The sequence below is a fragment of the Streptomyces sp. 35G-GA-8 genome, from assembly GCF_023534745.1.
Taxonomy (GTDB): domain Bacteria; phylum Actinomycetota; class Actinomycetes; order Streptomycetales; family Streptomycetaceae; genus Streptomyces.
Window position 1 is genome coordinate 1 of the sequence record NZ_JAMHJQ010000013.1, and the last position, 57671, is coordinate 57671.

Below are 57671 nucleotides of genomic sequence, written 5' to 3' on the forward strand. Positions count from 1 at the left end.
GGGCTTTCCTCCGGGCTTTTCCCTTCGGTCTTGCGTTTCCGACTCTATCAGACTCTTTCGTGTCCGATTCCCCGTCGGAGCGGGGCCGCCTTCCAGTTCTTCGCTTTCGCGTTTCCCTTTCCGGCGATTCCGACTCTATCAGATTCATTCGGCGTGTTCTGCTTCATGAATTCCGATGGCCTGCGGACTGGCCTTTTGCCTTTCGGCTGACCCGACTTTAGCAGAAGCATTCGGGCCGATCTGATCGGCCTTGGTGATCTGGATGTCGAATCGAAAGGGCTGCGCAGGGATTCGATTCCCATCGCGAGCCGCATAGAAATGATCAACTGCTCTCGAAGTATGTCCTACTTCGAGGCAACCGTTCAAATCTACCTCCCCACGTCAACCGTGTCAACGGTCGTTGTGGGGCGAAGAGGAGACTAACAGGTGTCGGCCGCGATACGCACATCAGGCCGCGACCGGAAGCTCGGCGCTGCGGTCCGCGGCTTCCACGTCACCCGTCTGCCCCGCCCGTACGGCCCGGCCGCCAAGGATGTAGACGTAGGCGAGGAAGGCCGCCTCGGCCGCCACGCCGATGGCGATCCGGGCCCATGTGGGCAGGCCGGACGGGGTCACGAAGCCCTCTATCAGGCCTGACACGAAGAGGACGAGTGCCAGGCCGATGGCCATGCCGAGTGCGGCGCGGCCCTGCTGGGCCATGGCGGTGCGACGGCTGAACGGGCCCGGGTCGATCAGTGTCCAGCCGAGCCGGAGACCCGTACCCGCGGCGACGAAGACCGCTGTGAGTTCGAGCAGGCCGTGCGGGAGGACCAGCCCGAGGAAGATGTCGAGGCGGCCTGCCGAGGACATCAGGCCGATGCCCACACCCAGGTTGAGCACGTTGACGAAGAGGACCCAGATGACCGGGAGACAGAGGAAAGCGCCCAGGACGAGGCACATGGCGGCGGCCTGCGCGTTGTTCGTCCAGACCTGGGCCGCGAAGGACGCCGCCGGATGGCTTGAGTAGTACGTCTCGTACTCGCCGCCGGGCCGGGTCATCCGGCGCAGTTCGTCCGGCGCGCCGATCGCGGACTGGACCTCGGGGTGGGCTCCGATCCACCAGCCGATGAGGGCGGCCAGGAGAGTGGAGAGGATCGCCGTCGGGATCCACCAGCGGCGGGAACGGTAGACGGCCGCGGGAAAGCCGGCTGTGAGGAAGCGCGCGGCGTCGCGCCAGGTGGCCCGGCGGGCTCCGGTGACCGTGGCCCGGGCTCGGGCCACGAGCTGGGTGAGACGGGTGGTGAGCGCCGGGTCCGGGGCGGTGGACTGGATCAGCGAGAGATGGGTGGCGGTGCGCTGGTAGAGGGCGACGAGTTCATCGGCCTCTGCTCCGGTGAGGCGGCGCCCGCGGTGCAGGAGATGATCCAGGCGGTCCCACTCGGCGCGGTGGGCTGTCACGAAGACATCGAGGTCCATGGTCGGCTGCTGCTCCAGGCACTGGGTGCGTACGGTCCGTACTACTGCGCGGCCAGCGCACCGCAGCCACGGCCAATTGCCACTGCCACTGCCGCGACGCGCTGCGGGCCAGCTTGGCAGACTGAGGACTTCAGGGGCAGAGACGGTCCGGCGATGGGTGGGGCACCGGTGAATGAGCTTGTGACGGGCGACGCGGTCGTACTCGGGGTGCGCCCGGCGAGGCTGCCGAGCCGGGCGCTGGCGCTGGCGATCGACATGGTGGTCGCCTGGACGGCCTACCTGCTGGTGTCGGTCGGAATCGCTCTCGCGGCCGGCTCCCTGGACGAGGCGGCGCTCATGGCCCTGTCCATCGCGACGTTTCTGCTGGTCCTGGTGGGCGGTCCGATCGCCGTGGAGACCCTCAGCCATGGACGTTCTCTGGGGAAGCTGGCCTGCGGGCTGCGCGTGGTGCGGGACGACGGCGGGCCGGTCCGGTTCCGGCACGCGCTCGTGCGCGGGGCGATCGGGGTCGTGGAGATCCTGCTGTCGTTCGGAGTCATCGCCTGTATCGCGTCGCTGGTCTCGGCGCGGGGCCGGCGGGTCGGGGATGTCTTCGCGGGGACCCTTGTCGTACGGGAGCGGGTGCCGGTGACGCACCCGGCCATGGTCCCGCCGCCTCCGCCGTGGCTCGCGGGACGGTTCGCGGAGCTGGACCTGTCCGCCGTGCCGGACGATCTGTGGCTCGCCATACGCCAGTACCTGACGCGGATGGGGCAGCTCGACGCCCGGGTGGGCTGGTCAATGGCCGAGCGGCTCGCGGGTGAGCTGGCGGCGCGTACCGGAGCCCCGGCGCCGCAGGGGATACCCGCCGGCGCCTATCTGGCCGCCGTCGTGCATGAGCGGCAGACGCGGGACGCCCGACGGGCCTTCGGCGTCTCTCCCGGCCCGGTCCCGGTTCCCGCCCAGGGCCCGGCCTCCGCCGCCGCTCCGATGGCGTTTCCGGTCCCGGACAAGGCCACGGCCCCCGCCCCCTTCCAGGCCCCGTCTTTCCAGGCCTCGTCGCCCGCACCGGTTCCGTCCCCCGCATCCGCGCCGTCCGAAGCCGGGGCGCGGCCGGCCACCGGGTTCGCCCCGCCGGCGTAGGCATCGGGCAGGGCCCGCGTCAGGGCAGGACGGACGGCGGGGATTCCAGGTCTTCGAGCTCGATGCCGGGGGCCGAGAGCACCACGTCGCCGGCGAGGTGAACCGTGTGCTGCTCACCCGTGTCCAGGGCGCTGACCTGGTACTCGTCCACCGTCAGGGGTCCATTGTCAGTGCCGTGCGCTTCACTGTTCACCAGGGCCCAGGACTGATCGAGAGTACGGGGAGCGAGAACGGGATCCGTGAAGGCGACAAGACGTACGCGGGTCGCGGGGGAACCGGGGGTGAGACGCAGAAGTCGCGCGGTCGCGACGAGGAACGCGGGGGAAGTGCCGGTGAAGGCGTGCGCACGGACGTTGCCTTCGGTGGCATGGGTGCCGGTGGGGTCGGTACGGACCCAGGTGACGCCGTCGAGCGCGGCGCCACGGATCTGCCAGCTCGCGGCGTGGAGTTGAAGACGAATGGGGCGGCCGAGCTCGTCGAGGGCCAGATCGACAGAGCCGGAATGGTCGCCGGAGGGAGTGGTGATCTGGGAGACATAGCGCCAGCCGGAGGGGCCTGGCGCGCAGTGGAAGTGTTCGTCACCGAGAGGAGTGTGATCGTGCGGATCATGGAGCGAATAACGGCCGCGGGGCATGGGGTCTTTCCGGTCCTTCGGAGCCTCGGCGTCTGACACGCTTCCTCGCCGCGCACGGAACAGGCCCCCGACACGGGGGTGCGGGGGCCTGTCCGTTGCAGCGGGGTACTACCGCGGAGATACCTACAGGTACCTACAGGCGGCTACAGGTACCTACTGGGGTGTGTCAGTAGCGGTAGTGGTCGGGCTTGTACGGGCCCTCGACCTTGACGCCGATGTAGGCGGCCTGCTCCGGGCGGAGCGTCGTCAGCTTCACACCGAGCGCGTCGAGGTGGAGCCGGGCGACCTTCTCGTCCAGGTGCTTGGGAAGCACGTAGACATCGGTCGGGTACTCCTCCGGCTTGGTGAACAGCTCGATCTGGGCCAGTGTCTGGTCCGCGAACGAGTTGGACATCACGAAGGACGGGTGGCCGGTCGCGTTGCCCAGGTTCAGCAGGCGGCCCTCGGACAGGACGATGAGCGTCTTGCCGTCCGGGAAGGTCCAGGTGTGGACCTGCGGCTTGACCTCGTCCTTGACGATGCCGTCGATCTTGGCGAGGCCGGCCATGTCGATCTCGTTGTCGAAGTGACCGATGTTGCCGACGATCGCCTGGTGCTTCATCTTGGCCATGTCCGAGGCCATGATGATGTCCTTGTTGCCCGTGGTGGTCACGAAGATGTCGGCGATACCGACGACATCGTCGAGCGTGGAGACCTGGTAGCCGTCCATCGCCGCCTGGAGGGCGCAGATCGGGTCGATCTCCGTGATGATCACGCGGGCGCCCTGGCCGCGCAGCGACTCGGCGCAGCCCTTGCCGACGTCGCCGTAGCCGAAGACGACCGCGACCTTGCCGCCGATGAGGACGTCGGTGGCGCGGTTGATGCCGTCGATCAGGGAGTGGCGGCAGCCGTACTTGTTGTCGAACTTGGACTTGGTGACCGCGTCGTTGACGTTGATCGCCGGGAAGAGGAGGCTGCCGTCGCGGTGCATCTCGTACAGCCGGTGCACGCCGGTGGTGGTCTCTTCCGTGACACCGCGGATCTCGGACGCCAGACGGGTCCACTTCTGCGGGTTCTCGGAGAGGGTGCGGTTCAGCAGACGGAGGATGTAGCTGTACTCCTCGCTGTCCGCGGTGGCCGGGTCGGGGGCCGCGCCGGCCTTCTCGAACTCGACGCCCTTGTGCACCAGGAGGGTGGCGTCACCGCCGTCGTCGAGGATCATGTTCGGGCCGCCGGTGGGCGTGTTCGGCCACGTCAGAGCCTGCTCCGTGCACCACCAGTACTCCTCCAGCGTCTCGCCCTTCCAGGCGAAGACGGGGACGCCCTGGGGGTTGTCGACGGTGCCCTCGGGACCGACCGCGATGGCGGCAGCGGCGTGGTCCTGGGTGGAGAAGATGTTGCAGGAGGCCCAGCGGACCTCGGCACCGAGGGCCGTCAGGGTCTCGATGAGGACCGCGGTCTGGACGGTCATGTGCAGGGAGCCGGTGATACGGGCGCCGGCCAGCGGCTGGGCGTCCGCGTACTCCTTGCGGATCGACATCAGACCGGGCATCTCGTGCTCGGCGAGGGTGATCTCCTTGCGGCCGAACTCGGCGAGCGAGAGATCGGCGACCTTGAAGTCCTGTCGGTTGGCGACAGTCGTCATAACGAGCTGCTCCTCGTAAATCGGGTCGAGGGTGAGTACATACGGCTGGCTCTGCGGCGGCGGGCATACGAATGCCCGGGACCCCGCAGCTCAGTCCGTCGGAGGCCCTCTCTCCCTCGGCCGGTCCGCCTTCGCGGGCCGCCCGACCGCCATCAGCAGCGACGTCTGGCTCTGCAGACGAATCTACACCGACCGGCCCACGGGCCCACAGCCGAACGGAAAATGGATCATGAAGGGATCAGCAGGAGGGAGGGGGAGGAGACGGAGAGAGGACAAGGAGTGAGGGAGGGAAGTGGGCCGGGACTCAGTGGGCGGTACTGGCGGTCGGATCGCCCTGGTCCTTGGCGGGGTTGGTGCCCGCGGCGGCGGCCGACTCGCTGTAGATGTCCGGCTCCAGATAGATCACCCGGGCGATCGGGACCGCCTCGCGGATCCGGGCCTCGGCGGCGTTGATCGCCTGGGCGACCTCGCCGGCCGTGTCGTTGTGCTCGACCGCGATCTTGGCCGCGACCAGCAGCTCCTCGGGGCCGAGGTGCAGCGTGCGCATGTGGATGATGCCGGTCACCACATCACCGTCGACGATCGCGTTCTTGATCTTCTCCACATCCTCGATGCCCGCCGCCTCGCCGAGGAGGAGGGACTTCGTCTCGACCGCCAGTACCAGCGCGATCAGAATGAGGAGGACACCGATGCAGAGGGTGCCGATGCCGTCCCACACGCCGTTGCCCGTCCCCAGGGCGAGCCCCACACCGGCCAGGGCGAGGACCAGACCGACGAGCGCGCCGAGGTCTTCCAGGAGTACGACGGGGAGTTCGGGGGCCTTGGAGCGGCGGACGAACTGCGTCCAGGAGAGCGAGCCGCGCGTGACGTTCGACTCCTTGATGGCCGTACGGAACGAGAACGCCTCCGCGATGATGGCGAAGACGAGCACGCCCACCGGCCAGTACCAGGCCTCGATCTCGTGCGGGTGCTTGATCTTCTCGTAGCCCTCGTAGATGGCGAACATGCCACCGACCGAGAACAGCACGATGGAGACGAGGAAGGCATAGATATAGCGCTCACGGCCATAGCCGAAGGGGTGCTGCGGGGTCGCCTCGCGCTTCGCCTTCTTGCCGCCGAGAAGCAGCAGCCCCTGGTTGCCCGCGTCCGCGACGGAGTGCACGCTCTCCGCGAGCATCGAGGACGAACCACTGAAGAGGAACGCCACGAACTTGGCTACTGCGATCGCGAAGTTGGCGCTGAGCGCCGCCACGATCGCCTTGGTTCCGCCTGACGCGCTCATTGGGTGCGAGGTGTCCCTTCATCGGTGGCGCGGCCCTGGCGCCGCGGTACGGCGGGACATTGTTGCAGCCGCCGGGACGGCCGGTACATCAGACCACCACTGTGGCCCGGAACACCGTGCCCGTACCGGACAGTTCGGCCTTCTCGCCCGCCGCGACGAAGACCGAACCGCCGGGGGCGAGCTCGATGTCGTTCGCCTGCGGCGTGCCCGCCGTGCAGAGCAGGATCTGGGGCGTCGCGGCGGTGAGGTCGCGCGGCTCGGCACCGGGCGCGAGGGTGTAGCGGGAGAGTCTGAACTCGTCGATGGGCGTCTCGTACAGTTCCTCGCCCGAGGGCGACGCCTCCGGGCGCAGGACGCCGGGGTCGGTCGCCTCGAAGCGGACGATACGGAGCAGCTCGGGCACGTCCACATGCTTGGGGGTGAGTCCGCAGCGCAGGACGTTGTCGGAGTTGGCCATGATCTCGACGCCGAGTCCGTTGAGATAGGCGTGCGGGACGCCCGCCCCGAGGAAAAGCGCCTCGCCCGGCTGGAGTTGTACGTAGTTGAGCAGCATGGCGGCGATGACGCCGGGGTCGCCCGGGTAGTGGTGGGCGATCGACGCGTACGGGGCGTAGTCCCCGCCGAGCCGGTCCGCCGCCGCGGCGACCTCGGTGACAGTGGCGGCCATCTCGTCCGGATCGGCGGTGAGGACGGCGGTCAGCACCTCGCGCAGCGCGGCCTCTTCGGGGTGGGCACGCAGAAGGTCGACGTACGGCTTGAGTGAGTCGACGTCCAGCCGCGCGAGCAGTTCGGCGCTCGCCTCCGGGGTGCGGAAGCCGCACATGCCGTCGAAGGGGGTGAGCGCGCAGATCAGTTCGGGCTTGTGGTTGGCGTCCTTGTAGTTGCGGTGGGGCGCGTCGATCGGGACGCCGCGCCGCTCCTCCGCCTCGTACCCCTCCTTCGCCTGGGCGAGGTTGGGGTGGACCTGGAGGGAGAGCGGGGAGCCGGCGGCCAGGAGCTTGAGCAGGAACGGCAGTCGGGGGCCGAACTTCCGGACCGTGGCCGCGCCGAGTTCCGCCTCGGGGTCGGCGTCGATGACGGCGGAGAGCGCCTGTTCGCCGGAGTCATGACCTCGGTCGAGACAGGAGGGGGCTCCCGGGTGGGCGCCCATCCACATCTCGGCCTGGGGCTCGCCCGTGGGAGCGGTGCCGAGCAGCTCCGGGATGGCGGTCGTCGAGCCCCAAGCGTAGGGGCGCACGGTGTTGGAGAGGCGGTCCATGGGGTGAGCTTTCTCGTACGGGGTGAAGGAGCGACGACACGCGGTGGCGCGCAGATGTGGCGAGGGTGAAGGTGTGGTGAAGGCGAGGGCGGATCCGGGTTCGGGTTGCGCGGAGCCGGGTTCGGTTTCGGCTTCGGCTTCGGCTTCGGCTTCGGCTTCGGCTTACGTTTGCGCGGAGCCGGGTTCGGCTTACTCGGGGGCGGCCCCGGCGAGGGCGAGATAGACCGTGGCGAAGTCGGTGACGGCGACCAGCTCGGCCAGGCTCTCCAGCTCGCTGCCCTCCTCGGGCTCCAGCTCGCTGATGGCCGTGTCATGGCCGAGTGCGAGTTCGCGGGCGGCGGGTGCCGCGGTCAGTCCGCCGGCCGGCCGGTCCCGGAGCAGGATGACACGGGCGCGCCACGCCTGCGGTTCCTCGACCCGGTCGCGGAAAAAGTCGTCGGGGTCGGCGGCGCCGCCCGCGAAGTGACCGGCGAGCAGCGCGCTGTGTGCCGTAAGGGCTTCGGGCAGCTCCGCGGCGAGGGCGGGGCGGCCGGTCAGTTCGGCCAGTACGGCGGCGAAGCGGCGCCCCGCGGGGGCGGCGGCCGGGCCCTCCGTCCAGATCAGCGGAAGGCTGTCGGCCAGCTCGGCGGCGAGGGTCTTGGCCGGGTTGCTGTACGTCGCGATGGCCGGGCCGCAGCGTTCGGCGGTACGGTCCAGCCGGTCGGCGACGAGTTGAAGGGTCTCGGCCGGCGCGGTGAGCAGCCCGACGCGGTCCAGGAGCGCGAGCAGCGGGACGAGCAGGGCCCAGAGCGCGCCGGGGCCGGCCGCCGGCGTCCCTTCGGGCTCGTACCACTCATCGGAGCCGTCGCGTCCGTACTGACCGGGCTCAACGGACTGTCCGTACGCGCCGTTCTGTCCGTACGAGCCGTTCTGCCCGTACTGGCCGTTCGGTGCTGTCGCCATCGGGACCATCAGTCCGTGCGTCCCGCCGACGATCTCGCTCAGCGGCGACTGACGCGGGGCGACGGCGACGACCGTACAGCCGCGGCGGTACGCCTGCTCGGCGAGGAGGGACAGGCCGGGCTCGCTGCCTTCCGTGGTGACGATCAGCAGCAGGTCCACGGGGCCCGCCCAGCCCGGGAGCGCCCAGCGCAGCGCGCCCGCCGCGGCGGCGACGCCGGTGGGGCGGAGCCGGGTGACCGGCGCGGCGTTCGCGGTGAGCGCGGTGATCAGATCGGCGACGCCGGTCGCGGCGGCGCCGGAACCGGCGATCAGCACGGCACGCGGGCGGCCTTCCGGAGCGAGTCCGGCGATACCGGCCTCCGCGGTGTGCCGGAGGGCGGTGCGCACGCGCGCTCCGGCCTCCGCGGCGCCGCGCAGCAGACCGTCGCGGTCGGCTCGCGCCAGGGCGTCGGGAGCGTCGAGCAACGACTCGTCGAGCATGGGGATGGGCCTCCGATCGCCGGGCGCGGGCCACGCGGGCACGGGGCGCGGGGCGTTGTGGGCAGCGCTTGCTGGTCAGGCGGGGCGGCGTGCCTCGTCGACGAGGAGGACCGGGATGTCGTCCCGTACCGGATAGGCCAGGCCGCAGCTCTCGCCGGTGCAGATCAGCTCGGGGGTCTCGGCCTCGGTGCGGTCGCTGAGCGGCGCGTGGCAGGCCGGACAGGCGAGGATCTGCAGAAGGCCGGCTTCGAGCGGCATGGGGATGGGGTCCCTTCGTGCGGGCGGATCGGGCCATGTCAGCGTACCGCCGGGCGCTGTCCGGCGGGGACCGCCCGGCGTGCGCCCGGCGCGGTCCGGGACGGGGGAAGCGGACGCGCCCCCACCCCCCACCCCCAAGACGGAGCCCGACGACAGACGACAGACGACAGAAGTCCAACGCCTGAGGACGCGCCGACGGGGACTGACCGCTGAGAACACACGGTCGGGCGGGCGGCGGCCTACGCGCGGATCAGCGCCAGCGCCTCGTCCCTCACGCGCTCCATCGTCGCCTCGTCGCGCGCCTCGACGTTCAGACGCAGCAGCGGCTCCGTGTTGGAGGCGCGGAGGTTGAACCACCAGTCCGCCGCCGTCACCGTCAGCCCGTCGAGTTCGTCGAACGTGACGCCCTCGCGGGAGGCGAAGGCCGCGCGTACCGCCGCCGTACGGGCCGTCTGGTCGTCGACCGTGGAGTTGATCTCGCCGGAGCCCGCGTAACGGTCGTACGAGGCGACCAGTTCGGACAGCGGTCCCTGCTGGCCGCCGAGCGCCGCCAGGACATGGAGCGCGGCGAGCATGCCCGTGTCGGCGTTCCAGAAGTCGCGGAAGTAGTAGTGCGCGGAGTGCTCGCCCCCGAAGACCGCTCCCCTGGCGGCCATCTCCTGCTTGATGAAGGAGTGTCCGACGCGGGTGCGCACGGGCGTGCCGCCGTGTTCCCTGACGACCTCGGGGACCGACGAGGAGGTGATCAGGTTGTGGATGATCGTGCCGCCGGGGTACTTGGCCAGCTCGCGCGCCGCGACCAGGGCGGTGATCGCCGAAGGGGAGACGCCGTGGCCCCGCTCGTCGACGACGAAGCAGCGGTCGGCGTCGCCGTCGAAGGCGAGCCCCAGGTCGGCGCCCTCGGCCAGGACACGGGCCTGGAGGTCCACGATGTTCTTCGGGTCCAGCGGGTTGGCCTCGTGGTTCGGGAACGTGCCGTCCAGCTCGAAGTACATCGGCACCACATCGAGCGGCAGATCCGCGAAGACCGTCGGGACGGTGTGCCCGCCCATGCCGTTGCCCGCGTCCACGACGACCTTCAGCGGGCGGATCGCCGAGACATCGACCAGGGACAGCAGATACGCGGCGTAGTCGGTGAGGGTGTCCCGCTGCCCGAGGTGTCCTGGCTTGGTGACCGAGGCCGGGGCGCCGTCCGTCAGCCAGCGCTCGACCAGCGCGCGGATCTCCGCGAGCCCCGTGTCCTGGCCTACGGGCGCCGCGCCGGCCCGGCACATCTTGATGCCGTTGTACTGGGCGGGGTTGTGCGAGGCCGTGAACATCGCGCCCGGCAGGTCCATGTCCCCCGACGCGTAGTACAGCTGGTCGGTGGAGCACAGCCCGATGATCGTGGCGTCGGCTCCGCGCGAGACGGCGCCCCGGGCGAAGCTCGACGCCAGACCGGGCGAGGAGGGCCGCATGTCATGGCCGATCACGATCGCCTCGGCGCCGGTGACCTCGACGAAGGCGGCGCCGAAGAGTTCCGCGAGACGGTCGTCCAGTTGATCCGGGTACACCCCTCGCACGTCGTACGCCTTCACGAGCTGCGACAAATCGGCCACGGCCAACGCCTCCAGAAGTTCCTGTCACCGCGGTCAGCGGGGCCCGCCGCGATCCGCTGCGGTTCGGTTCAAACTACCCGTCGGCGACCCGTCGGCGGTCCGGCGGACAGCCGTAAGTCCCTAAACCTCGGCGACAAACCTCGGCGACGCGCCCAAGGACCTCAGGTCCCCAAAGACCCCAAGGCCCTCAGCGCATCAGCACCTCAGCACCTCAGCACCTCAGCACCTCAAGGAAGCATCCACCCCAGCACCGCCGTGCTCTGCCCCAACACGATGAGACACATCACCAGCAACAGCACCAGGCTCCAGGGCAGTACCTTGCGCAGCAGATCCCCTTCCTTGCCCGCCAGTCCGACCGCCGCGCACGCGATCGTCAGGTTCTGTGGCGAGATCATCTTGCCGAGCACTCCCCCGGAGCTGTTCGCCGCGGCCAGCAGTTCGGGCGACAGGCCGGACTGCGCCGCCGCCGTCACCTGGAGCGCGCCGAAGAGGGCGTTGGCCGACGTGTCCGAGCCCGAGACCGCGACGCCGAACCACCCCAGGATCGGCGAGAGGAACGCGAGTCCCGCGCCCGCCGCGGCGACGAAGTGGCCGATGGTGCCCGCCTGTCCGGAGAGATTCATGACATACGCGAGGGCCAGTACGGAGGTGACGGTGAGGATCGCGTACCGCAGTTCGTACACGGTCGCGGCCCACTCCCGCGCCGCGTCCCCCGCGCGTACGCCGAGAACGACGGCCGTGAAGAGTCCGGCGAGCAGTACGAGCGTGCCCCCGGTCGCGACGAGGGGCAGGGAGAAGAGATTGGCGCCCACGCGGTTCCCGTCCGGGTCCGCGGCATCGAGGAACGGCCAGTCGAACACCCTCGTCGCCTTGGCCAGCGCCTCCTTGACCGGCGGGATCTGGGCGACGGAGAAGACCACCACGATCAGTGCGTACGGAGCGTAGGCGCGCAGCACTTCGGGACGCGGGTCCTCGCGGTCCAGGTCCTCGCTCCGTACGCCCGTGAGCACCGCGGCGCGCACCGGCTCCGCCGCGGGCCTGCGGGCCGAGGGCACGGCCACCAGCGCCGCCGCTCCGGCCAGCGCGGCGCCGATGTCGGCGAGTTGGGCGGAGACGTAGTTGGCGGCGGCGAACTGCGCGACGGCGAAGGCGACTCCGCACGCCAGCGCGGGCAACCAGGTCTCGCGCAGCCCCCGTCGGCCGTCGACGAGCCAGACCAGTACGAGCGGTACGACGAGCGCGAGCAGCGGGGTCTGCCGGCCGACGACCGAGGCGACGGTGTCCAGCGGCAGATCGGTGACCTGCGCGAGCGTCACCACGGGGGTGCCCATCGCGCCGAACGCCACGGGCGCGGTGTTGGCGACGAGCGAGACGACGGCGGCCTTGACCGGCGAGAAGCCGAGCGCCACCAGCATCACCGAACAGATGGCCACCGGCGCCCCGAAGCCCGCGAGCGCTTCGAGCAGCGCGCCGAAGCAGAAGGCGATGACCAGTGCCTGGATACGGGGGTCGTCGGAGAGACGCCCGAAGGACCGCCGCAGGATGTCGAAGTGCTGCGTACGGACCGTCATCCGGTACACCCAGAGGGCGTTGACGACGATCCACATGATCGGGAAGAGCCCGAAGAGCGCTCCCTGGGCACCGGCCGAGAGGGTCTGGCCGAGGGGCATGCCGAAGACGAGCCAGCCCACCAGCACGGCGACGGCGAGACCGATGACCCCCGCGCGGTGGGCTTTCATGCGGAGGGCACCGAGCAGGATCAGTACGGTGGCCAGCGGCAGGGCGGCGACGAGGGCGGAGAGGGCGAGCGAGTCGGCGACGGGTTCCAGTTGCTGTACGTACACGACAGTCCTCCGGATTCCGCGATACGGAAACTGATCTCTCACCAGTGGACGAATGTTCGTGTCCATGCCAAGGGGAGGTCAATGGTCCGTACAGGATCTGTACCGGAAAAGATGTCGATGAGGCGACGAGCCCGGGATTCAGGACTCAGGGCCCGGAATCCAGCGTGCTCAGGGTTCAGGAGAGCGCAGCACCCGCAGATGCCCCCGGCGCCCGCCCTCGCCCGGATCCGCCCCGCGCGCGCCGTTGCCACCGCCCCCCGCCGCGCGCTCCTGCGGGCGTGCCGCTTCGCGTACGGCGTTCGCGAGCGCTTCCAGATCGTCACCGCTGGGGCGCGCCGGGGCCGAGCCGTCCGTCAGGCGGACGACCTCCCAGCCACGCGGAGCGGTCAGCCGCTCACTGTGTTCCGCACACAGGTCGTAGCAATGGGGCTCGGCGTAGGTGGCGAGCGGGCCGAGGACCGCGGTCGAATCGGCATAGACGTACGTCAGTGTCGCGACAGCAGGGCGGCCGCACGCGGTGCGCGAACAGCGACGTACAGGGCTCACGATGTTGGACGGTACCGCACTCTTGAGCGGGCCGCGACGACTCTCCACCAGGTCACTCCCCCGTGTCGCGGCGTGATATCCCACTCAACTTGGCCGGAAGTAACTGCCCTGACCTGCATGGAAAGAGGAGTGACCACATAGCGACACTCCGTTACACGGTCACGACTTGGGGCAAAAGCCGTCAATGACGGCGAGGGCGCTGATCGCGGGGACGCCTGGAATCGAGCGCAAGCTTGGCCGGAATGCTCAATATGCGACATGCCGTACGAGGCGGGCGGCAGCCGCGATATCGGCGGCGCGGGGAGGGCTACCCTGCGTCAGTGATGGACAGTCCTGTACCGCCCCGCCCGACCGAACCACGGCCGCGCCGCCGCGACCGTCACGGCCGCGGTATGCGTGGGCCCGTCGCCCCGCCCCAGGTGCCGCTCTCGACCAGCCGCTCCGAGTCCTTCCGCGATCTCGTGCGGGACTCGGTGGACCGGCTGGAGCGGCGCTGGCCCCAGCTGGCCGAGGTGGATTTCCTGGTCATGGAGGTGCCGACCCCGCAGGACGACACCGTGCCGCTCGGCAGTTCGGTCCCGGCGGGGAAGGACCACCCGGCGCGGATCCTGATCTACCGGCGGCCCGTGGAGATCCGTACCAAGAACCGCGACGACCGCGCGCTGCTGGTGCACGAGGTCGTGGTCGAGCAGGTCGCGGAACTGCTGGGGCTGGCGCCCGAGTCCGTCGATCCCCGGTACGGACAGGAGTGAGGGCGGGCCCGGACGCCACCGGGCCCGCCCTCGGACCACACCATCGGGTCCGCCCCCGGACCACACGGCCGGGCACCGCCCTCGGGCGGACCACCTGCTCGGAAAAGACTTTCTAGCTGCCGTCGTCCAGGATCGACAGGTCTTCCCTGGCCTTCGGTACGGACACGGTCCCCCGGTCGTCCGGCAGCGTCTGGACCGTGAACATCGGGACATCGTCCTCGGGCAGCGCCAGCGTGCGCGCCGCGTGGACCGGACCGCCGCCCGGCTCCGGCTCGACCGTCAGCGCGTACGAGCCCTTCAGCCCGCCGGGCACCGGCGGCGTGACCGCCAGGGTCGTACCGCCCTTGACCGTGTACATCTTCTCCGCCGGCTCGCCGCCCCCGGTGCCCGCCGAGGCCGTGACCTTAACCTTCGCCGTCGCGCCCGGCGCGGTCAACGAGAGCGTCGAGCCCTTGGCCCGGTTGTCGGCGACGGTCGACCGCGACGCGATCGCCGCGGTCGCCGGGATGAACGCGATCTCCCGCTTCTCGCCCTTGCCGCGCACCACACGCAGCGCCGCGACGACCGGGGCCGGGCGCCCGCCCTCCGCCGGGGAGAGGATCAGCGAACCCGCCTGGCCCTTGGTGATGTCCGCCAGTTCGAGGCTCGCCGTCATCTGCGACTTGACGTGCAGGCTCTCATTGCCCGCCGGGGTGATCGTGCTCTCGGCGCCCGCCAGTTGCACCTTCAGATCGGCGTCGTCGGAGCCCGTCGAGAACGCCACTAGCCGTACGTCCGTGGCGTCCGCCGGGATTCCGGGCAGCACCAGCCGGGCCGCCGGATCCGCGGCGGCGGCCAGCCAGTCGCTGCCCCCGGCGGAGTCCGCGACGCGCACCGCCGCGCCCACCCGGCCGGAGCGGGTGGTGACATGGACGGTCACATCGGTCTCGGCCGCGGTGGTGAGGGTGGAGAGCAGCACCGGCACGCTGGACCTGGCGGGCACCGGAATGCCCTCGCCCACCTCCGACTTGACCGCGCCGTCCTTCCCGTACAGCTCGATGTCGGCGACGGCCGCGGTGTCGTCGGGGTTGGTGAGATGGACGTAGTCCTGCCGCGACCTCTCGGTGCTCGCGCCGGGGAACCAGAAGTCCGTGTCCGGGGCCGTGCAGCTCAGGCCGAGCACTCCGCGCGCGTCGCCGACGCCGACCGTGGTGGTCTGCTGGGTGGTCCAGCCGGGCGCGAACCGGCCGGTGGCCATGCCGACGAGAGCGGGTGCCTCGGCGCCGCTCGCCTCCACGGAAACGGGTTTGCCGGGCTCCTTCAGGCTGAGGAACGGCTTGCCCTTCGCCGGGTCCTTCGTCCCGCCCGCCGCGTCCGTCCCGTCCTTCGCCTTGTCGTCGGAGGCACCCGTGTCGGCGCCGTCGACCAAGGTGACGACGGACTCCGCCAGTTCGGCCGAGCCGGCCGAACCACTGTCCGCCGTGCCCGCCGGTGTGATGGAGGTGTACGTCGTCTCCGCGACGTCCGAGACGCTCGGCGCGGGACAGAGCTGGCTGGTGCGCTCCACGGGCAGCCGGGCCGGGGTCCCGTCGGCGGCCGTGCCGCCCGCTTCGGGCGCGGTCAGGGCGGCGAAGCCGGTGACGGCGGCGAGGGCGGTGGCGGCCGCGATCAGGGAGAGGGTCGTACGGTTCACTGGTTACTGCTCCCGTCGGGGCGCTGGCGCTGTTCGTTCTCCGTGCCGTCGGCGTAGGGCCGCTGGGGCCCGGGGGGCTGCTGGGACTGCTGGGGCTGCTGCCCGTAGCCGTACGGGTCGTACTGGCCTTCCCCCTGGAACTGGCCGTCCCCCTGGAACTGACCTGCGGGGTACTGCCCGCCCTGGTACTGCCCCTCCTGATACTGGCCCGCTGGGTACTGGCCCTCCTGGTACGGGTCCGCCGGGTACTGCTGATACGGCTGCTGGTACTGGCCCTCGCCATACTGCTCGCCGTACTGCCGTTCGTTCGGGTACTGGGCCTGCGTGTACCCTGCGCCCGCATAGGTGCCGGCGTCCCACTCGCCGTACGCGGCCTGCTCAGGCACCGTCCCGTAGGCCGACTCCCGCTCCCCCTGGTCGGCTTGGCCCGGCCCGCTGCCGTACGGCTCCTCAAAGGGCGCCCCGGGTGCGGCGGGCGCCGGCGGGACGGCCGGCTGCCGCGCGGTCGCGTACTCCCCCGTCTCACCTCTCTCGCTCGCCCCCGCACCCGCACCCGCCGGATCGGGCTCCGGGCCCGGTCCGTCCGCCTGGGCCTCCGCCTCCGCCGCCGCGCGCAGCCTGCGCGCGCGCCGGCCGTCGCCCGCCAACGCCTGCGTCGGGATCTCGATGTCCTCGTCGGGCAGATCGTCATCGATCTCCCGGCGACGCCCCGGCAGGGCGAGCACCAGCAGGACGACGGCGAGCGCGCCCTGCGCCCAGATCCACGCGGTGTGCGTGATCGGGTCCTCGTAGGTGAGGTCGAGACGGCCGCCCTCGGCGGGCAGTTCGAAGCCCTGGGCCCAGTCGTCGACGGTCTTCTTCGTCAGCACCTTGCCGTCGAGCGTGGCCTGCCAGCCCTCGGCGGCCCGGTCGGCGATCCGCAGCACCCGTCCGGAAGCGCCGGCCGGGATCTTCGTGTGTGCCTCGACCGGCTCGGACGCCACGGCCAGCGGCTCGCCCTCGCCCTTGCCGTCGACGATCGTGGCCCGCGAGATCTGCCGGTCGACGCGCCACAGCGCGCTGCCGTCCAGCTGGCTCAGCCGGGTCAGCCCCGGGGTGGCGTCCAGCACCCGGCTGGTCTGCCGCGGCACACCGTCCCGTACGAGTACGTAGCGGATCGCGAAGCCGCTGAGCTGGTCGGTCTGGTCGGCGCCGGAGCCCGCGACCAGATTGGCGACGACCTTGTCGAGCCGGGGATCGCCGCCGCCCGACGCGGTCAGCTCGGCGTCGCCGAGCCGCCCGCCCGAGCCGCGCACCAGCGAGTACGAGACCTCGGCCGCCGACGTACCGCCGAGGACGAGCGTGCGCGGCTGGTCGCGGGTGATGCTCTCCTCCGCGACGAACGCGGGGACCTGCACCGGGTCGCGGCGCTCCAGCGGTCCGGACGCGCCGCTGATCATCCAGCCGAAGGCGGCCAGCAGCGGTGCGAGGCCCGCCGCGACGGCGATGAGTACGGCGACCGGCTGACGCCAGCCGAAGCTCTCCGCGGCGACCCGCTCCCGTGCGCCGTCCGCGCCGAGCACGGCCGCCGCGATCAGCGCGAGTCCGTAGAGCAGCGTGGCGGGTCCGGCCCAGCCGGAGTTGTTGGTGAGTACGGCGAAGACCAGCGCGAGGATCGCGACGACCCAGGCCGAGCGGATCGCGAACTGCCGCTCACCGCGCAGCAGCGCCGCCAGCGCGGCGAGCACGATCCCGATCAGCAGGATGCCGCCCGCGGCCTTGGGACCGCCGGGGCTGATGCCGAGCAGATCGAGCGCGGAGGCCGTTCCCGTACCGAACTCCAGTCCCGCCTCCTGGAAGAAGGCGGACGGCGAGGTGAGCAGCGAGAGCGACCAGGGCGCGAGCAGCAGCAGTGGTGTGCCGAGCCCGGCGAGCACCCGCGGCCCGTACGCGGCGAGGTCGTCGCGGCGCAGCGCCAGGACACCGAGGCCGAGCAGCAGCGCCACCGGCCATACGACCGGGGTGAAGGCCATCGCGAACGTCAGCAGGAAGGCGTACGCCCAGGTGGCTCGCCAGCTGCCGCGGCTCTCCCCGCTCGCGACGCCGCCCGCCCCGCCGCGCATCCCGTAGGCGGCGACGGCGGACCGGGCGATCAGCGGCAGCAGGATGGCGAGTACGGCCGTACCGAGCCGTCCGGTGGCCAGCGCGCCGGTCGCGGCGGGCAGGAAGGCGTACGCGATGCTCGCCCAGGCGCGCAGCAGCCGCGATTCGACCAGCGGCCGTGAGGCGAAGTAGGCGGTGACTCCGGCCAGCGGGACGGAGCAGACGAGCAGGAGGGTCAGCGCGAAGCCGGTGGAGCCGAGGAACAGCGCGGAGAGTGCGGCGAGTACGGCGAGATAGGGGGGCGCGGTCTCGGTGACGCCCGTACCGACGGGATGCCAGCCGTCGGCGTAGCGCGACCAGAGCTCGCCGACATCGGCGGGCGCGGGCAGCAGCGCCCCGCCCGCGAGCGCGCCGCCGCCGAAGAGTCCGCGGCAGGCGATGAGCGAGACGAGCAGCAGGATCCCGAAGAGGACGGGGCCGGGCTTGTGCGCGAGCTTCTTGAGCCGGGCGAACTGCTCGATCTCCATGAAGTCGGCTTCGTCACCGCCGGGCCCCGACTCGACGGCGCCGTGCCGCGAGCCGCCCGCGTCGGCGTCCGAGTCGCCGCCGAGGCTGCCGGCGATCTGTTCGACGGTGGCCCTGATCGTGGCGCCGGGCGGCGGGAAGAGCGGGCGCAGCTCGGCCGCTTCGACGACGCCCTTGCCGCGCCGGCGCCGCGCGCTGATGATCCGGCCGGGCCGCAGCAGGGTGCCGAAGAGCCCCATCACCTCGTCGACGGCCTGGCCGGGCACCTTGCCCACGAGATAGGCGAGGGTGCGCAGCAGGGTGCCGAGGACAAGACGGAGCAGTACGTAGGGCAGGACGGTGGCCCGCGCGTTGGCGAGCATGGTGTAGACGGCGCCGGCCTTGTCGACGCGGTGCGGGTTGACGACGGAGCGGCCCGCGCAGTCGACCGTACGGCGCTCCCGGGCGGCGGCCTCGGCGTGCCGCAGGACGGCGTCGGGGGCGACGAGCACCCGGTGGCCGGCGGCGTGCGCGCGCCAGCACAGGTCGACGTCGTCGCGCATCAGCGGGAGCCGGCGGTCGAAGCCGCCGAGTTCGTCCCAGACGTCGCGCCGGATGAGCATGCCGGCGCTGGAGACGGACAGGACGGTACGGACCTGGTCGTGCTGGCCCTGGTCCTGTTCGCGCCGGTCGAGTCCGGTCCAGCGGCGTCCGCTGTTGGCGATGGAGACGCCGACTTCGAGGAGTTGCTTGCGGTCGTACCAGCCGCGGAGTTTGGGTCCGACGATCGCCGCGTACTGGTCGGAGTCGGCGACGCGCAGCAGCTCGGCGAGCGCGTCGGGGTCGGGCGCGCAGTCGTCGTGGAGGAGCCAGAGCCACTGCACCGGTTCGCCGTGCGGCAGTTCGGGCATGTCGTATGTGTCGTCGCGCCAGCTCCGGGTCACCGGATCCCAGCCGCTCGGCCGCTTGAGATAGGGCAGATCGTCGGGCGTGAGCACCCCGGCGGTGCGTACCGCCTCCTCCACGGCCGTACCGAATCCGGACCGGCGCGCGAGATGCAGGACGCGTTCCGGGCCGAGCGCTTCGGTGAGCAGCCGGGCGGAGTCGTCGGCGCTGCCGGTGTCGGCTGCCATGACGTTCTGTACGGGGCGTTCCTGGCCCAGCAGCCCGGCGAGGGCGTCGGGCAGCCAGCGCGCACCGTCGTGGGCGACGAGCACCGCGGTCACGACGTGCCGCGGGAACTCGGGGGCGCTGGCGGTGGCGGAAACGAACGCGGCGGTGGTGGGGGACATTGAGGTAGCGGGCCCTCCGGCCGGGGGGTCGCCCCGAAGGGGCGTGGGAGCGTCTCGGACGGGGCCCCACACTAACGGTAGGGGGGAGCGGCGGCGGACGGGCGGGAAACACAACGGTCCGCCGTCTGCGGGGAGGTGCAGACTGCGGACCGTGCCATACATAGGGAGTGGTGCCGGTCGTTCCGGGCGACCGGGCGGTCTTCGGCCGCGGCCACCGCGACCGGACCGGCGAGGCCCCGGTCAGATCGCGGCCTTCTTCAGCCGGCGCCGTTCACGTTCCGACAAGCCGCCCCAGATACCGAATCGCTCGTCATTGGCGAGGGCATACTCAAGGCATTCGGATCGGACCTCACAGGCGAGACAGACCTTCTTGGCCTCACGCGTGGAACCGCCCTTCTCGGGGAAGAAGGACTCGGGATCTGTCTGGGCGCACAAGGCGCGCTCCTGCCAGCCGAGTTCCTCGTCCGCGTCCTCGACCAGCAGTTGCTGGAACAGCTCGGTCATGTGCGCCCCTCGTCTGTCTTTTGCGTCCCCGTGATGTGGCCGCTATCGATTTCGGCCGAACGACACGAGTGAAATTACAAGTGCGTGGCTCCGGCCAGGTCAAGCCGAGATCTGCTATTGGGCCCGGTATTCACTCTGCGGAACCAAGGCTATGCGGAAAGTGTTCAAATCACCAAAAACCTGACACATGCCACTGGCCTGTTCGCATCCACCCCCTTCTCGACAAGAGAGACGCCGAAAACCGCAACCTTGTTGCGGATCACCCCCCGGAAGCGATCCGGATCACAGTCTGATCACGAGGGGCGTGAAGGTGTTTACGAGCACAGTCGCTGCCCGATGTGTCCGCGTCCACCGCCATGCAAACCACTCCGCGACCGGATCAACCGGATGAGGTGAAACATTGCGGCCAAATCGTCCATTGAGTTGACATCCGTCACCGGATTCGCAACCTTTGGTTCCATGTCAGCGAACCCCGCGCCCACCGCGACCCACCTCCGTGGACACCGCAGCGCTCTCCGGGTCCGCTGTTGCTGTTCCAGCTCCGCCTGCTGTTGACGCCTCCGGGCTCCGGCCGTCCGTTCCGCTCCCGCTGAGCACTCTCGTGTGATCTCACGCGTCTCCCCCCGCGTCGCCCGTGCTCGTGGATTCCACGCACCCGTCGCGTCCGCGCAGCGGCCCCCTTTGTCTTTCTGCTCTTTCTGCCGAGGAACCACCGCCCCATGAACAGCGACAGCGACCTCCAGATCGCCGGCGACCTCCTTGAGGTCCCGCACCTTCTCCAGCCCGCCCGGGAGCACCCGGCGACGGTGGCCGAGTTCGCGGGCCTCGCGCGCGCCCTCGCCGCCGACCGCGCGCAGTGGGCCCCGCTCGTCCAGTACGACGCCACCAGCCGCTGGTATCACCGGCTGCGCACGGGGCCCGGTTATGAGGTGTGGCTGCTCTCCTGGGTGCCCGGCCAGAGCAGCGGATCACACGACCACGGCCGGTCCTCGGGGGTACTGACCGTGCTCGCGGGCGAGCTGACGGAGCGTTCGGAGAGCGGGAGCCGGGCGCTCGCGCCGGGCGCGCAGCGGGTTTTCGCGCCGGGCTATGTCCATGAGGTGGTCAATGACGCGATCGAACCGGCCGTGAGTCTGCACATCTACTACCCGGGTCTGACCGAGATGCCCATGCACTCCGCGCGCTGCGCCCCGGCGGCACAGGACGTCGTCCCTGCCTGAGCCACCCGGAGCCCGACCACCACCCCTCAACGATCACCATTCGGCTGACAGACTGTCTCTATGCGCATTGTGGTTCTGGCCGGCGGTATCGGCGGCGCCCGCTTTCTCCGCGGCCTCAAGCAGGCCGCGCCGGACGCGGACGTCACGGTGATCGGCAACACCGGTGACGACATCCATCTGTTCGGGCTGAAGGTCTGCCCCGACCTCGACACGGTGATGTACACCCTCGGCGGTGGCATCAATGAAGAACAGGGCTGGGGGCGTACGGACGAGACGTTCCAGGTCAAGAGCGAGCTGGCGGCGTACGGCGTGGGGCCCGAGTGGTTCGGCCTGGGCGACCGCGACTTCGCCACCCATATCGTCCGTACGCAGATGCTCGGCGCGGGCTATCCGCTGAGCGCCGTCACCGAGGCGCTCTGTGCCCGCTGGAAGCCCGGCGTACGGCTGCTGCCCATGTCCGACGACCGCGTCGAGACGCATGTCGCCGTCGATGTGGACGGCGAGCGCAAGGCCGTGCACTTCCAGGAGTACTGGGTGAAGATGCGGGCGTCCGTGGACGCCCAGGCGGTCGTCCCGGTCGGCGCCGACCAGGCCAAGCCGGCGCCGGGGGTGCTGGAGGCGATCGCCGCGGCGGACGTCATCCTCTTCCCGCCGTCCAACCCCGTGGTCAGCATCGGCACGATCCTGGCCGTGCCCGGTATCCGGGAGGCCATCGCCGAGGCGGGTGTCCCGGTCGTCGGCCTCTCCCCCATCGTCGGGAACGCGCCGGTGCGCGGCATGGCCGACAAGGTGCTCGCCGCGATCGGCGTCGAGTCGACGGCCCAGGCTGTCGCCCTGCACTACGGCTCGGGGCTGCTTGACGGCTGGCTGGTCGACACCGTGGACGCCGCGGCCGTGGCCGGGATCGAGAGCGCGGGGATCCGCAGCCGCGCCGTCCCCCTGATGATGACGGACCTGGACGCGACCGCCGCGATGGCCCGTGAGGCGCTGGCGCTGGCCGAGGAGGTACGGGCATGACGTCGTACCGCGTCCGCGCCCTGCCCGGACTTCCGGAGGTCCGGCCGGGCGACGACCTCGCCAAGCTGATCGTGGCCGCCGCTCCCGGGCTCACCGACGGCGATGTCCTGCTGGTCACCTCCAAGATCGTCTCCAAGGCGGAGGGCCGGATACTCGCGGCCAGTGACCGTGAGGCGGCCATCGACGCGGAGACCGTACGGGTCGTCGCGCGGCGAGGACCCCTCCGTATCGTCGAGAACAAGCAGGGTCTGGTCATGGCGGCGGCCGGCGTCGATGCCTCCAACACCGCCGCCGGAACGGTGCTGTTGCTGCCCGAGGACTCCGACGCCTCGGCCCGGGCGATACGGGAGGGGCTACGGGACGCGCTCGGCGTGGACGTCGGGGTGATCGTCACCGACACCTTCGGGCGGCCCTGGCGCAACGGCCTCACCGATGTGGCGATCGGGGCCGCCGGCGTGCGCGTCCTGGAGGATTTGCGCGGCGGGACCGACGCCCAGGGCAATCCGCTGAACGCGACCGTCATCGCCCTCGCCGACGAGCTGGCCGCCGCCGGTGACCTGGTGAAGGGCAAGGCCGAGGGGCTGCCGGTCGCCGTCGTGAGCGGCCTGGGCCACCTCGTCGGCGACACGGACACCGACGCGCGGGCGTTGGTGCGGGTCGCCGCGGACGACATGTTCCGGCTCGGCACGTCCGAAGCGGTACGGGAAGCGGTCACCCAGCGCCGTACGGTCCGGGAGTTCACGGACGAGCCGGTCGACCCGGCAGCGGTACGGCGCGCGGTCACGGCCGCCGTCACCGCCCCGGCGCCGCATCACACGACACCGTGGCGGTTCGTCCTCCTGGAGTCACCCGGGTCGCGGCTGCGCCTCCTCGACGCCATGCGCGACGCCTGGGTCGCGGACCTGCGCCGTGACGGCAAGTCGGAGGAGTCCATCGCCAAACGGGTCCGCCGAGGCGACCTCCTGCGCAAGGCGCCGTATCTGGTGGTCCCATGCCTGGTGACCGACGGCTCGCACACCTACGGCGACGCCCGGCGCGACGGCGCGGAGCGCGAGATGTTCGTGGTCGCCATGGGCGCGGGCGTGCAGAACTTCCTGGTGGCGCTGGCCGGTGAGCGGCTCGGCTCCGCGTGGGTCTCCTCGACGATGTTCTGCCGGGATGTCGTACGGGACGTGCTGGACCTGCCCGCGGACTGGGACCCGATGGGCGCGGTGGCGGTGGGCCACGCGGCCGCTCCGCCGAAGGACCGCCCGGCGCGGTCGCCGGAGTCCTTCCTCACGGTGCGGTAGCCGGTCCTCCCGCAGGCCGGTTCTCACAGCCGGGCGATGTTACGGACCTCCATCCGGGGCGCCCGGCGGGCCGGGGTCCGGCCGCTGAGCAGGATCAGCCGGGTCGCGCGGTGCCGCTGGCCGGCGTACGGGGCGAGGAGTTCGAGCATCGCCGCGTCGTCGGCGTCCCGGTCGTCCGCGAGCGCGTGGCCGATGATGCCGGGGAGATGCAGATCGCCGACGGTGACCGCGTCGGGGGCGCCGTTAGAACGCTGCACGACCTCGGCGGCGGTCCACGGGCCGATCCCGGGGATCAGCTCCAGCCGGGCGGCGGCGCGCTCCGGGTCCATCGCCGCGGCCTCCTCCATCCGGCGCGCGACCCGGACGGCGCGCAGGATCGTCGAGGAGCGCTTGGCGTCGACACCGGCCTTGTGCCACTCCCAGGACGGGATCATCGCCCAGGTCCTGGCGTCGGGCATGACGTACAGCCGCTCGTGCGCGAGTCCCGGGGTCGGGCCCGGGGCGGGCTCGCCGTGCCCGCGCACCAGGAGCCGCCAGGCGCGGTACGCCTCGACGGTGGTGACCTTCTGCTCCAGCACGGACGGGATCAGCGACTCCAGCACCAGTCCGGTGCGGCAGAGCCTCAGTCCCGGCCGGCGCCGCTGGGCCTCGACGACGAGGCGGTGCCGGGGGACGAACGCGTCCGGGTCGTCGCTCGCGCCGAGCAGTTCCGGGAGCTGCTCCAGCAGCCACGCGGCGCCGTCGCCCCACGCATCGGCCTCCACGACGCCACCGCGCCGCACGACCCGCAGCGTGCCGGGCCCGGCGGGCGTCCGGGAGGCCCGCCATACGGAACCGTCCGGGTACGCGCGAAAGGTCGGATCGGCGGGCCCGCGCCTGAGGGGGCCGAGCACGAGCCCGAGGTCGTAGGGGTCGGGGGGCGTCCACTGGCGCCGCAGCCCGGGGCCGTGCTCGGTGCGGGGCGCGGGCGCGCGGCGGGGCGGGGGTACGGGTCGTTGTGCGAAGCGTCCAGCCACGGTTGCGGTCCTCGGGGGTCGGGGTCACCCCCGAGGCTAAGCGCCACGCTTGCCTCCGGCGGTGGCGGGTCTCCGGGGTGCGTTTCGGCTGGGGCCGGTTTTCGTGTGCGGGTTGTTGCCGGGTGGCGCTCCGGGCTCGCATCCGGGACTGCATGATTTACGGCGCGCAGCTGGCCTGTCGTTGGTTCGGGCGTCCGCGCGCCACAAATCACGCTCTACGTCCCGGACACGACCCCTGCGCGCCCCCCTTCACCGCCCGTCACCGACTGGCCCGGCCGACCGCGAGGCCGAGGGCGCCCACCGAGGGGAGGGGGTCGGGGTCGTAGGAGGTGCGTGTCCGGACACTAAAGCGTGATTTGTGGCGCGCGAACGCCCGAACCATCGTCTGGGCAGAGTCGCGCCGTAAATCGTGCCGTCCGGACATGTACCTCCGGAGGCCCCGGCCCCCGGCCGACGAACACGCAACCGCAACCGCACCGCACCGCACGGCTACACGTCGGACGAGAACCTCACCGCCCCCGCCGGCAGCACCGCGTCGCACCACACCCGCACCCCCTGCCTCAGCTCATTGTCCGCGCCCACCACCGCCCCGTCCCCCACCACCACATCCGACAGCACCGCCCGCGCCCCCACCCGCGCCCCCGTGCCTATCAGCGAGTTCGTGATGACCGCGCCCGGTTCCACGACCGCGCCGTCCAGGATCGCGCTGCCCGCGACGCGCGCGCCGTCGCCGATCAGGGCCGCCGGGCCGATCACCGTGCCGCCGGTGAGCTTCGCGTCGGGGGCGACCGTGGCCGTCGGCAGGATCAGGCGTTCGCCGCACCGGCCCGGGACCGCCGGGGACGGGGCGCGGCCGAGGACGAGGTCCGCCGAGCCGCGTACGAAGGCCTGGGGGGTGCCCAGGTCGAGCCAGTACGTGGAGTCGACCATGCCCTGGAGATGCGCGCCGGCGGCCAGCAGGTCGGGGAAGGTCTCCCGTTCCACCGAGACCGGCCGGCCCTCCGGGATGGAGTCGATCACCGAGCGCCGGAACACATAGGCGCCCGCGTTGATCTGGTCGGTGACGATCTCCTCGGGGGTCTGCGGCTTCTCCAGGAAGGCCGTCACCCGCCCGTCGGCGTCGGTGGGGACCAGACCGTAGGCGCGCGGGTCGTCGACGCGGGTCAGATGGAGGGAGACCGCCGCGCCCGACGACGCGTGGGTCCGCACGAGCGCTCTGATGTCGAGGCCGGTCAGGATGTCGCCGTTGAAGATCAGCACCGGGTCGTCGGGCCCGGAGTCCAGCCGGGAGGCGACGTTCCGGATGGCGCCTCCCGTACCGAGCGGTTCGCGCTCGGTCACGTACTCCAGGCTCAGCCCGAGGGACGAGCCGTCGCCGAAGTAGGGCTCGAAGACCTCGGCGAGATAGGACGTGGCGAGGACGATGTGTTCGACGCCCGCCGCGCGCGCCCGTGCCAGCTGGTGGGTGAGGAAGGGGACGCCGGCCGCCGGCACCATCGGCTTGGGGGTGCGGGCGGTGAGCGGCCGTAGCCGGGTGCCCTTGCCGCCGACCAGGAGGATCGCTTCTGTCACCGTGTCGTCTCCGCTTCCTGCTGGGGTCGGCGCTTCCGTCCGTACATGCATACACGTACGCGCACACAGAACCGACCAGTGTTCGCGACCGCTCGCGTCAGCGGCGCTGGTATCCGCCCGCCGACGTGCGTACGGCGCTGAGCTTCCCGTAGAGGCGGTTTCCCGGGCAGTCCGTGGAGAATCCGTCCCGGTGCCCGGAGATGGCGTTGAGCCTGACCTTTCTGCCCTTGCCGTACTTTCCGCTGCCCCCGGATGTCAGCGTGACCTTCCCGCGTGCGTTGATGCCGTGCAGCCCGAGCTTCCACGCGGAGAGTTTGGCGACGGCGGTCGTCGCCGCGGCACGCGGGTTCGTGCCGCCGTACGTTCCGAGGACGGCGATGCCCACGCTGTTGGCGTTGAAACCGAGTGTGTGGGCGCCCCGCACGGGCCTCGCCACTCCCCCGGCGCGGCCTTCGTAGATGTTTCCGCACTTGTCGATGGCGAAGTTGTAGCCGATGTCGCGCCAGCCACTGCTCTTGACGTGGTAGCGGTAGATACCGCGCAGGACGGAGGGGGCCTGCTTGCAGCTGTAGTTGTTGCCCGTGGCGCTGTGGTGGACGAAGGCGACCTTGACGGTCCTTGAGTAGCCGAGCTGTTTCTCGCGGAGCCTCTCGTCCGCGCCCCAGCCCTTGCGCGAGACGATGCGCGGGCGCGGTGCGGCGTTCGACCTCGCGGAGTCGGGGAGAACGGGCGGTGTCCCGGCCCTGGGCAGGGTCGGGGGCGCATCCTCGGGCGCGGGCCAATCGCCGCCGCCCTCGGGGGAGATGGCGGTGCCGGGCACGGGCTCGCCGTCGTCCTGGGGATCCTCTCCCGGGTCGATGAGTTCGAGCCGTAGCCCGTGCGGCAGCGGCGTGTGTGCCAGTCCGCTCCCGTCCTCCTCGGCGGCCCGTACGCGCAGTTCCACGCCGTCCGAGCCACCGACCCAGAGCGGGGCGGTGGAGCCGCGCGTGTGTCCCGAGTCCCGTTCCCTCGTGCCGAGGTCCGCGCCGTGTTCCTGGTTGTGCGTCTCCAGGTCCTGCCAGTCGGACCAGAGGTGCGAACCGGTCGCGCGGGTACGGACCTGGACCGTGCCGCGGAGTTCGGCGTCCGCGTCGTCCCAGACGACTCCGAGCAGCGAGAAAGGACTGACGTCGCGCCGCGTCACGCCCTGTTCCGCGGCGGTGCCCAGGGACCGGTTCGAGCCGACCGCGCTCAGGGGAAGCGAGTGGGTGGAGCCCGGTACGGCGGGCGTCCCCGTGTTCTGTGTGGCCTGTGGGACTTGTGGGGCGGCGTTCGCGCCCGACGGGGTCAGCGGGAGGACCAGGGCGGCGGTGCACGCGACGCCGATCGAGGTTGCAAGTGAGGCACGCATGTGCCGATCCTGGGCGCGCCCCGACCACCACGCCCGTCGGGAAAACTGACGGCCCGTCGGTCCAACCGGTGTACCCCGTCACCGGTACGGCGGTGGCGCTCCGGCGCTCCGGCGTACCCTTTCCCGGGTGAACTCCAGCGACCGTACCCCTGCCGACCTGCTGCGATCCGCTCTCGCCACAGACCCGGCCCGCCCCTTGGTCACGTTCTACGACGATGCCACCGGTGAGCGCGTCGAATTGTCCGTGGCCACCTTCGCCAATTGGGTGTCCAAGACCGCGAATCTGCTTCAGGGTGATCTCGCCGCCGCGCCCGGCGACCGGCTCGCGCTGCTGCTTCCGGCGCACTGGCAGAGCGCGGTGTGGCTGCTCGCCTGTTCCTCGGTCGGTGTGACGGTCGAGATCGGCGGTGATCCGGCCGGCGCGGATCTGGTGGTCAGCGGCCCCGACACGCTGGACGCGGCGCGCGCGTGCCACGGCGAGCGGGTGGCGCTCGCGCTGCGTCCGCTGGGCGGCCGTTTCCCCCAGCCGCCCGAGGGCTTCGTGGATTACGCGGTCGAGGTGCCGGGCCAGGGCGACCGGTTCGCGCCGTTCGCGCCGGTGGATCCGGACGAATCCGCGCTGATCGTCGGTGGTACGGAGCTGTCCGCGGCCCAACTCGTGGCGCGCGCGGGCGCGGACGCCGTGGAGCGCGGTCTCACGCCCGGCTCACGGCTGCTGTCGGGGCTGGCGTACGACAGTTGGGACGGGCTTTCGGCCGGGCTGTACGCCCCGCTGGCGGCGGGCGGATCCGTCGTGCTCTGCCGCAATCCCGGGAAACTGTCGGCACAGGAGCTCGAACAGCGCGTCACGAGCGAACGCGTGACCGACAGGGCGATGTGACGCGCGGCGGGCGGGCAAGACCGCTACCGGCCAAACCCGCCCGCCCCGAAGGACGTACGGAAGCGGGGAGCCTGCATCTGAGAATCCACTGAGAAAACACCTACGTAAAACGTATTATCTGTTACATAACGGACCCTGCTATCAGGGTCGTCGCCCAACCTCGGTTACGTGATCGGCGATACCTGCGACCCGTGGCACAACCAAGCGCGGCGCTCGCCCGTCTACCCCTGCAACCGGCGGCCCAGTGCGCCGCCGACGCCCTGAAGGATGGACGCAGACGTGACCGACAGTGCTGGCACGGCGACCGAACCGGACACCGAGTCCGGCAGACAGCCGTCGACCGGAGCGCCCGGGCTCGCGGGTGAGGACACCGAAGCCGCCGCCCCGCCCGCCGGCCCCAACCCCAAGCGCCACTGGCTGCGTTGGGTCGCGCTGGGCACCTCCGTCGCCATCCTGGCCACCGCCGGGGCCGGCTGGTGGTTCTACCGGAAGCTCGACGGGAACATCACCACCGACACCTCCGCCGCCGCCGAGTTGCACACGTACGAGAAGGAACGCCCCACCCCGGTCGCCCTCGACGCGCAGAACATCCTGCTCATCGGCTCCGACAGCCGCTCCGGCGACGGAAACGGCAAGTACGGGCGGGACGACGGCGGTTCACAACGCTCCGACACCACGATCCTGCTGCATCTCGCGGCGGACCGGAAGAGCGCGACGGCCATGTCCCTGCCCCGCGACCTGATGGTGGAGATACCCAGCTGCGCCAGGCCCGACGGCACCCGGAGCCGGGCCCAGTTCGCGCAGTTCAACTGGGCGTTCGAGGCAGGCGGCGCCGCCTGCACGATCCGTACGGTCGAGAAGCTCACCGACATCCGCGTCGATCACCACATGGTGGTCGACTTCAGCGGCTTCACGGACATGGTGAACGCGGTGGACGGAGTCGAGGTCTGCCTCGACGAGCCCGTCAAGGACGTCCAGGCGCTGCTCGAACTGCCCGCGGGCCGGCAGACCCTCGACGGCGAGCAGGCCCTCGGCTTCGTACGCGCCCGCCATGGCATCGGCGACGGCAGCGACACCCAGCGCATGGACCGCCAGCAGCGATTCCTGGGGGCGCTCTTCAAGAAGGTGCAGAGCAATGGGGTGCTGCTCAATCCGGCCCGGCTCTATCCGGTGCTGGACGCCGCGACCAAGTCCCTCACCACCGACCCGGGGCTGAACTCTCTCAGCGACCTTTACGAACTGGCACGCTCCATGCAGAGCGTACCGATGGAAAAGGTGCAATTCCTGACCGTGCCGCGACAGCCGTATGCCCAGGACCCGAATCGCGACGAACTCGTTCAGCCCGCCGCGAAGAGCCTCTTCGAGCAGCTGCGCGAGGACAACCCCGTTTCGGTCTCTCCGGACGAGACGGACACACAGAGCCAGAGGAACGAGGAGAAGAGTGACGACTCCGTGAAGAATTCGGGGAACGGCAGCGACGGCGGCAGCGGCACCCCGGCACCGGAGAGCCCTTCTCCGGCCCCCACTTTCCAGGGGACAAACGCCGCGGTGGGCATGTGCGGGTAAAGCCGGACCCAAGGGCAGCTCTTCAGTCCATGAAGATTGGGCAGATTGCCCGCTTGTAAGGGATGAGGAATTTGTCACTGGCGTCGCTCGACGTCGAACGGGACGGATAGTGTGACGCGATCCGGTGCATCCGGCCGCCAGGTCGCGCACTACAGGATCGAAAGACCGAGCGTCTTCGGGGGAAGACGCCTCGCGTGGCACCGACGGAGGATTCAAGCAACCGTGGATGCGCATAGCCGTGGGCAGGCGGACGAATTCGACCCCGCCGACCAGTGGGTCCTCAACCCGCAGACCGGTAACTACGAACTGCGACTGGACCACTCCACAGGGCAGCCGCCCGCCGCCCCCCAGCCTCGTGGCTCCAGAAGAGCGGGCGCCCCGCGAAAGGAGCCCGGGCCCGCGCGTCCCGCCACCGACGAGGGACCGCGGACGCGAGAAGAACCGCGCGTGGAATCCCGCGCGGATTCGCGTACGGAGTCACGTACGGAATCCCGCTCCGGGGCGCGCGGTCGCGGTGGGACGCGCGCCAACGTTCCGGGCCAGCGCAGCCGTCGCGCGGGAAAGGGCCAGGCCGAAGCGGCGAACGCCGCCGTCGGCCGCCGCAAGCGCAAGCCCCAGAAGTCGCGCAAGAAGAAGGCGCTGGTGTGGACCGGCGGTGTGATGGCGTTCCTCCTCGTGGGCCTCACCGTCGGCGGATACTTCGTCTACCAGCACTTCAACGGCAACATCGACACGATCGACGTGCAGGGCGCGGGCAGTGGCGGCTTCAAGAAGGACCAGCCCGTCAACATCCTGCTGATCGGCACGGACAAGCGGACCGGCGCGGGCAACGAGGGGTACGGCGACGTGGGGAGCGTCGGCCACGCGGAGACGACCCTGCTGTTCCATGTCTCCAAGGACCGTACGAACGCGACGGTGCTCTCCATCCCGCGTGACCTGATCACCGACATCCCCGACTGCGAGACCAAGACCGCCGACGGCACCGAGGTCATCCCGGGCGCCCAGCAGGCTCGCTTCAACATCAGCCTCGGCCAGAACGGCCGGGACCCCGGCTGCACGATGCGCACCGTCAAGGAACTCACCGGGCTCACGATCGACCACTTCATGATGGCCGACTTCGACGCGGTCAAGACCATGTCGACCGCGGTGGGCGGTGTGGAGGTGTGTGTGGGCAAGGACGTCGACGACCCGAAGTCCAAGCTCAAGCTGAGCAAGGGCACGCACAATCTCCAGGGCGAGCAGGCACTCGCCTTCGTCCGTACCCGGCACGCCTTCGGCAACGAGAGCGATCTGAGCCGGATCGAGACCCAGCAGCAGTTCCTCAGCTCGATGATCCGGAAGATGAAGTCGGGCGACACGCTCACCAGCCCCAGCAAGCTGTTCAAGCTGGCGGAGGCCGCGACCGACGCGCTCACGGTCGACAGCGGCATCGGCAGCATCCAGAAGCTGAGCGATCTGGCCATGGAGCTGGCGAAGGTCGACCCGAAGAACATCACCTTCACGACGCTGCCGGTGCTCGACAACCCGGCGGAGGTCGTCAAGGCGACGGTGGTGGTCAATGAGGCCAAGGCCGACCCGCTGTTCTCGATGATGCAGAACGATGTCTCCCTCACCGAGGTGCAGCAGAAGGAGGAGGAGGCCGAGAAGGCCGCCAAGAGCAAGCAGGAAGCGCTCCTCAAGGGGACCAAGGCCGACGCGTCCGACGTGCGGGTCGATGTGTTCAACGGTGGTGGTCCGCAGGGCTCCGCGCAGGAGACCCTGAACTGGCTGCAGAACACCGAGGGCGTACTGAAGTCCACCAACAAGGGCAACGCCCCCGCGGATGTGGCCAAGACGACCCTGGAGTACGCGCCCAACCAGGCCGACCAGGCACGGGCGCTCGCGGAGATGATGGGGCTGCCCGCCGCGGGGATGAAGCCGGGCACCGAGGACGCCGTGGGGCTTGAGGCGATGACGCTGACCCTCGGAAAGGACTTCAAGGGCGCGGGAGTGCCCATCACCGGAGCGGCGAAGGCGCCGGAAGGTGTGCAGAAAGTAGAAGCGGACAAGCAGGTCTGCGCCAAGTGACGCCGGAGCGCCGGCCCATTCGGACGGCCTGAAGAGGGAGTCTGGATGGGTCAGAGCAGCGTACGACGGGAGGGGGCGCGCCAAGACGTCTCGCATGCCGGGGAGTTGGGCTGGGACGACAGCCTGTACGACGGTGAGCGAGGACGGCCGGACGGCGCGCCCGCGGAGGGCGGACCCCGCGACGGCGGACACGCCGACGGCAGCAGCGCCGACGGCAGCAGCGGCGACAGCGGCGGCGGCGACAGCACCGGCACGGGCCGGCGCGGCGAGAACGGACGCGGCAAGGGCGGGCGCGGTGGCAGGGCGCGCGGACGCGCCAAACGCGGCCCCTGGCGAATACTTCGCTGGGTCGCCGCCGGGCTGGCACTGCTGCTGCTCGGGACGGCCGGCGCCGGCTATCTCTACTACCGCCATCTCAACAGCAATATCCGCAGCGGCGAGCGCAGCAACGGCAACAGCGGGCTGGACAAGCCCGCGGCCAACTCGGCGGGCCAGACCCCGCTGAACATCCTGCTGATCGGCTCCGACAGCCGGGCCGACCCCGAGAACGTCAAACTGGGCGGCAGCAAGGACACGGCGGGCAACCCGCCGCTCGGCGACGTACAGATGCTCGTCCATGTCTCCGCCGACCGGAAGAACGCCTCGGTCGTGAGCATCCCGCGCGACACCCGGGTCGACATCCCGGAGTGCAAGGACGCCGACACCGGCAAGGTCTATCCGCAGACCAACGCCATCATCAACGAGACGCTGGCCCGCGGCGGCCCCGGCTGCACCCTGTCCACCTGGGAGAAGCTGACCGGCGTCTATATCGACCACTGGATGACGATCGACTTCGCGGGCGTCGTGAAGATGGCCGACGCGATAGGCGGTGTCGATGTCTGTGTCAAGAACAACGTCTGGGACCGGCCGCTGCCCGGGGTACCGGGAGGCTCGGGGCTGAAGCTCACGGCGGGTACGCATCAGATCCAGGGCGAGCAGGCGCTCCAGTGGCTGCGTACGCGGCACGCCTTCGCGAGCGACCTCGGCCGCGCCAAGGCCCAGCACATGTACATGAACTCGATGATCCGCGAGCTCAAGTCGCAGAGTGTCTTCACCGACACCGCCCGGCTGACCGGTCTCGCGGAGGCGGCCACGAAGTCGCTTGAGGTCTCCGAGGAGATCGATGATGTCACGCAGCTCTTCGATCTGGCCATGCAGCTCAAGAGCGTGCCGACGAACCGCCTCACCATGACGACGATGCCGACCGTGGAGGATCCGCAGGACAAGAACCATCTGATCGCGGCCGAGACGGACTCCCGCAAGCTGTGGGCGATGCTCCGCGACGACGTGGCCTTCGACAGCAACGGCGGCAAGGCGGAGGCCACCGAGAAGAAGCCGTCCGCGCCGGCCACGAAGGACCCGGCCTCGGCGCCCGCCGACACCGGCGTGATCGTGCGCAACGGCACCGGCGGCGCGCAGAGCGCGGTGCCGCGCCGCGCGACCGATATCGCGGGCACGCTCAACGGCAAGGGCTACACCCTGGCCAAGGCCGACTCGCTGCAGACCCCGCAGGAGACGAGCACGGTCAACTATCCGAGCGCGGACATGGAGGGCGACGCCCAGGCGGTGGCCAAGGCCCTCGGCATTCCCCTAGCGTCGGTGACGAAGTCGACGGACGTCTCGGGGGTCACGGTGGTCGTGGGCGCCGACTGGCGCAGCGGCGCGTCCTTCCCGAAGGAGGCCGAACCGGAGGCGGGCGGCGTCCCGGACACGGCGGACGCGCTCAACGGCGCGAAGGAGGACGCCTGCATGGACGTCTACGCGCCGTACCGCTTCTAGAAGGTTCCGCGGAGACGTGAGCGCCGTCCGGTGGTGATCCGCCGGACGGCGCTCATGTCTCTGGCAGGGTCTCTGCGGGGTTATGCCTCGACCGGCTGCGCCGCCGGGCGGCGGCTCGCGATGACCTTCTTCGCCAGCGAGCGCGGGCTGGTCAGGAAGCCGTACCCCCACGACATGTGCATGGTGGCCAGCGCGACCGGGATCCGCAGCCGGGCCTTCGGCGACAGCCCCTTGCCCGCCGGGACCGAGCCCGCCACGATCGCCGCGAGATAGCCGGCCGGTACGAGCAGGCCCCAGGGCGTCACCACGGCGCCGACCAGAATGCCCGCGGCGATGGCGCAGACGGCCGTCGGCGGGGCGAGATAGCGCAGATTGATCGAGCCGGAGTGGTAACGGGCGACGACATGGCGCCAGCGCCCGTAGTCCTTGTACTGCCTGGCGAGCGCCCGGACCGAGGGCCGCGGACGGTACTGGACGCGCAGCTCGGGCGAGAACCAGATGGCGCCGCCCGACTCACGGATACGGAAGTTCAGTTCCCAGTCCTGGGCGCGGATGAACTCCTCGTTGTAGCCGCCCTGCCGCTCCAGCGCCTCGCGCCGGAAGACACCCAGATACACGGTTTCGGCGGGCCCGGCCTCGCCTCCGGTGTGGAACGCCGCGTTGCCGACGCCGATCTTCGAGGTCATGGCGGCGGCGACCGCGTTCTCCCAGTCGTTCTCGCCCTCGGCGTGCATGATGCCGCCGACGTTCTGCGCGCCCGTCTCCTCCAGGAGCCGGACGGCGGTCGCGATGTAGTTCGGCGAGAGCATCCCGTGCCCATCGACCCGTACCACGATCGGGTGCTTGGACGCCTTGATCGCGGCGTTCAGCGCGGCGGGGGTGCGGCCGGTCGGGTTCGGTACCGTCTTGACGCGGGCGCGCTCATGGGACGCGGTCTCCCGTACCAGCTCCGCGGCGATCTCGTCCGTACGGTCCGTGGACGGGCCGAGCGCGATCACCACCTCCATCTCGCCGTCGTACTCCTGCTCCAGGATGTGCCGGACGGAGTTCCTCAGATGGCGTTCCTCATTGAGCACCGGCATGATCACGGAGACCGCGGGCGGCAGGGCAGGCATGTGGTCCTTCAAGGTCCTTCGGCGGCGGTATGACCGCCCACGTTACCGCGAACGGGGGACAGCGACGCGCGCCGCCCGGTTGCGGCCCGGTGTCGCTGATCGTATGGGCCTACCGTGCACACGGTCCCCTCACCACCCCCCTTCACGCACGATCCCTGTTCACGCGGAGGTGTTTCCCCGTGCCCACGCCGCCCCGCACCACCCACCGTCCGGCCCCCTCCCGGCGGCCGGGGACACCACAGCGACCGCGCTGGGGAATGCGGATGGCGACGACCCTCTCCGTACTGGTTCTGGGGGCCGGCGGGATCGGCCACGCGGTGATGACCAGCCTCGACACCGGCATCGACCGGGTCGATCCGTTCAAGGACATGAAGAACCGCCCGTCCGCGGGCCACGGTCTCAACCTCCTACTGGTCGGCACGGACCGCCGCGACAAGATCACGGAGGAGGAGCGGCAGAAATACCGGCTCGGTGGCGAGCCCTGCAACTGCACCGACACGGTCATGCTGGTGCATCTCTCCGCGGACGGTGACCGCGCCAGCGTCGTGAGCGTGCCGCGCGACAGTTACGCGGAGCTTCCCGAGCACACCGACGTGGCCACCGGCAAGCGTCATGAGCCGCACGCGGTGAAGCTCAACGCGGCGTACGCGGAGGGCGGGCCGCATCTGACGGTCAGCACCGTCGAACGCATGACGGGGGTGAAGATCAGCCACTATCTGGAGGTCGACTTCACCAGCTTCATGAAGACGGTGGACGCCCTGGGCGGCGTCGAGATCTGTACGCCCCGGGCGCTGAAGGACTCGTACACCGGGCTCGATCTGACCCCCGGCACCCACAGCATGAACGGCGGCCAGGCGCTCCAGTACGTACGGTCGCGGCATATCGACGGCGCCGCCGACCTCGGGCGGATGCAGCGCCAGCAGCGCTTCCTGGCCGCGCTGATCGACCGGGCCACCAGCAGCGGAGTCCTGTTGAACCCGGTGCGGTTCAAGGAGGTCTCCTCGACCATGCTCGCCTCGGTACGGGCCGACGCGGGCTTCGGTACGGAGCAGCTGCTCGCCCTCAACGAGGCGATGCGCGGCTTCTCGCCCTCCTCGTCGGAGTTCACGTCGGTGCCGCTGGTCGGTGACGGCGTCACGGTCAAGGGGGTCGGTGCCACGGTGAAGTGGGATCCGGTGAAGTCGCGGGAGCTGTTCCGCGCGCTGCGCGAGGACAGACCGCTGACATCGGCGCACGGACCTGCGGCCCCGCGACCGGCCGCCTCGCCGGCGGCGGCCCCGCAGTCGGCCGCGGGGCCCGAGCCGGGACAGGAATCGGCTTCGGGCAAGGAGTCGGCGAAGCCGGCCGAGTCCGCCGAGCCGGTCGATGTGAAGCCGCAGGACATCCGCGTGCAGGTCTACAACGGCACGCGCACGGACGGACTCGGCAAGCTGGTCGACGACGCGCTGCACGCCACCGGCTTCAACACGACCCGTACGCCGCTCAACTCCGACGGCCCTGACCTGCGGCGCACGGTCGTGATGTACGACCCGCGCTGGGACCTCTCGGCGAAGTCCCTCGCGGCGGCGCTGCCCGGCAGCGAACTGCGCGCGGTGAGACAGCAGGGCGCGACGCTCAAGGTGATGGCGGGGACGGACTTCACGGCGGTGAGGCCGGTACGCGCGCAGGAGGCCCCCAAGGGCCGGTTCGGGGCGACGACCGGCGACCAGGTGGTGTGCCCTTGACCGGGGCCGCCGGGGAGCTGGGGAGCCGAGGAGCCGGGGCCGTCGGGGAGCCGGGTGCGCCGCTGATCAGCGGTGGTCGTCGATGCCCTCCGCCGCGCGCTTCGCCCGGAGCTCCTTGATCGCCTGTCGCCGGGCGAGCCGGTGCGTACGCCGGATCTGCGCTTCCTGGTAGCGCCGCTTGTCCCGCTCCGTCTCGGGGATCACCGGGGGTACGGTCCGGGGTCTGCCGTCCGCGTCCACGGCGGCGAAGACCAGATAGGCGCTGCCGACCTGGGTCGCCGGGGTGGACTCGTTCCAGCGCTCGGCCATGACCCGTACGCCGACCTCCATCGAGGACCGTCCGGTCCAGTTGACCTGGGCGCGGACATGGACGAGGTCCCCGACCCGTACCGGCACGAGGAAGACCATCTCGTCCATCGAGGCGGTGACCGCGGGGCCGCCGGAGTGGCGTCCCGCGACGGCGCCCGCCGCGTCGTCGACCAGCTTCATGATCACGCCGCCGTGCACCGTACCGAGGAGGTTGGTGTCGCTGACGGTCATGATGTGGCTGAGCGTGGTGCGTGAGGCGGAGGTGGGCTTACCCGGAATATCGCTTTCCGGGGGTGGGACCTGAGCTGTCATGTCCTCCACCCTATGCGGGCGCTCCCCCGGCCCCCGGGGGCGCCCGGCCGGTCACCCAGGGCGACGCCAGTGCCCCGGCGTGGTCCGCATTGCATCAGCTTGGCAACAGCACCGACCCGATTTCCCACCTCCCCTGTCTGGCGCGGGGCCCGGACCGGCACACTGTTCCGCATGAATGATTGGCCCGATGGATGGACCGGCGACCGCCGCGAGCGGAGCAACCGCTACGGGCGCGGCAGCGCGGGCGCGCAGCCCGAGGGCGCGCGCGTGATGCCGCATGTGCAGCCCCGCGGTGTCCCTCAGCAGTCCCAGGGGTACGACCGGGGCCATGAGCCCGGGTACGACAGCGGGTACAACACGGGCCAGGTCTACGGCTCGCCCTCCGGCGGTGGTGGACAGGGCGGCTACGGCGGTCCGCCGCCGGGCGCCCCTCGCGGGCCGGGGCAGGCGCCCGACTGGCGCCGCCGTATCAAGGTCGGCGCGCTGACGCTGGTCGTGGTGCTCCTCGCCGTCTCCATCGGCACGTACTTCTGGGCGGACGGGAAGCTCAGGCGCGAGGTCGATCTCTCCAAGGTCATCGAGCGGCCTGAGCCGGGCGACGGCACGAACTATCTGATCGTCGGCTCGGACAGCCGCGAGGGCATGTCCGAAGAGGAGAAGAAGAAGCTCCACACGGGCTCCGCCGAGGGCAAGCGCACCGACTCGATGATGATCCTGCACGACGGGTCGAACGGTCCGACGCTGATCTCGCTGCCGCGCGACTCGAACGTGACGATCCCGTCGTTCCGCGGCTCCGAGTCCGGCAAGATGTTCCCGGCCACGGGCCGGCAGACCAAGCTCAACGCGGCGTACGCCGAGGACGGCCCCGAACTGCTCGTCCGCACCGTCGAGTTCAACACCGGCCTGCACATCGACCACTACGTCGAGATCGGCTTCGCGGGCTTCGCCAATATCGTGGACGCGATCGGCGGGGTGGAGCTGGACATCCCGAAGGCGTTCAAGGACAAGAAGTCCGGCGCCGACTTCCAGGCGGGCAAGCAGACCCTGGACGGCGAACAGGCCCTCGCCTTCGTACGGACGCGGTACGCCTTCGCCAACAGCGACCTGGACCGTACGAAGAACCAGCAGAAGTTCCTCGCGGCCCTGGCCGCGCAGACAGCGACGCCCGGCACGATCCTCAACCCGTTCGCGTTCTATCCGACGATGGGCGCCGGGCTGGACACGCTGATCGTGGACAAGGACATGTCGCTGTGGTCGCTGGGCCAGATGTTCTTCGCGATGAAGGGCGTCACGGGCGGCGACGGAACGTCCATGAACATGCCGATCTCGGGCAGCGTGGGCGGCAATCTGGTCTGGGACAAGGCCAAGGTCAAGGAGCTGGTGAACCAGCTGAACAACGACGAGAAGGTCACGGTCACCGGCAACTGATGTCCGCCTCCTCCGCGCCGACGCCCGGCGTGCCCAGTGAGCCCGGTGTGTCCGGCGCCGGCCATGAACCGGTCGATCACGAACCGGTCGATCACGAACCGGTCGATCACGAACTGATCGAGGCGGCGGCGGAGATCGCCAGGAGCAGGTCCCGCGGCGACCGTCACACGATGGCCGCCGCGGCCCGCGCCGCCGACGGGCGCCTGGTCACCGCGATCAACGCGTACCACTTCACCGGAGGTCCCTGCGCCGAGATGGTCCTCGTCGGCTCCGCGGCGGCGCGCGGCGTCTACGACCTGGACACGATCGTGGCGGTGGGCGACCGGGACCGGGGGGTGGCGCCGCCGTGCGGGCGATGCCGGCAGTTCCTGTTCGACTACTTCCCTGACCTGAAGGTCATCGTCGGCGCGGGCGACCGGCTGCGTACCGTACGGATCTCCGCGCTCCTGCCGGAGACCTATGTCTGGGCGGACCACCAGTAGTCCGTCACGGGCGGACATCGCGTACAACCTTCCCCCTGGCCCAAGGGTCGAATGTGCCGTAGATCAACGCGTGCATGTTCCGATGGGGGACCCTTGAGAAAGATCATGGCCGTGGTGAGCACGGCCGTCGCGCTCTCCGCATCCACACTGGTCGCGGCGCCGACCGCGCAGGCGGCCGAGGTCAACCTGCGGTCGTTCGCGTGGAGCGCCGAGAAGGACGGCAAGATCCATGTGCTCTACGAGCACTGGGACCGGAACTCACTTCCGTCCGACGTCACCGTCCGGGTCCGCGCGAAGGGCAGTGACGCGGTACTCGCCACGCTGCGCCTCAATGACGCCGGGCGCTGCACCACCGCGTCCGCCTGCGAGGAGGAGCAGTTCTGGACCGATCCGGTCCAACTGCCCGCGCTGGGTGTGTACACCGTGGACCTCGTGGTCCGGGCCGGCACGGCCGGCGAACTCGTCGACCGCGACAACGGTGAGGTCAACTACGGCCTCGCCCCGAAGCTGACCGCGACCGCCGACCGTCAGTCGGTGTCGTACGACCACCGCGTCGTCACGATGAGCGGCACGCTCTTCGCGCAGGACCCGAACACGCGCGAGGTCAAGCCGTTCGCGGGGGCCGGTGTGTACACCTGGTTCACGTCCCCGGACTTCAAGAAGGTGACCGTCGACAAGACGGGACGCTTCTCCCTGCCCTTCGAGTTCAGCGGGTACGAGACCGGCGCACGTCTCCGCGTCTCGTTCGAGGGGAACGACGCGTCGTTCCCGGTGGCGGTGCGCAAGCAGCCGCTGAAACTGGCGGTGGACACCCCCGCCCGCTCGGTCACGGCCCCGTACGGCAGCGATGTCCCCGCCCGCGGCAAGGTGACCCGTACGGCCGACGACGGCACCGACAAGCCGGCGGGCGGCGTCGGCGTCGTGGTCGACGGCCGGCCCATCACCAGCACCAAGGCCGACGGCACGTTCTCCGGCGCCTTCCCGGCCACCCGGAACGGGACCACGCGCCTTGAGCTGGGCCAGGAGCCATGGTTCGAGAAGTCGGTGTCCCCGTACGACTTCCAGGTCAAGACGGCCGCCACCAGCACGTTCTCGGCGATCGAAGCCGCTGTGGACAAGTACCGGAAGGTCACCTTCAGCGGCAAGCTGGGCGTCACGTCGGGCTCGTACCCCGCCGGGACGACGGGGCGCGTCTCCATCGACCACTCCTCGGACGGCCAGAACTGGTCGAGCGTGGGCCAGTTCACGGCCACGTACGGGACCGCGTTCAAGCAGACCGCTCCGCTGAAGGGCTCGACCGGCAGCTACTGGCGCCTGCGCCACCTGGGCGCCACGGGCGTGGAGAGCCGTGTCTACAAGCTCGGCCGTCAGTACACCGAGATCCGGAGTGACGACGTCACGCCCGAAGGCGTGCGCAAGGGCACGAAGCTGACGGCCAAGGGCACGCTCAGGCAGAAGTCCGGCTCCACCTGGAAGGCGTACGCCGGCCAGAAGGTCCGCGTCTACTTCAAGCCCGCCACGAGCGGGGCGGCCTGGAAGGAGCTGGGCACTGCCACGACCCTCACCAACGGCACGTTCAGCAAGCAGTTCACCGCGCAGCAGGACGGCACGTGGCAGATGCGCTATGTCGACACGGTGAAGACGCACTACGCGTCCAGCGGTCGCGAGGACTACGTCGACGTCCGCTGAGGCCGCCAAACGCGAACGAGGGGCGGGGCCTCGGGATACCCGGGGCCCCGCCCCTCGTTCACCCCGCCCCTCGTTCAGGTGATCGTGCCGATCGGACGGAATGCGACCTCGGGGGGTCCGGGTAGAGCCCGGGTGGAGCAGGAACGACCGGCGGTCGGCCGACGAGAGGGGAGGGGCTGGGCTGTGGGGCAGACGCAGGACAGAGGTTCCGAGGACACCGTCCGACTGGCGCCGCAGGCGGCGAAGGCGGCTGCGTACTTCGATTCCCTGGGACTCGGGTATCAGAAGGCGTTCGACGGCAGGAAGACATCCCAGATCCGGGCGGCCGAGCGCCTGATGGGGCGGCTGGACCCCGGTGACCGGGTGCTTGATGTGGGATGCGGCACGGGACTGCCCACCGCCGGGCAGCTGTGCGAGGGCGGCATGGACGTCACCGGGATCGATGTCTCCGAGGGCCTGCTCGCCCACGCGCGGCGCCAGGTTCCGGGAGCGCGCTTCGTCCGGGCCGATCTCTTCGACCCGGACCTGGACATCGGGCCGTTCGACGCCGTGGTGAGCTTCTACGCCCTCGTCGATCTGAGCGCGGACAAGTTCATCGCCGCGCTGGAGAGACTGCGGGATCTCACGGCCATGGGCGGCACGCTGCTGGTCGCCGTCTCGGAGCGGCGCACCGACGAGGAGGTGCGGTTCATGGAGACGACCTACCGTCCCGCGCTGTGCCGGCGTGAAGATCTCGGTGACTGGGCCCGCCGAGCGGGGCTGTGGGTGGACGAGTTGAACATCTGCCCCGAGCAGGGAGCCGAAGGACAGCCCGAGACCGGTCTCTATCTCTGGGCCCGGCGCCCTTCGCGGAAGTCCCCTGTCCCGGCCTGAGCCGGGACAGAGGTTGATGGCCGGCCACCGAGGCCCAGGCGGGACAAGCTGCCGGCCCCCGCGTCGGGCTCTACATGTGCTGGGCGATCTGGATGAGGTTGCCGCAGGTGTCGTCCAGCACCGCGGTGATGACCGGTCCCATCTGCACCGGGTCCTGGGTGAACCGCACCCCCAGCCCGGTCAGCCGCCTGAACTCCGCCTGTACGTCGTCCACGGCGAAGGAGGTGGCCGGAATACCGTCCTCGACCAGTGCGGTCTTGTAGGGCTTGACGGCCGGATGGCCATCGGGTTCGAGCAGCAGCTGTGTGCCGTCGGGGTCCTCGGGCGAGACCACGGTGAGCCAACGGTCCGTGCCGAGGGGAACCTCGGTCTTCTTCACGAAGCCCAGTACGTCCGTGTAGAAACGCAGGGCCTTGTCCTGGTCATCGACGAAAACGCTGGACAGGTGGATCCTCATGGGCTGTTCTCCGGGGATGTCGGCCTGAGCCACCGGGCAGCGATGCGCTCAAGCGGTTCGGTGTTCAGATCGTGGAATTTGTAGCGGCCCTCGCGCCGAGTCCGGATCAGTCCGACGGACTCCAGCACGGCGAGGTGCTGGCTGATCGCCTGGCGGGACAGCCCCAGACCGTGCTTGGTCGTCAACCGTGCGCAGATCTCGAAGAGGGACTGCCCGTCTCGTTCCGCCAGCTCATCGAGGATGAGCCGGCGAGTGGGGTCGGCCAGCGCCTTGAAAACATCATCTACCACGAACCACACCATAGGCAAGTCACCGCTTGCCTATCAAGTGGCCGGTCCACGCGCCCGGCCGCGCCTCGCGGCTAACCAAGCTGTCCTGGCGGATGGGCCCAGAGCACCACGGCGTCGTAGCCGTGCCGTTCCCGGATCGCTGCTTTCAGATACTCGACGGGCGGCGCGACCAGATGGTCTCTGCCGTCCGGGTCGGTCCGCTGCGCACAGAGGCCGGCCGGGAACGCGAACAGTTCCTCGCGTTCGTCATCCACCGGCCCGTCGGAGTCCTGCGGGATGGGCCGGTACGTCACACGCAGCTCAAGGCTTTCCTCTCTCATCCAGTCACGCTATCCGCCACCCGGACGCGAGGTCGGCTGCCCAGCCGCAGGGTCACGAGAACGGCCGAAGCCGCCGCGACAGGTCCGGGGCGTCACCCGGTGTACGCGCCCGCCCCGGCCGAAGCCGGGACAGGCACCCCGGCGCGCTTACGGCAGGTTGCGGGCCATCACGATGCGCTGGACCTGGTTCGTGCCCTCGTAGATCTGGGTGATCTTGGCGTCGCGCATCATCCGCTCGACCGGGTAGTCGCGCGTGTAGCCGTATCCGCCGAGGAGTTGCACCGCGTCCGTGGTGATCTCCATGGCCGCGTCGGAGGCGTAGCACTTGGCCGCCGCGCCGAAGAAGGTGAGGTCCTCCTTGGCGCTGCCCGCGGAGACGCGCTCCGACCTGGCGGCGGCGGAGTAGGTGAGCTGGCGGGCCGCCTCCAGTTTCATGGCCATGTCGGCGAGCATGAACTGCACGCCCTGGAAGTCGCCGATCGGCTTGCCGAACTGCTTGCGCTCCTGGACATAGCCCTTGGCGTAGTCGAGCGCGCCCTGCGCGATGCCCAGTGCCTGGGCCGCGATCGTGATGCGGGTGTGGTCCAGGGTCTTCATCGCGGTGGCGAAGCCCGTACCCTCCTCGCCGATCAGCCGGTCCGCGGGGATACGGACATGGTCGAGGTAGACCTCGCGCGTCGGGGAGCCCTTGATGCCCAGCTTCTTCTCCGGGGCGCCGAAGGAGACGCCCTCGTCGCCCTTCTCGACCACGAACGCGCTGATGCCCTTGGTGCGCTTGTCCGGGTCGGTGACGGCCATGACCGTGTAGTACTCGGAGACGCCGGCGTTGGTGATCCAGCGCTTCACGCCGTTGAGGACGTAGTGGTCGCCGTCCCGTACCGCCTTGGTCTTCATACCGCCCGCGTCGGAGCCCGCGTCCGGCTCGGAGAGGCAGTACGAGAACATCGCCTCGCCCTTGGCCAGCGGCCCCAGATAGGTCTTCTTGAGGTTCTCGGAGCCGGCGAGGATCACCGGCAGCGAGCCCAGCTTGTTCACGGCCGGGATCAGCGAGGAGGAGGCACAGACGCGCGCGATCTCCTCGATGACGATCACGGTGGCGAGGGCATCGGCGCCGGCGCCGCCGTACTCCTCGGGGACATGGACCGCGTGCAGATCGGAGGCGACCAGCGCGTCCAGGGCCTCCTGCGGGAAGCGCGCCTCCTCGTCCACCGCCGCGGCGAACGGGGCGATCTTCGCCTCCGCGAGCGCGCGCACGGTCTCGCGGAGCATGTCGTGCTCTTCGGAGGGGCGGTACAGGTCGAAATCAGCCGATCCGGCCACGGTCTTTCACTCCCCAGGATGCTAACTACCGTTAAGTAACACAATTTTAGGGGGCCGAGGCCGTGCCGGGATAGGTGAGTTTGCCGACAGCGAATCCGTACGGGAGAAGTGCCCCTGCGGAGCCCCCGCCACGCGCGGCTATGCTCGGGCCCGCACCTGCCCGCATCCCCCTGGAGCACTCACATGGCCCTCAAGATCACTGTGATCGGCACCGGCTATCTCGGCGCCACACACGCCGCGGCCATGGCGGAACTGGGCTTCGAGGTCCTGGCCCTCGATGTGGTCCCGGAGAAGATCGAGCTGCTCTCCACGGGCCGGGTCCCGATGTACGAGCCCGGCCTCGAAGAGTTGCTGCGCAAACATGTCGCCGGGATCGAGGGATCGACCGGGCGGCTGCGGTTCACCATGGACTGGGCGGAGATCGCGGAGTTCGGCGATGTGCACTTCGTCTGTGTGAACACCCCGCAGAAGCACGGCGAGTACGCCTGCGACATGTCGTACGTCGACTCCGCGATCGAGAGCCTCGCCAAGCATCTGGGCAGGCCCGCGCTGGTCGTCGGCAAGTCGACCGTGCCCGTGGGCAGCGCGGAGCGGCTCGCGGCCCGCATCGTCGAACTGGCGCCCGCGGGCGGCGAGGTGGAGCTGGCCTGGAACCCGGAGTTCCTGCGCGAGGGCTTCGCCGTACAGGACACGCTGCACCCCGACCGGATCGTGGTGGGCGTACGCAGCGAGCACGCCGAGCGGGTGCTGCGCGAGGTGTACGCGACGCCGGTGGGCGAAGGGTCGCCGTTCGTGGTGACGGACTTCCCGACCGCCGAGCTGGTGAAGACCTCCGCGAACTCCTTCCTGGCCACCAAGATCTCGTTCATCAACGCCATGGCGGAGGTCTGCGAGGCGGCCGGCGGCGATGTGGCGAAGCTGGCGGAGGCGCTCGGGTACGACGAGCGGATCGGGAACAAGTTCCTGCGCGCCGGGATCGGCTTCGGCGGCGGCTGTCTGCCCAAGGACATCCGGGCCTTCATGGCGCGGGCGGGCGAGCTGGGCGCGGACCAGGCGCTGACGTTCCTGCGCGAGGTCGACTCGATCAATATGCGGCGCCGCGGGCACATGGTGGAGCTGGCGCGCGAGGCCGTGGGCGGCGACTCGTCGTTCCTGGGCAAGCGTGTCGCGGTGCTCGGCGCGACCTTCAAGCCGGACTCGGACGATGTACGGGACTCCCCCGCGCTGAATGTCGCGGGGCAGATCCACCTCCAGGGCGGCCAGGTGACGGTGTACGACCCCAAGGGCATGGAGAACGCCAAGCGGCTCTTCCCGACGCTGGGATACGCGCCGTCCGCGCTGGACGCGGTGCGCGGCGCCGATGTGGTGCTGCATCTGACCGAGTGGCGCGAGTTCCGCGAGCTGGACCCGGCGGCCCTGGGCGAGGCGGCGTCGCGTCGGCTGATCCTGGACGGACGTAACGCGCTGGACCCGGCGCGGTGGCGCGCGGCGGGCTGGACGTACCGCGCGATGGGGCGCCCGCGCGCCTGAGCCGGAGCGGGGCGGAGCGGGGGCGACAGTCCGCCTGGGCGGGGATGTCAGTATCTGACCGGGCTCGACGCGAGCATCGGCGAGACCTCCGATCGCACCCCGTCCACGGTCGCTCCCGCGAACGCGAGCATGGGGACGAGGTCCCGGTTGATGTCGGCGGGGAAGTCGAGCGTGGGCTTGGAGACCTCGTTCAGCGCGTCCACCTGTTCCTTGCCGAGCGTGACGTCCAGCGCGGACAGGTTCTCCCGGAACTGATCCAGCCGGCGCGCGCCGATGATCGTGGAGGTGATCCCGGGGCGGCCCCGCACCCAGGCGAGCGCCACCGCCGCCGGGGTCACGCCCAGGTCCATGGCGACGGCGTCCACCGCCTCGATGACGTCGTAGTCCGCCGCACGCGGCATGCCCATCAGACCCGTGCGTCGGGTGTCGACGGAGCCGGCGCCGGAGCGGGCGTTCTCGCGTGAGTACTTCCCCGAGAGGAATCCGCTCCTGAGCGGGGACCATGGCATCACGCCCATACCGCATTCACGCGCCATGGGAATCAGCTCGCCCTCGGCCGTCCGTTCCAGCAGTGAGTATTCGAGCTGGGTGGCGACCACCGGGGACCAGCCCCGGAAATGCGCGATGGTCTGGGCCTCGGCGGCTTTCCAGGCCGGAATGTCGGAGAAGCCGATATAGCGGATCTTGCCCGCTGTCACGAGATCGTCGAGACAGCGCAGGGTCTCCTCGACGGGTACGGTGCGGTCCCAGTTGTGGAGCCAGTAGATGTCGATATAGTCCATCCGCAACCGGCGCAGGGAATCCTCGCACTGGTCGACCATGGCCTTGCGCCCCGCGCCGCCTCCGTTCGGATCTCCCTCATGGAGATTGCAGAAGAACTTCGTACCGATGACCGTGCGATCGCGCCGGGTGCTCTTCTTCGCGAAGAAATCACCGATGATCTTCTCCGAATGGCCATTGGTATAGATATTGGCCGTGTCGATGAAGTTTCCGCCGCGATCGAGATATTCGTTCATCATCGCCGCGGACGCGGCCTCGGTGGCGCCCCAGCCGTGGTCCTCGCCGAAGGTCATGGCCCCCAGGCAGAAGGGACTGACCCGCAGTCCCGAGCGGCCGAGGGTGACATAGGAATCGAGTGGCATGTCCGCTCCCTGACGTCGCACGTCTCAGGTCGCGCCGCGGCCGGCGCCACGGCGCTCTCTTTCAGCGAACCACCGGGGCGCCCTCCTCGCGCGCTCTGCGGGAGAGCGCGGATCTCAGCCGTCCAGTTCCTCGATCGTCGCCAGGGAAGGACCGCGTTCGTCCCGCAGGCCCCGCGCCACGTCCTCCGCCGCGCGCAGCACCCGTACCGCGTTCTGCCAGGTCAGCTTCGCCAGGTCCGCGGTGGACCAGTGACGGGCCAGGAGCTCCGCGATCAGGTTCGGGTAGCCCGAGACATCGTCCAGGCCGGCCGGGGTGAAGGCCGTGCCGTCGAAGTCGCCGCCGATGCCGATGTGGTCGATGCCGGCGGTCTCGCGCATATGGTCCAGATGGTCCGCGACCGTCGCCGCCGTGGCGGTCGGGCGGGGGTGGGAGACCTCGAACGCCCGGTGGATCTCCATCGCGCGCGCGGTGGTGTCGAGCGGGTGCAGACCATGGGCCCGCATGTTCTCGTCCGCCGCCTGGGTCCAGGCCACCGCCGCGGGGAGGATGAACTTCGGTACGAACGTGGCCATCGCCACGCCGCCGTTCGCGGGCAGCTTCTCCAGCACGTCGTCGGGGATATTGCGCGGGTGGTCACAGACCGCCCGTGCCGAGGAGTGCGAGAAGATCACCGGCGCGTCGGTCGTGGCGAGCGCGTCACGCATCGTCGTGGCGGCCACATGCGAGAGGTCGACCAGCATGCCGGTCCGGTTCATCTCGCGGACCACCTCGCGGCCGAAGGCCGAGAGCCCGCCCACGCCCGGGACGTCCGTCGCCGAGTCCGCCCACGCGAGATTGTCGTTGTGGGTGAGCGTCATATAGCGAACGCCCAGCGTATGGAGGGCCCGCAGCGTGCCGAGGGAGTTGTTGATGGAGTGGCCGCCCTCGGCGCCCATCAGGGACGCGATCCTGCCGTGCCGCCGCGCCGTCTCCATGTCGTCCGCCGTCAGGGCGCGGGACAGATCGCCGGGGTAGCGGGCCAGCAGCCGGCCGACCACGTCGATCTGCTCCAGGGTCGCGCTGACCGCGTCGTCACCGGCCATGTCGGACCGTACGTACACGGACCAGAACTGGCCGCCGACGCCGCCCCGCCGCAGCCGGGGGATGTCCGTGTGCAGCTTCCCCGACAGATCGTCCGCGATGTCGAGCCGGTCCAGGTCGTAGCGCACATGCTCGCGCAGCGCCCACGGCAGGTCGTTGTGTCCGTCGACCACCGGGAAGTCGGCCAGCAGGGCACGGGCCTCGTCGAGGAAGGGCGTGGACGGCGTGGACGGCGTGGAGGGCGTGGAGCCCATGGCCGCGGCCGTCACTTTCCGAATCCGAAGTGGTCCGCGCCTTCGGCCTTCGCGCGCAGCCGCTTGCCCTTCGCCGTCGCCTGCTCGTTCAGCTCCTGCTGGAACTCCCGCATCCTGGTCAGGAGTTCGGGGTCGTGGGCGGCGAGGATACGGGCGGCGAGCAGCCCCGCGTTACGGGCGCCGCCGACCGAGACGGTGGCGACCGGCACACCGGCGGGCATCTGGACGATGGACAGCAGCGAGTCCATGCCGTCGAGGTACTTCAGCGGTACGGGGACACCGATCACCGGCAGCGGGGTCACCGAGGCGAGCATGCCCGGCAGATGCGCCGCGCCGCCCGCGCCCGCGATGACCACCTTGAGCCCGCGCCCGGCGGCCTCCTCGCCGTACGCGATCATCTCGCGCGGCATGCGGTGCGCGGAGACGACATCGACCTCGTACGGGATCTCGAACTCGTGGAGGGCCTTCGCGGCGGCCTCCATGACGGGCCAGTCGGAGTCCGAACCCATGACGACGCCGACCAGGGGAGCAACAGTCATTCGGTGATCGTTCCTCGGAGATAGCCGGCGGCGTGGCGGGCGCGCTCCAGCACGTCGTCCAGGTCGTCGCCGTAGGTGTTGACATGCCCCACCTTGCGGCCGGGCTTCACGTCCTTGCCATACATATGGATCTTGAGCCGCGGGTCCCGGGCCATGCAATGCAGATAGGCCGCGTACATGTCCGGGTAGTCGCCGCCCAGCACATTGCACATGACCGTCCAGGGCGCACGCGGGCGCGGGTCACCGAGGGGCAGATCGAGCACGGCGCGCACATGGTTGGCGAACTGCGAGGTGATCGCGCCGTCCTGGGTCCAGTGGCCGGAGTTGTGCGGGCGCATCGCCAGCTCGTTGACGAGGATGCCGGGGGTCCCGTCGTCGGCGCGGGTCTCGAAGAGTTCCACCGCGAGATGGCCCACGACCCCCAGCTCGGCGGCTATCCGCAGCGCGAGCCGCTGCGCCTCGCCGGCCAGTTCGTCCGACAGTCCGGGCGCGGGGGCGATGACGGTGTCACAGACGCCGTCGACCTGCCGGGACTCGACCACGGGGTACGCGACGGCCTGGCCGTGCGGGGAGCGGACGATGTTCGCGGCCAGCTCGCGTACGAAGTCGACCTTCTCCTCGGCGAGTACGGGGACCCCGGCGCGGAAGGGCTGCTCGGCGGCGCGGGTGTCGTCCTCCGACCGTACGACCCAGACGCCCTTGCCGTCGTAGCCGCCGCGCACCGTCTTGAGGACGACAGGGAAGCCGCCCACCTCGGCGGCGAAGGCCGCCACGTCGGCCGGTCCTGTGACGATGCGGTGGCGCGGGCAGGGCGCGCCCAGCTCGGTCAGCCTGGCGCGCATGACGCCCTTGTCCTGGGCGTGCACCAGCGCGTCGGGGCCGGGCCTGATGGGGATTCCGTCCGCCTCCAGGGCGCGCAGATGCTCAATCGGCACATGTTCGTGATCGAACGTGATCACATCGCAGCCACGCGCGAAGTCACGCAGCGTGTCCAGGTCGCGGTAGTCGCCGACGACGACATCGCTCACCACCTGGGCCGCCGAGTCCTGCGGGGTGTCACTGAGGAGCTTGAATCTGAGGCCGAGGGGGATGCCCGCCTCGTGGGTCATACGGGCGAGCTGACCGCCGCCGACCATGCCGACTACCGGGAACGTCACGCCCCCAGGGTATCCGCCGCCCGGCGGGGCCGGTCCCCGAGCACGGGCGGGGCCCCCTCCCGTACGGGCGTCCCCCGTACGGCCGCCACTCACCGTGACCGAGCGTGACATACGGTCCCCCAGGCGGCGGAAGGGGCCGCTGGTTAGCATGGTTCGGAACTGACATCGACCGGACGGGGCTGAACGGGCATATGAGCGAACGGGGCGCACTCCGCGTGCGACTGGACCGGCTCGTCCGCGAGGTGGTCAAGTTCGGCGCGGTGGGCGGCGCGGGGCTGCTGGTCAACCTGCTGGTCTTCAACCTCGTACGGCACACCACCACGCTCCCCGTGGTGCGGGCCAGCATCCTGGCCACCGTCGTCGCGATCGCCTTCAACTATGTGGGCTTCCGCTACTTCACCTACCGGGACCGGGACAAGAGCCGCCGCACGAAGGAACTCACGCTCTTCCTGCTGTTCAGCGTGGTCGGCCTGGTCATCGAGAACGGGGTGCTCTACACGGCGACGTACGGCTTCGGCTGGGACAGCCCGCTCCAGAGCAATGTCTTCAAGTTCCTCGGCATCGGGATCGCGACGCTCTTCCGCTTCTGGTCGTACCGCACCTGGGTGTTCCGTGCCCAGCCCGCCGCCGCGGCCGTGGGACTGCCGGACGAATCGTTCCTGGAGCGGGACCGGGAGCGCCCGCGCCCCCATCGCGTCCGCGGCTGAGGAAGCCCCGCGGAAGCCATGAGGGGCCTCTGGGGAAGCCCGTGTGGAGGCCCCCTGTGGAGGTCCCGAGAAGGTCACCCGGTCAGCGGACCGGCCGCTCCGGGGATTTCGGCGCCTTGCGGGTACCGGCCTCCCGGCTCAGGAAGAGCGCGAAGACCGGCGGCTGCTGCTGGAGCAGTTCCAGCCGGCCGCCGTCCGCCTCCGCCAGGTCGCGCGCCACCGCGAGGCCGATCCCGGTGGAGTTGCGGCCACTGATGGTGCGCTCGAAGATCCGCGCCCCGAGGTCCGCCGGAACGCCGGGGCCCTCGTCGGTCACCTCGATGACGGACTGGTTGCCGGTGACGCGGGTACGCAGGGCGACCGTACCGCCCCCGTGCATGAGTGAGTTCTCGATCAGCGCGGCCAGCACCTGCGCGACCGCGCCCGGCGTGCCGACGGCCCGCATCCCCTGCCGGCCCGAGCAGACGATGGCCCGCCCGGCGCTGCGGTAGGCCGGGCGCCACTCCTCGATCTGCTGTTTGACGACCTCGTCGAGATCGAAGGCGACGGCGGAGCCGGTACGCGGGTCCCGCGCGTTGGTGAGCAGCCGCTCCACCACATCGGTCAGCCGCTCGACCTGTGCCAGCGCGACCATCGCCTCCTCCTTCACCGTCTCCAGGTCGTCGGTGGCGGAGATCTCCTCCAGCCGCATCGACAGGGCGGTCAGCGGCGTACGGAGCTGATGCGAGGCGTCCGCGGCGAGCCGCCGCTCGGCGGTGAGCATCCGGGCGATGCGCTCGGCGCTGGCGTCGAGGACATCGGCGACCCGGTCGAGCTCGGGCACCGCGTACCGCTTGTGCCGGGGGCGCGGGTCACCGGAGCCCAGGCGCTCCGCGGTCTCCGCGAGATCGGTGAGCGGCGAGGCCAGCTTGTTGGCCTGGCGTACGGCCAGCAGTACGGCGGCGATGACCGCGAGCAGCGCCACCGCGCCGATGATCAGGAGGGTGCGGCCGACCTCACGGGTCACGGAGGAGCGGGGCTCCTCGACGATGACGGTCTCGCCCTCCTCGCCCTTCGCCTTGCCCCGGATGACGCTGCCGGTCGGCCGCTCGCCGAGCTCGACGACGGGCCGGCCCGGGATCTCGATCCGGGCGTACCGCGTCTGGTTGATCTGTTCGGCCAGCACCTTGGCGCTGATGTGGTCGTCGGCGAGGAGGCGGCTGTCGACGATGCTCACCAGCCGCACCGCCTCGGAGTCCACGCTTTCCTGGGCGCTGCTGCTGATCGTGCGGGTCTCGACGATGACGAGCGACACCCCGAAGACGGCGATGACGACGAGCACCACGGCGAGCGTGGAGTTGATCAGACGCCGGCGCAAGGTGCCTTAGCTCTTCTCGAACCGGAAGCCGACCCCGCGCACGGTCGCGATATAGCGCGGGTTGGCGGCGTCGTCCCCGAGCTTCTTGCGCAGCCAGGAGATATGCATGTCGAGGGTCTTGGTCGACGACCACCAGGTGGTGTCCCAGACCTCGCGCATCAGCTGGTCACGGGTGACGACCCGGCCCGCGTCCCGGACGAGGACCCGCAGGAGGTCGAACTCCTTGGCGGTGAGCTGGAGTTCCTCGTCGCCCATCCAGGCGCGGTGCGACTCGACGTCGATCCGTACGCCATGGGTGGCGGGGGCGGGTACGGGGTCCGAGGCGCCGCGCCGGAGCAGCGCCCGTACGCGTGCCAGCAGCTCCGCGAGCCGGAAGGGCTTGGTCACATAGTCGTCGGCGCCGGCGTCCAGGCCGACCACGGTGTCCACCTCGTCGGCGCGGGCGGTCAGCACCAGGATCGGCACGGCGTGGCCCTCGGCGCGCAGTCGGCGGGCGACTTCGAGGCCGTCCATCCCTGGCAGGCCCAGGTCGAGTACGACCAGGTCGACACCGCCCTGGAGGCCGGCGTCCAGCGCGGTCGGACCGTCTTCGCGGACCTCGACCTCGTAACCCTCCCGACGCAGGGCGCGGGCCAGCGGCTCCGAGATGGAAGCGTCGTCCTCGGCGAGCAGTACACGGGTCATGGGGTGATGGTAGACCGCACGGGGCGGCGCTTGGGCCCTGCTCGACAACGCCTTCGAGTTCATGTGCGATCCGATGATCTGCCTTCGAATATAAGAGTCTGGTTCCACCAGAACCTGTGATCCATCTCTCAAGTCCTTCCATATGGGTCTCTGTCATGTCGTATGGTGGCGAGACGCCTGTAGTACCACCAGGAGACCTTTGGCCTGCTGAGCGCCGAGGGTCTCTTCTTCGCGTCTCCGTGCCGGGGACGGCATGTCCCGCCCTCCGGCTCACCCCCCACACGGCCCCCCACACCGGGCGCGTCACCGCTGACCGAGCGCCGCGTCCCGAGCAAGCAAGGATCGACCCATGGCGTCCAGCCTGACGAAGGACTCGCCCAGCGCCCCCGCCGGACCCGAGAAGACCTTCTTCGGCCACCCCCGCGGACTGGCCACGCTCTTCATGACCGAGATGTGGGAGCGCTTCAGCTTCTACGGCATGAGAGCCCTGCTCACCATCTATCTGATCTCCGGTGGCCCCGATGCCTCGAAGGGGCTTCAGGGCGGCGGGCTCGGGATGGATCTGGCCACCACGACGGCCATCTACTCCATCTATCTGTCCATGGTCTATCTGCTGGCGATGCCCGGTGGCTGGCTGGGCGACCGGGTCTGGGGGCCGCGCAGGACCGTCACGATCGCGGCCTGCACGATCATGCTGGGCCATCTCACCCTGGCCCTGCCGGGGACGGGGAGCTTCTTCGCCGGTCTGGCGCTGGTGGCGCTCGGGTCGGGTCTGCTGAAGGCCAATATCTCCACGATGGTCGGCCATCTCTACGACGGCCCCAACGACCCGCGCCGTGACGGCGGGTTCACCATCTTCTACATGGGCATCAACATCGGTGCCTTCTTCGCCCCGCTGATCATCGGCACCGTCGGCGAGACGTACAACTGGCATCTGGGCTTCGCCCTCGCGGCGCTCGGCATGGGCATCGGCCTGATCATGTTCCTGCTCGGTACGAAGCATCTGAGCCCTCGGAGCAGCCGCGTCCCGACCCCGCTCTCCCGCGAGGAGCGCGCCATCTGGCTGCGCAAGGGCATGACCTGGCTGCTGATCGCCGCCGTCTTCTACGGCGTCGTCGGTCTCAGCGGCAACTTCACGCTCAACTGGGCGATGGTCCCGCTGACGCTCGCGGGCATCGCGATCCCGGCCGCCGTGCTGATCCGGATCAAGCGCGACAAGGAGCTGTCGGAGACCGAGCAGACCAAGATGTCCGGGTACATCTGGTTCTTCGTGGCCGCTGCCGTGTTCTGGATGATCTACGACCAGGGCGGCTCCACGGTCCAGGCGTTCGGTACGACGAAGGCCTCGGGCGAGCTGTTCGGGCTGGGCTTCCCGTCCTCCTGGTACCAGTCGCTGAACCCCGTGTTCATCATGGCGCTCGCGCCGGTCTTCGCCTGGTTCTGGCTCTGGCTGAACCGCCGGGGCCAGGAGCCGAGCACGGTCGTGAAGTTCGCCGCCGGGCTGTTCTTCGTCGGTGTCTCGTTCTTCTTCTTCCTGATTCCGCTGGCGATGGCGGCGGACGGCACGCTGGTCAGCCCGCTGTGGCTGGTGGGCATCTATCTGATCCAGACCGTGGGCGAGCTGTGCGTCTCCCCGGTGGGGCTGTCGGTGACGACGAAGATGGCGCCGGCGAAGTACGCGAGCCAGATGATGGGGGTCTGGTTCCTCGCGGTCACCGCGGGCGACTCCGTGACCGGTCTGCTCTCCATCGGCGGGGTCGATCTGGGCAAGACGGGTGTGGTGGCCCTGGAGGCGCTGCTGGCGTCCCTCGCCGGCTTCGCGGTCTTCATGTACCGCAGGAAGGTACGGGCACTGATGGGCGACATCCACTAGCGAATCGCACGGTGTGTGAGGGGGCCGCCGCGCCGGGTGACGGTCGCGGCGGGCCCTTCGCGTGAGCTACGCGCGTTACGACGGAGCGGCCAGCTCCGCCCAGACCGTTTTGCCGGCCGCGCCGGGCGCCCGGACCACGCCCCAGTCGAGACAGAGCCGCTGGACGATGAACATGCCATGGCCGCCGGGGCGTCCCGCGCGGTGCGGGGTGCGGGGGGCCGGCTGGCCCGCACCGCGGTCCGTGACCTCAAGGCGCAGCACCTTGGCGGTGTGCACGACCCGTAGCCCTTCTGGGCCCTCCGCGTGCAGACACGCGTTGGTGACCAGCTCGGAGACGACCAGCAGCACGTCCTCCGCCGCCGCCCGCCGGTCCGCGGTCGAGGCGGGGAGCCAGCCCCAGTCGTAGAGCGCCTGGCGGGTGAAGTCGCGCGCGAGCGGTACGACACCGCTCGCGCCGGCCAGGGCGAGCGACCGTACCCGCGCGTGGGACGTCGCGGCAGCGGTTCCCGCACCGTCCGGCTCGGGGCCGAGATCGCCCGGCGGAGGCTGCCGGGTGGTGCTCATCAGCGCTTCACCTCACCGATTCACCGAATAAGCCAGTTCTTGTCAACAGAGGGTGCGGGTTCCCGGAGCGCGGGTCCCCGCTGGGTCCGCCGGGTGTCTTCTGCCCCTCCGAATCGTGACAACACCCACTTCACCGATCCGGAAATGGTGAGGAGCGCAACAAGACAGGGCAGGGCGAGGGTCCGGGTTGGGGCCCGGGGTGCAGAGTAGCGGCCGGAGTCAGTCGGCCAGAGCCTCTTCGAGGGAGTCGTGGACGGTGAAGACCGCGTCCGCGCCGGTGATCTCGAAGACCCGGGCCACCACGGGCAGCATCGCCGCGAGATGGACCCCGCCACCGGCGGCATCCGCCTTGAGACGGGCGCCCAGCAGGACGTTGAGTCCGGTGGAATCGCAGAATTCCAGTTGCGAACAGTCGATCACGAGGCGTGACCGGCCCTGTTCGAGTGCTTCGTCCAGAGGTGTCCGCAACAGATCGGCCGTGTGGTGATCCAACTCACCGGCCACTGTCACCACTTCGCTCCGGCCCTCGGTCCGAACCCCGACCCGAAGCCGGCCCCGGTTCGTGCTGCCGACCGTCTGGCGGTCCATGCCCGTCCCTCTTCGCCGTGTCGTGCGCCGTCGTCAGATTCTGCCGTCTCGGCGCCATCTGATCCCGATGACGCCACTCGAACATTACGCCTTTCACACGCCGACCGGTACCCAAAGTCCCCCACAATAAGGACATATGAAACAATTAACACTTGCAACTGTCCGTGCTTAACGGGTAGGGCTTGTAGGGACACATTCGCCCACGGCCGGCTTTGGAGGCGCCGCACACCGCAGCAGCGCGTATTGGCATCGGCAGCCATATGCCGAAAACGTATGGAGGAGACCCATGTCACCCCCGCTCGATGACACGCGTACCCAGCACGCGCCATCGGCAACTCCGCCCGCACCTCACGAGACCGACATCACGTCGTCGGCCGGCTTCGCATCACAGGCCGACGCCGAGGGCCTTGAGGACCTGCCCGAGATCCCGCCCTTCGACAAGGTGGGCGCGGTGGACGCCCGAGCCCTGTCGAAGACGCTCTTCGCCCGGCTGGAAGCCCTGGAAGAGGGCACGCACGAGCACGCGTATGTCCGCAACACCCTGGTCGAGCTGAATCTCGCCCTGGTGAAGTTCGCGGCTTCCCGGTTCCGCTCCCGCAGCGAGCCGATGGAGGACATCGTGCAGGTGGGCACGATCGGTCTGATCAAGGCCATCGACCGCTTCGAGCTGAGCCGCGGCGTCGAGTTCCCCACCTTCGCGATGCCGACCATCGTCGGCGAGATCAAGCGTTTCTTCCGCGACACGTCGTGGTCGGTACGCGTACCGCGCAGACTCCAGGAACTCCGCCTCGACCTCGCCAAGGCGGGCGACGAACTGGCCCAGCAGCTCGACCGGGCGCCCACCGTCACCGAACTCGCCCACCGCCTCGACATCACCAACGAGGAGGTCGTCGAGGGCATGGCGGCGAGCAACGCGTACACCGCGAGCTCGCTGGACGCCCAGCCCGAGGACGACGACTCCGAGGGCGCGCTCGCGGACCGGATCGGCTACGAGGACCACGGGCTCGAAGGCATCGAGTACGTCGAGTCCCTGAAGCCGCTGATCGCGAGCCTGCCGTCGCGGGACCGCAAGATCCTCTCCCTGCGCTTCGTCGCCAATATGACGCAGTCGGAGATCGGCGAGGAGCTCAATATCTCGCAAATGCATGTGTCCCGGCTGCTCGCCCGCACCCTCAAGAGACTCAGAAAGGGTCTGACGCTGGAGGAGTGAGACACCCGCGCTCCCTGCCCCGGCGGCCTTATTGACGGCTCGTCCGTTATGGGCAACATTGAGCCGGGCAGGGGGAGCGTGGGGAGACGCGATGGCTCTTGGGGAGGGCTGCCCGGCGGAGCACTCCGCGCACGCGGCGCTGGAGACGCTGATGCGCCGTCGCCTCGGCAGGGAATGCCTGTATGTGCCGTCGTGCCGGCTGGGGCTGTATGTGGCGCTGCGCCACTGGTGCCGGCCAGGCGGGCGCGTGCTGATGTCACCGGTCAACGACGACGTCATCTTCTTCGTGGTGCTCGCCGCCGGACTGCGCCCCGTACAGGCGCCGTTGTGCGCCCGGGACGGGTCCATCGACCCGGCGGGCCTCCCGGAGTCCGGCTGGCGCGGGCTGTCGGCCGTGCTGACCACCAATCTGTACGGGAACCCCGACCCGGCGCCCGAACTGCGCGCCCGCTGCGACGCGTTGGGGATCCCGCTCATCGAGGACGCCGCGCACGCCATCGGCAGCGAGGTGGCGGGGCGGCCGGTCGGCGGCTACGGGGACGCGTCCGTGTTCAGTCTCTCCAAACATGTGGGGGCCAAGAGCGGCGGCTTTCTCGCGCTCGCGGACCCGGGGCTGCGCACGGAACTGGCGCGGGCCCGTGACGCGCTGCTCGAACCCTCCCGGCTCACCGCCGAACTCGCCTACGCGCTGCGCCCGTACGCCGAGGCCGGGGTCCGGGGGCTGCGGCTGGTGCGGGCCGCGCGCGCCGCGCTGCGGCTGCTCGGGCGGGAGGAGCGCGCGGAGATCCGGATGCCGTTGCGGGGCGCGGAGTTACGGAAGGCCCTCGCCGGAGCGCCGGGGCTCGGTGGCTTCCACTCCTGGATCCGGGTCGACATGCACGACTACCGGCTCCGCTCGGGCCGGTCCCGGCTGCGCCGTACGGAGCGGCTGCTCGGTGGGCTCGACCAGCGGCTCGATCTGCACCGCGCGGGGACGGAGAAG

At 70.3% G+C, this 57671-nt stretch carries 50 protein-coding genes (1 of these 50 running past the window's edge); 20 read left to right on the forward strand and 30 right to left on the reverse strand.

What is annotated here, in order from left to right; genetic code table 11:
• On the forward strand, positions 1-210 hold a 210-nt coding region (locus M1203_RS27640; protein WP_249952527.1), incomplete at its 5' end, for a hypothetical protein.
• A 237-nt stretch (positions 211-447) separates the two neighbouring features.
• Here M1203_RS27640 and M1203_RS27645 read toward each other — a convergent pair.
• Positions 448-1455 (reverse strand): stage II sporulation protein M, encoded by a 1008-nt coding sequence (locus tag M1203_RS27645; protein WP_249952528.1) that lies wholly within the window; start codon positions 1453-1455, stop codon positions 448-450.
• 168 nt (positions 1456-1623) lie between these two features.
• Between M1203_RS27645 and M1203_RS27650 the strand changes: the two genes are divergently transcribed.
• Positions 1624-2577: an RDD family protein gene (locus M1203_RS27650; protein ID WP_249952529.1), complete on the forward strand. Its 954-nt coding sequence runs from the start codon at positions 1624-1626 to the stop codon at positions 2575-2577.
• Between the two features lie 19 nt (positions 2578-2596).
• On the opposite strand, the gene M1203_RS27655 is transcribed toward M1203_RS27650, so the two are convergent.
• From M1203_RS27655 to M1203_RS27695, 9 genes are all read right to left on the reverse strand, one after another.
• Complete coding sequence (locus tag M1203_RS27655; protein ID WP_249952530.1) at positions 2597-3211, reverse strand: hypothetical protein; 615 nt, start codon at positions 3209-3211, stop codon at positions 2597-2599.
• 166 nt (positions 3212-3377) lie between these two features.
• Positions 3378-4835: an adenosylhomocysteinase gene (gene ahcY, locus M1203_RS27660; protein WP_249952531.1), complete on the reverse strand. Its 1458-nt coding sequence runs from the start codon at positions 4833-4835 to the stop codon at positions 3378-3380.
• A gap of 304 nt (positions 4836-5139) precedes the next feature.
• Positions 5140-6117 (reverse strand): cation diffusion facilitator family transporter, encoded by a 978-nt coding sequence (locus M1203_RS27665; protein WP_249952532.1) that lies wholly within the window; start codon positions 6115-6117, stop codon positions 5140-5142.
• Positions 6118-6205: 88 nt separating this feature from the next.
• Positions 6206-7375 (reverse strand): mannose-6-phosphate isomerase, class I, encoded by a 1170-nt coding sequence (gene manA / locus M1203_RS27670; protein WP_249952533.1) that lies wholly within the window; start codon positions 7373-7375, stop codon positions 6206-6208.
• Positions 7376-7564: 189 nt separating this feature from the next.
• On the reverse strand, positions 7565-8797 hold the full coding sequence (locus M1203_RS27675; protein ID WP_249952534.1) for an SIS domain-containing protein: 1233 nt from the start codon (positions 8795-8797) through the stop codon (positions 7565-7567).
• Between the two features lie 75 nt (positions 8798-8872).
• Complete coding sequence (locus M1203_RS27680; RefSeq protein WP_249952535.1) at positions 8873-9055, reverse strand: Trm112 family protein; 183 nt, start codon at positions 9053-9055, stop codon at positions 8873-8875.
• Positions 9056-9294: 239 nt separating this feature from the next.
• Positions 9295-10659, reverse strand: coding sequence for a phosphomannomutase/phosphoglucomutase (locus M1203_RS27685; protein WP_374404141.1), 1365 nt, complete (start codon positions 10657-10659; stop codon positions 9295-9297).
• 221 nt (positions 10660-10880) lie between these two features.
• Entirely contained in the window at positions 10881-12497 is a 1617-nt protein-coding gene (locus M1203_RS27690) for a lactate permease LctP family transporter (RefSeq protein ID WP_249952537.1), read from the reverse strand.
• A 168-nt stretch (positions 12498-12665) separates the two neighbouring features.
• Entirely contained in the window at positions 12666-13091 is a 426-nt protein-coding gene (locus M1203_RS27695) for a DUF3499 domain-containing protein (RefSeq protein ID WP_249952538.1), read from the reverse strand.
• 275 nt (positions 13092-13366) lie between these two features.
• On the opposite strand from M1203_RS27695, the gene M1203_RS27700 reads away from it, so the two are divergent.
• On the forward strand, positions 13367-13795 hold the full coding sequence (locus M1203_RS27700; protein ID WP_249952721.1) for a metallopeptidase family protein: 429 nt from the start codon (positions 13367-13369) through the stop codon (positions 13793-13795).
• Positions 13796-13907: 112 nt separating this feature from the next.
• Here the strand turns inward: M1203_RS27700 and M1203_RS27705 are convergent, their stop codons facing one another.
• The 3 genes from M1203_RS27705 to M1203_RS27715 form a co-directional block, all read right to left on the reverse strand.
• Complete coding sequence (locus M1203_RS27705) at positions 13908-15467, reverse strand: DUF5719 family protein (RefSeq protein WP_249952539.1); 1560 nt, start codon at positions 15465-15467, stop codon at positions 13908-13910.
• Positions 15464-19345, reverse strand: a complete 3882-nt coding sequence (locus tag M1203_RS27710; protein WP_249952540.1) for a glycosyltransferase family 2 protein — start codon at positions 19343-19345, stop codon at positions 15464-15466. Before M1203_RS27710 ends, M1203_RS27705 begins: the two co-directional genes overlap by 4 nt.
• Positions 19346-19585: 240 nt before the next feature.
• Positions 19586-19849, reverse strand: a complete 264-nt coding sequence (locus M1203_RS27715) for a WhiB family transcriptional regulator (protein ID WP_014046372.1) — start codon at positions 19847-19849, stop codon at positions 19586-19588.
• 719 nt (positions 19850-20568) lie between these two features.
• Here M1203_RS27715 and M1203_RS27720 point away from each other — a divergent pair.
• The 3 genes from M1203_RS27720 to M1203_RS27730 are packed head-to-tail and all read left to right on the forward strand — an operon-like array spanning position 20569 to position 23375.
• Entirely contained in the window at positions 20569-21069 is a 501-nt protein-coding gene (locus tag M1203_RS27720; RefSeq protein ID WP_249952541.1) for a cysteine dioxygenase family protein, read from the forward strand.
• 60 nt (positions 21070-21129) lie between these two features.
• Entirely contained in the window at positions 21130-22086 is a 957-nt protein-coding gene (gene cofD, locus M1203_RS27725) for a 2-phospho-L-lactate transferase (protein WP_249952542.1), read from the forward strand.
• A complete protein-coding gene (locus M1203_RS27730) occupies positions 22083-23375 on the forward strand; it encodes a coenzyme F420-0:L-glutamate ligase (protein ID WP_249952543.1) in 1293 nt (430 codons plus the stop codon). The genes cofD and M1203_RS27730 overlap by 4 nt, the downstream gene beginning before the upstream one ends.
• Before the next feature lie 23 nt (positions 23376-23398).
• Here the strand turns inward: M1203_RS27730 and M1203_RS27735 are convergent, their stop codons facing one another.
• From M1203_RS27735 to M1203_RS27745, 3 genes are all read right to left on the reverse strand, one after another.
• Complete coding sequence (locus M1203_RS27735; protein WP_374404146.1) at positions 23399-24391, reverse strand: DNA-3-methyladenine glycosylase; 993 nt, start codon at positions 24389-24391, stop codon at positions 23399-23401.
• Between the two features lie 489 nt (positions 24392-24880).
• Complete coding sequence (locus tag M1203_RS27740) at positions 24881-25963, reverse strand: NDP-sugar synthase (protein ID WP_249952544.1); 1083 nt, start codon at positions 25961-25963, stop codon at positions 24881-24883.
• A gap of 97 nt (positions 25964-26060) precedes the next feature.
• A complete protein-coding gene (locus tag M1203_RS27745; protein WP_249952545.1) occupies positions 26061-27353 on the reverse strand; it encodes an N-acetylmuramoyl-L-alanine amidase in 1293 nt (430 codons plus the stop codon).
• A 127-nt stretch (positions 27354-27480) separates the two neighbouring features.
• Between M1203_RS27745 and M1203_RS27750 the strand changes: the two genes are divergently transcribed.
• From M1203_RS27750 to M1203_RS27765, 4 genes are all read left to right on the forward strand, one after another.
• Positions 27481-28233, forward strand: coding sequence for a TIGR03089 family protein (locus M1203_RS27750; protein WP_249952546.1), 753 nt, complete (start codon positions 27481-27483; stop codon positions 28231-28233).
• A gap of 267 nt (positions 28234-28500) precedes the next feature.
• Positions 28501-29799, forward strand: coding sequence for an LCP family protein (locus tag M1203_RS27755; RefSeq protein ID WP_249952547.1), 1299 nt, complete (start codon positions 28501-28503; stop codon positions 29797-29799).
• 222 nt (positions 29800-30021) lie between these two features.
• Complete coding sequence (locus M1203_RS27760; protein ID WP_249952548.1) at positions 30022-31866, forward strand: LCP family protein; 1845 nt, start codon at positions 30022-30024, stop codon at positions 31864-31866.
• A gap of 45 nt (positions 31867-31911) precedes the next feature.
• A complete protein-coding gene (locus M1203_RS27765) occupies positions 31912-33684 on the forward strand; it encodes an LCP family protein (protein WP_249952549.1) in 1773 nt (590 codons plus the stop codon).
• A gap of 80 nt (positions 33685-33764) precedes the next feature.
• Here the strand turns inward: M1203_RS27765 and M1203_RS27770 are convergent, their stop codons facing one another.
• Positions 33765-34799 carry a glycosyltransferase family 2 protein gene (locus M1203_RS27770; protein ID WP_249952550.1) on the reverse strand — a complete coding sequence of 345 codons (1035 nt, stop codon included), beginning with the start codon at positions 34797-34799 and terminating at the stop codon, positions 33765-33767.
• Positions 34800-35056: 257 nt separating this feature from the next.
• Between M1203_RS27770 and M1203_RS27775 the strand changes: the two genes are divergently transcribed.
• Positions 35057-36523 (forward strand): LCP family protein, encoded by a 1467-nt coding sequence (locus tag M1203_RS27775; RefSeq protein ID WP_308404920.1) that lies wholly within the window; start codon positions 35057-35059, stop codon positions 36521-36523.
• Positions 36524-36589: 66 nt separating this feature from the next.
• On the opposite strand, the gene M1203_RS27780 is transcribed toward M1203_RS27775, so the two are convergent.
• The gene (locus M1203_RS27780; RefSeq protein ID WP_249952552.1) at positions 36590-37144 is read right to left on the reverse strand and encodes an acyl-CoA thioesterase; all 555 of its coding nucleotides are present in this window, start codon (positions 37142-37144) and stop codon (positions 36590-36592) included.
• 171 nt (positions 37145-37315) lie between these two features.
• Between M1203_RS27780 and M1203_RS27785 the strand changes: the two genes are divergently transcribed.
• The 4 genes from M1203_RS27785 to M1203_RS27800 all read left to right on the forward strand — a co-directional run bounded on the left by M1203_RS27785 (position 37316) and on the right by M1203_RS27800 (position 41616).
• Positions 37316-38572, forward strand: coding sequence for an LCP family protein (locus tag M1203_RS27785; RefSeq protein WP_249952553.1), 1257 nt, complete (start codon positions 37316-37318; stop codon positions 38570-38572).
• Positions 38572-39054: a cytidine deaminase gene (locus M1203_RS27790; RefSeq protein WP_249952554.1), complete on the forward strand. Its 483-nt coding sequence runs from the start codon at positions 38572-38574 to the stop codon at positions 39052-39054. The genes M1203_RS27785 and M1203_RS27790 overlap by 1 nt, the downstream gene beginning before the upstream one ends.
• Before the next feature lie 114 nt (positions 39055-39168).
• A complete protein-coding gene (locus M1203_RS27795; protein ID WP_249952555.1) occupies positions 39169-40743 on the forward strand; it encodes a hypothetical protein in 1575 nt (524 codons plus the stop codon).
• A 183-nt stretch (positions 40744-40926) separates the two neighbouring features.
• The gene (locus tag M1203_RS27800; protein ID WP_249952556.1) at positions 40927-41616 is read left to right on the forward strand and encodes a class I SAM-dependent methyltransferase; all 690 of its coding nucleotides are present in this window, start codon (positions 40927-40929) and stop codon (positions 41614-41616) included.
• Between the two features lie 70 nt (positions 41617-41686).
• Here the strand turns inward: M1203_RS27800 and M1203_RS27805 are convergent, their stop codons facing one another.
• The 4 genes from M1203_RS27805 to M1203_RS27820 form a co-directional block, all read right to left on the reverse strand.
• Positions 41687-42073 (reverse strand): VOC family protein, encoded by a 387-nt coding sequence (locus tag M1203_RS27805; protein ID WP_249952557.1) that lies wholly within the window; start codon positions 42071-42073, stop codon positions 41687-41689.
• The gene (locus M1203_RS27810) at positions 42070-42375 is read right to left on the reverse strand and encodes a helix-turn-helix transcriptional regulator (protein ID WP_249952558.1); all 306 of its coding nucleotides are present in this window, start codon (positions 42373-42375) and stop codon (positions 42070-42072) included. The genes M1203_RS27805 and M1203_RS27810 overlap by 4 nt, the downstream gene beginning before the upstream one ends.
• Positions 42376-42434: 59 nt before the next feature.
• The gene (locus M1203_RS27815) at positions 42435-42683 is read right to left on the reverse strand and encodes a hypothetical protein (RefSeq protein ID WP_249952559.1); all 249 of its coding nucleotides are present in this window, start codon (positions 42681-42683) and stop codon (positions 42435-42437) included.
• Positions 42684-42830: 147 nt separating this feature from the next.
• A complete protein-coding gene (locus M1203_RS27820; protein ID WP_249952560.1) occupies positions 42831-44003 on the reverse strand; it encodes an acyl-CoA dehydrogenase in 1173 nt (390 codons plus the stop codon).
• 183 nt (positions 44004-44186) lie between these two features.
• On the opposite strand from M1203_RS27820, the gene M1203_RS27825 reads away from it, so the two are divergent.
• Positions 44187-45533, forward strand: coding sequence for a UDP-glucose/GDP-mannose dehydrogenase family protein (locus M1203_RS27825; protein ID WP_249952561.1), 1347 nt, complete (start codon positions 44187-44189; stop codon positions 45531-45533).
• Between the two features lie 47 nt (positions 45534-45580).
• Here the strand turns inward: M1203_RS27825 and M1203_RS27830 are convergent, their stop codons facing one another.
• The 4 genes from M1203_RS27830 to M1203_RS27845 form a co-directional block, all read right to left on the reverse strand.
• Complete coding sequence (locus M1203_RS27830) at positions 45581-46675, reverse strand: aldo/keto reductase (protein ID WP_249952562.1); 1095 nt, start codon at positions 46673-46675, stop codon at positions 45581-45583.
• Positions 46676-46789: 114 nt separating this feature from the next.
• Entirely contained in the window at positions 46790-48010 is a 1221-nt protein-coding gene (locus M1203_RS27835) for a dipeptidase (protein ID WP_249952723.1), read from the reverse strand.
• An 11-nt stretch (positions 48011-48021) separates the two neighbouring features.
• Positions 48022-48549 carry a 5-(carboxyamino)imidazole ribonucleotide mutase gene (gene purE / locus M1203_RS27840; protein WP_249952563.1) on the reverse strand — a complete coding sequence of 176 codons (528 nt, stop codon included), beginning with the start codon at positions 48547-48549 and terminating at the stop codon, positions 48022-48024.
• A complete protein-coding gene (locus tag M1203_RS27845; protein ID WP_249952564.1) occupies positions 48546-49706 on the reverse strand; it encodes a 5-(carboxyamino)imidazole ribonucleotide synthase in 1161 nt (386 codons plus the stop codon). The genes purE and M1203_RS27845 overlap by 4 nt, the downstream gene beginning before the upstream one ends.
• A 191-nt stretch (positions 49707-49897) precedes the next feature.
• On the opposite strand from M1203_RS27845, the gene M1203_RS27850 reads away from it, so the two are divergent.
• Positions 49898-50413, forward strand: coding sequence for a GtrA family protein (locus tag M1203_RS27850; RefSeq protein ID WP_249952565.1), 516 nt, complete (start codon positions 49898-49900; stop codon positions 50411-50413).
• A gap of 82 nt (positions 50414-50495) precedes the next feature.
• Here M1203_RS27850 and M1203_RS27855 read toward each other — a convergent pair whose 3' ends face one another.
• A complete protein-coding gene (locus M1203_RS27855; protein WP_249952566.1) occupies positions 50496-51770 on the reverse strand; it encodes an ATP-binding protein in 1275 nt (424 codons plus the stop codon).
• Positions 51771-51776: 6 nt separating this feature from the next.
• Positions 51777-52454: a response regulator transcription factor gene (locus M1203_RS27860; RefSeq protein ID WP_030351003.1), complete on the reverse strand. Its 678-nt coding sequence runs from the start codon at positions 52452-52454 to the stop codon at positions 51777-51779.
• A 349-nt stretch (positions 52455-52803) separates the two neighbouring features.
• On the opposite strand from M1203_RS27860, the gene M1203_RS27865 reads away from it, so the two are divergent.
• Positions 52804-54327 carry a peptide MFS transporter gene (locus tag M1203_RS27865; protein WP_249952567.1) on the forward strand — a complete coding sequence of 508 codons (1524 nt, stop codon included), beginning with the start codon at positions 52804-52806 and terminating at the stop codon, positions 54325-54327.
• A gap of 75 nt (positions 54328-54402) precedes the next feature.
• Here M1203_RS27865 and M1203_RS27870 read toward each other — a convergent pair whose 3' ends face one another.
• Together M1203_RS27870 and M1203_RS27875 are read right to left on the reverse strand one after the other, a co-directional pair.
• Entirely contained in the window at positions 54403-54891 is a 489-nt protein-coding gene (locus M1203_RS27870) for an ATP-binding protein (protein ID WP_249952568.1), read from the reverse strand.
• 219 nt (positions 54892-55110) lie between these two features.
• The gene (locus M1203_RS27875; RefSeq protein WP_249952569.1) at positions 55111-55479 is read right to left on the reverse strand and encodes an STAS domain-containing protein; all 369 of its coding nucleotides are present in this window, start codon (positions 55477-55479) and stop codon (positions 55111-55113) included.
• 286 nt (positions 55480-55765) lie between these two features.
• Between M1203_RS27875 and M1203_RS27880 the strand changes: the two genes are divergently transcribed.
• Both M1203_RS27880 and M1203_RS27885 read left to right on the forward strand, forming a co-directional pair.
• A complete protein-coding gene (locus tag M1203_RS27880) occupies positions 55766-56689 on the forward strand; it encodes an RNA polymerase sigma factor SigF (protein ID WP_249952570.1) in 924 nt (307 codons plus the stop codon).
• A 91-nt stretch (positions 56690-56780) separates the two neighbouring features.
• Positions 56781-57671 carry the 5' portion of a DegT/DnrJ/EryC1/StrS family aminotransferase gene (locus M1203_RS27885; protein ID WP_374404157.1) on the forward strand. 390 nt of this gene lie beyond the right edge of the window, so the window shows 891 of its 1281 coding nt (coding positions 1-891); its start codon is at positions 56781-56783; its stop codon lies off the right edge, out of view.

Bases quoted from the DNA above. Each gene is read 5' to 3' on its own strand.
- M1203_RS27645 (WP_249952528.1), bottom strand. From the start codon at position 1,455: ATGGACCTCGATGTCTTCGTGACAGCCCACCGCGCCGAGTGGGACCGC.
- M1203_RS27655 (WP_249952530.1), bottom strand. From the start codon at position 3,211: ATGCCCCGCGGCCGTTATTCGCTCCATGATCCGCACGATCACACTCCT.
- ahcY (WP_249952531.1), bottom strand. From the start codon at position 4,835: ATGACGACTGTCGCCAACCGACAGGACTTCAAGGTCGCCGATCTCTCG.
- M1203_RS27665 (WP_249952532.1), bottom strand. From the start codon at position 6,117: ATGAGCGCGTCAGGCGGAACCAAGGCGATCGTGGCGGCGCTCAGCGCC.
- manA (WP_249952533.1), bottom strand. From the start codon at position 7,375: ATGGACCGCCTCTCCAACACCGTGCGCCCCTACGCTTGGGGCTCGACG.
- M1203_RS27675 (WP_249952534.1), bottom strand. From the start codon at position 8,797: ATGCTCGACGAGTCGTTGCTCGACGCTCCCGACGCCCTGGCGCGAGCC.
- M1203_RS27680 (WP_249952535.1), bottom strand. From the start codon at position 9,055: ATGCCGCTCGAAGCCGGCCTTCTGCAGATCCTCGCCTGTCCGGCCTGC.
- M1203_RS27700 (WP_249952721.1), top strand. From the start codon at position 13,367: ATGGACAGTCCTGTACCGCCCCGCCCGACCGAACCACGGCCGCGCCGC.
- M1203_RS27710 (WP_249952540.1), bottom strand. From the start codon at position 19,345: ATGTCCCCCACCACCGCCGCGTTCGTTTCCGCCACCGCCAGCGCCCCC.
- M1203_RS27715 (WP_014046372.1), bottom strand. From the start codon at position 19,849: ATGACCGAGCTGTTCCAGCAACTGCTGGTCGAGGACGCGGACGAGGAA.
- M1203_RS27720 (WP_249952541.1), top strand. From the start codon at position 20,569: ATGAACAGCGACAGCGACCTCCAGATCGCCGGCGACCTCCTTGAGGTC.
- cofD (WP_249952542.1), top strand. From the start codon at position 21,130: ATGCGCATTGTGGTTCTGGCCGGCGGTATCGGCGGCGCCCGCTTTCTC.
- M1203_RS27730 (WP_249952543.1), top strand. From the start codon at position 22,083: ATGACGTCGTACCGCGTCCGCGCCCTGCCCGGACTTCCGGAGGTCCGG.
- M1203_RS27745 (WP_249952545.1), bottom strand. From the start codon at position 27,353: ATGCGTGCCTCACTTGCAACCTCGATCGGCGTCGCGTGCACCGCCGCC.
- M1203_RS27755 (WP_249952547.1), top strand. From the start codon at position 28,501: ATGGACGCAGACGTGACCGACAGTGCTGGCACGGCGACCGAACCGGAC.
- M1203_RS27765 (WP_249952549.1), top strand. From the start codon at position 31,912: ATGGGTCAGAGCAGCGTACGACGGGAGGGGGCGCGCCAAGACGTCTCG.
- M1203_RS27770 (WP_249952550.1), bottom strand. From the start codon at position 34,799: ATGCCTGCCCTGCCGCCCGCGGTCTCCGTGATCATGCCGGTGCTCAAT.
- M1203_RS27775 (WP_308404920.1), top strand. From the start codon at position 35,057: ATGCGGATGGCGACGACCCTCTCCGTACTGGTTCTGGGGGCCGGCGGG.
- M1203_RS27780 (WP_249952552.1), bottom strand. From the start codon at position 37,144: ATGACAGCTCAGGTCCCACCCCCGGAAAGCGATATTCCGGGTAAGCCC.
- M1203_RS27785 (WP_249952553.1), top strand. From the start codon at position 37,316: ATGAATGATTGGCCCGATGGATGGACCGGCGACCGCCGCGAGCGGAGC.
- M1203_RS27790 (WP_249952554.1), top strand. From the start codon at position 38,572: ATGTCCGCCTCCTCCGCGCCGACGCCCGGCGTGCCCAGTGAGCCCGGT.
- M1203_RS27805 (WP_249952557.1), bottom strand. From the start codon at position 42,073: ATGAGGATCCACCTGTCCAGCGTTTTCGTCGATGACCAGGACAAGGCC.
- M1203_RS27810 (WP_249952558.1), bottom strand. From the start codon at position 42,375: ATGGTGTGGTTCGTGGTAGATGATGTTTTCAAGGCGCTGGCCGACCCC.
- M1203_RS27815 (WP_249952559.1), bottom strand. From the start codon at position 42,683: ATGAGAGAGGAAAGCCTTGAGCTGCGTGTGACGTACCGGCCCATCCCG.
- M1203_RS27825 (WP_249952561.1), top strand. From the start codon at position 44,187: ATGGCCCTCAAGATCACTGTGATCGGCACCGGCTATCTCGGCGCCACA.
- M1203_RS27830 (WP_249952562.1), bottom strand. From the start codon at position 46,675: ATGCCACTCGATTCCTATGTCACCCTCGGCCGCTCGGGACTGCGGGTC.
- M1203_RS27835 (WP_249952723.1), bottom strand. From the start codon at position 48,010: ATGGGCTCCACGCCCTCCACGCCGTCCACGCCGTCCACGCCCTTCCTC.
- purE (WP_249952563.1), bottom strand. From the start codon at position 48,549: ATGACTGTTGCTCCCCTGGTCGGCGTCGTCATGGGTTCGGACTCCGAC.
- M1203_RS27850 (WP_249952565.1), top strand. From the start codon at position 49,898: ATGAGCGAACGGGGCGCACTCCGCGTGCGACTGGACCGGCTCGTCCGC.
- M1203_RS27860 (WP_030351003.1), bottom strand. From the start codon at position 52,454: ATGACCCGTGTACTGCTCGCCGAGGACGACGCTTCCATCTCGGAGCCG.
- M1203_RS27865 (WP_249952567.1), top strand. From the start codon at position 52,804: ATGGCGTCCAGCCTGACGAAGGACTCGCCCAGCGCCCCCGCCGGACCC.
- M1203_RS27870 (WP_249952568.1), bottom strand. From the start codon at position 54,891: ATGAGCACCACCCGGCAGCCTCCGCCGGGCGATCTCGGCCCCGAGCCG.
- M1203_RS27875 (WP_249952569.1), bottom strand. From the start codon at position 55,479: ATGGACCGCCAGACGGTCGGCAGCACGAACCGGGGCCGGCTTCGGGTC.
- M1203_RS27880 (WP_249952570.1), top strand. From the start codon at position 55,766: ATGTCACCCCCGCTCGATGACACGCGTACCCAGCACGCGCCATCGGCA.